Below are 45,345 nucleotides of genomic sequence, written 5' to 3'. Positions count from 1 at the left end.
GTCCAGACCCACACTGGTGGTTTTGATATCTGGATAACCCTGTTTCGTGGCCGAGTTGAAGCCGCTGCTGCGGTCACTGCCGGAGACGGATGCTCCGACGCTCGGGAGCAGCCAGGACTGGCTGACCGTTTCTCCGGCACGCGCGGCACGCAAGCGCTCGGCGGCAATCTTGACGTCGCGGTTCTCACGCGCGGCTCGGTGCACCAGATCCGTCAGCAACGGGTCGTGGTAAACCTCCCACCATGCCGCCTCGGGTTCCATCTCGGAGGCCGTACTCGCGGCGAAGTGGCTCGGTACGTCGACCGATGGCTTGACGACCGGCGTGGAGCAACCGGAGAGGGCGAGGGAGATCGAAGTGGCAAGGGCTGCCGCAATAACGAAGCCAGTCGTGCGCTCGAAGCGCTGCAAGGTTGTCCGACCGGTGTGATGGGACAGCGGATGGGAAGTGAAAAATCGCGACATCAGAGTGAGCTCGTGTAAATTCGAGGTTGCATCAGCGTAGGTTCGGGTGCGTGCGAAGTCGTCAGCGAACCGTCGCGGTTCGGTCGCCATGCGCTCATCTATGTTTATGTTGGAAGGCGTCACTCACGGTCAGTGTCTACAGCCTGCTCACTGACGGCCGACGCTAGATCCGAGTCAATCGACTCCAGCAACTCTTCGGCAGACGAGAACTCGCGTTGACGACCGGTGACCAGGTTTTCGAGGCGGCCCACCAGGGCCCCCGGCGCGGCATCACTGCGCAACTTGACTACGTATGCGCGGCGGCTCGGGTACTTCGATTCAGGGTTCAGGCTCATCACGGACCAAGGGGCAAAAAAGTTCGACGACAGCGTAGGCTGCCCCTTGAGTCGAGTCGTAAGCGAAAGGTCAGGGTTTGGTCGGGACAACGCTCGCAAAACAGAGACGGTGATCACCGGAACGCTTGCGGCCAAGCGGTTTTAGCTCACGCTGAGTGGGAGCGATATCAGTTCACCAGGCAATGGAGGGTACGCCGTCGCTTCAAGTCGACTTGGCAGACTGAAGCAGTGAATGCGCATGTTTCGCCAGTTCGGTTCCGTCAATTTCGGGCAATTGGTCAATCAGAGTCGACAATGCCTGATAATCCTCGGCCGTAGCCTCGTAGTGCTCACACAACTCCACCCGCGCTAGCAGCTCCAGCCACGGTGCTTCCTGGACGCGAGCCTCTTCAACTGCGCGGCGCACCGCAACGCTGCCAGCGTCGGGCCGACCCTGAGTTCGCGCGATCGCGGCCTCCAGCAGCAACAGCTGCGGCAGGTATACGCGCTCTCCCAGTTCCTCTCCCACCCGGAGTGCTTCCTGCAATTGGATGTGCGCTGCGTCATAATCACCTGCCAGTAGCAGCGCCTCGGCGGCGTAGCCGAGTACCTCGCTGGCACCGGAGCGCATGCCGAGTCCGGTGTGTTCCTCGTAGGCCTCGCGGATGTGCCGGTAGCCGTCGTGGGGGGCACCGTTGCGCGCGTCGGCCCAGCCGCGCCACCAGCGGCAAGCCGTGCGCCCAAGCGCGAGCGAATATTCATCGACGAGGTTCTGCATGTCGTCAGCCAGCGCTGCCACCCGCACAGGGTTCCCCAGTCGTACCTCGATCAACACCTCCTGCCAGGTAGCGACCAGCCATGTCATAGGTTGTCGAAGCGCCTGTGCGCGGGTTCGTGCCCGCTGCATATGGGTCCGCCCTTGCTCAACCAGGCCAGACCGCACCAGCTCGATGGCCAGCATACCGTGCAGCATGACCTGGGGATCAGCCGCAAAGATCTCGTTTGTCCCGATGCCCAGCGGCTCGGCAATCGCGAGGGCTCGTTCCAGCCAGCGGCGGGTCGTTTTCGTGCGCCCCTGGAGGTGATGCACCTCGGCTTGAACGATGCACGCCGCCAGCATGAGCTCTGCATCGTTTGCGTTGAGGGAGAGCGCTTCAGCACGCTCCGCCACTTCCAAAGCCTGCGAATAGTCGCCGCGTAGACCGAGCAGATAGCCGAATCCATGCAGCAGGCGACCGCGCATGGGGTGCTCGGGTACATCCGCGAGCAGCGTGTACACCCGTTCGAAAGCGCCCTTGGCTTCGCTGCCGACACCGAACATGTGGAAAGCTGAAACCCCCTGCAACGTGGCCAAGGTAATTTCGAGCGTATCGCGCTCCGTCCCTTCGGGTGCCTGCATAAGCAGGAGGAGGGCGCGCTCAGTGAGGCTGATGCACAAGTCCGGGCTGAAGTGCAGCAGCGCGGCTTCTGCGGCCTCGGCGTAGTAGCGCAGCGCGATCATCGGTAGCCGGGCACGGTCGAAGTGCATTGCCAGTTCCGAGGCAGCAACCGGCACACCGGCCGAGCGCTCGCGTTCGAGGGCAGTGCCAACCCGGCCATGGAGATCGATGCGCAACGAACGCGGCGTGCGGTCATACAGCACCTGGCGAAAAAGGGCGTGTCGGAACGAATAGGGAGGTTCTACCGCCTCGTCAACATCGAGAGCCCGCGATTGTGTGAGCCATACCTGCTCACGCATCAGCTCCTCACAGGCGCCGATCACCGAAGAGAAATTGCGCTCAAGGGCCAGCGAAACCGTCTCAACCCGGAAGTCGGCCCCGCACACCGCAGCCGCGCAGAGGAGTGTACGTTGCTCCGGACCAAGCTTGGCGATGTAGTGATCAATGATGGCGGCCAGGTTGTCGGGAACCGCCAGATCCGCCAGTCGAGCTTCGATGGTGGTTTCGTCTTCTTTTGCATCCATCACTTCACTGATGATTGAGGAAACGAACAATGGCACACCGTCGGTCCGTTCGTGCAGGGCGCGCACGAAGGCTTCATCAAGTGCCAGTGAGGCTGAACGCAGCGCCACATAGTCGGCGACTTCAGTTTCCGAAAACGGGTCGAGCACCACTTCCTCGCACAAACGTTGCAGACGCAGTTCGTGGCGCAATGAGCTGAGCGGATGGTCAAGCGCCACCACTTCGGCAAGGCGAAAGCTGGACAGCCACATCAGGCGCGCTCGGCCACGTCGTCTCGCGATGTAGTCGATTAGCTGGACCGTCGCCCGATCACTCCAGTGCAAGTCTTCGGTCACCAGCAACAGCGGGCGCTGTACTGTGTAACGGTCCAGCAATTCACCCATTTCCCGCAGCATGCGGTCCGGACCGACGCCCGCCAACTCGCGGCGCAACGCTTCTCGCTCTTGTGCGGTACTCAGCCACGGCAGTTGCAGCAGCCAGGTCGGCGCCACGTCACGCAACAATGCCGGCAGGCTCGGGTCGCTGCGGCACAAATCGGCCAACGCCTCCAACACCGGCAGGTACGGTTCGCCGGTGCCGTAGTGCTCCACGCAATGGCCGCGTGCGCAAGCAATGCCGCCAAGGCTGGCGAGGAAATGTTCGATCAACATGGTCTTGCCGATCCCCGGTTCTCCAGCAAGCCAAACCACGGCACGCTGACCGCCACTGGCCCGCTCCCATGCCCGTTGCAGCCTGGTGACCTCGTCGATGCGACCGATGAATGAAGGCGACGGACGTGTATCGGTCGCCTTAACCGCCGGGGATGTAGGTGGTATCGAAGAAGCAGAGGAGGACACGGCGATGAAGCGATAGCCGCGCCGCGACACCGTCTCGATAAAGCGAGGGTGCCTGGGGTCATCGCCCAACACCTTGCGCAGATCGCTGATGGCCGTCTTGAGAACCGAATCGCTGACAAACCGATGCCCCCACACGGCGTCCAGCAAGGCGTCTTTGGATACCAACGACCCCGGCTGGCGTGCGAGCACGCATAACAACAGAAAAGGGGTCGGCGCCAACGCCACCGCTTCCCGATTACGCAACAAACAAGCGTTGGCCTCGTCGAGTTCGAACTCGCCAAAGTCAAGAAGTACGGGGGTCGGATGGGGCTGCGGACGCGCCACGGTTGATTCCTGAAGACTAAAAACATGGTGGTGCGCTGAAGATTCGCACGGGATTCGGTCGTCTTCGACCTGGGCTCGGACCCCTCGCAGTTACGCACTTCAGTCCTGGGCCATTGCTCCCATGACAACGCTGATCAACTCTGAAGCCAAGCGTCGTCGGTCGGAAACTGGCACACGCACAACTTCACGCCATGAGCCTTCTTCGCCTTAATGCGGCCAGTTACGCCTGTATCTCTGCTCGTCCGTTCGGTCACATCACGGCTTTTCAATGATCTCAAAAATTTAATGACAAAAACATCAATATTGAGCTTTATCTCAATATTATACGCCTTGATTCTGCCTAACGATGAGACCTGCGCGCCTCGCGCCTTCAATCACAACAAGGGCTCGAAATGAACAACACTTTAAGGCTCACTATGACCGCGTTTGGCCATTTTCTGCCTGTCACGAATGGTCGTTACCGACCCAAAGGAGTCATCTGAATTGCATTGATCGACAGAAATGTCTACCGCCAATCCTAAGATCGTGATGGTGGCTCTTTGCCGGTCTTGATGTGCGAAAAGACCTGATCTGGATCTGCCTGGCACCAATAGCTATGGAGCAAAAAGCGGCATAAACACCGTAATCGGTGTCTGGGATTACTTGACCAGTTCAGCCACGCTCCTACAGGTTTTGGGTTTGGCCGCAGGTATTCGGTGTCGGTCCAGTGCCCCCGCTGTCCACGTCCAGCGCCAGGGGCTAAACTCCCGTGATAAAACCAAAATAACGACGTGACCTGCCTTGTATGAAAATCCACCCATTACCGCCACTCAATAGTCTGGTCGCGTTTGAAGCGGCGGCACGTCATTTGAGTTTCACGTTGGCTGCGCATGAGTTGAACGTGACGCAAGGTGCAATCAGTCGACAGGTTCGTCTGCTGGAAGACTATCTGGGCAAGGTTCTGTTCGAGCGTACCACCCGCACCATTCAACTGAGCCCGGCAGCCAGCCAGTATTATGAAACGGTGCGAGCGGCGTTGATGCAGGTGGCACAAGCCACCGGTGAGATTCGCCATTGGCAGGGCGCTGAACAGGTGACGGTTGCCACCAGTACCGCGATGGCCTCGCTTTGGCTCTTGCCTAAAGTGAACGAGTTTCAACGGGAAAACGAAGAGATCGATCTGCGGATCATCGCCCATGACCAGGTCAAGGAGTTCTCCCGGCTCGATTGCGACCTGGCGCTCTATTACTGCAAGACACCGCCTAGGGACATGCAGGTCACGCCGTTGTTTTCCGAAGAGGTTTACCCGGTTTGCAGCCCCGCTTACCTTGCCAAGTATCCCGCCTTGAACAAACCCGAGGACCTGGCAGTCTGCACCTGGCTTTTTCTCGACGACCCGCAACGCGACTGGATCGGCTGGCCGGAATGGTTCCAGAGCCAGGGCCTGAACAACGTCGAGCCGAAACGCCGGATCAATATCAATAGTTACTCAATGCTGATCCAGTCGGCGATCAACGGACAGGGCATTGCGCTGGCCTGGTCCAACCTTATCGATGATCACCTGCAGAGCGGCGCACTTATCCGTCCGCTCGATACCGTGCTGAAAACCGATGCCCAATTTTGTCTGCTGGAACCCTTGTCCCGTGGGGGGATGCGCCAAAGCGTAAAACGCTTCCGGAGTTGGTTGATGAACCAGCTTCCGCCAGCAGAGGACACCCTGTAACGGCGTAACCACAGCTAGTCTTTCAACCCGAATCGCTCGGCATTTCGATGCCGGGCGATTTTTTTCGCTTCGATCAAATGCTCACGACCAACAGGCGCGTACACAAATATTTATGACAATAAGTCATGAATCGCGCCGGAAATATCGTTTGTCGAGACCCACCCTGTTTTCCCAAACTTGCTGCCAGCGGACCCTGGCCAACGAGCCTGCCGATAATTCAATACCGTGCCCAGCAGGGGAGAACAATAATGAGCAGCATCCAACAAATTCCTGTGCATCACCTGGAAACCGTCCTCAATTCGATCCACGAAGCGACCGGCCTTAGCAACGAGTTCTATACCGAGCAACGTTACTTCGAACTCGAGCGCGATCAAGTCCTGGGTAAAACCTGGGCCTGTGTCGGTTTCGCCAGCGACCTGAGCAAGGCCGGTTCGGTCAAGCCAATCGATTTTATGGGCCTGCCGTTGCTGTTGATGYGCAACCGCGAAGGCCTGGTGCAAGTGTTCCACAACGTGTGCAGTCACCGCGGCATGAAGCTGGTGCAAGAGGCCGGTGAAGTGCAGGGCGTGATTCGCTGCCCTTACCACTCCTGGACTTACGATCTCAACGGCGGGCTGCGCGGAACACCTCACGTCGGCGGCATCGACCAGCACAAAGACGAACGCTTCGCCTGTGAAAAACATGGCTTGAAAGCCATCCGCAGCGCGATCTGGATGGACATGGTGTTCATCAACCTGTCCGGTGATGCGCAGTCGCTCGAAGACATGCTGGCGCCGTTGACCCAACGCTGGACCCAGTTTCTCGGTGAAGACGGCATGAGCCTGATGCGCCGCCGCCCGGGCCACGACGCCACCACCCTGGACATCAATTGCAACTGGAAACTGGCGGTCGAGAACTACTGCGAGGCTTATCACTTGCCATGGGTGCACCCGAGCCTGAACTCCTACTCGCGCCTGGAAGACCACTACAACATCATTTTTGACCAGCACTTCGCCGGCCAGGGCAGCTACGCCTACAACCTCTCGGACGTTGCCGGTACGCACCTTCCGACATTCCCGGGCTGGCCGCTGGACCGTCTGAAAAATGCCGAGTACGTCGCGTTCTTCCCTAACGTGTTGCTCGGCATCCAGGCTGACCACGCCTTCGCCATGCAGCTGGAGCCGGTTGCGCCGGGACGTACCATTGAGCACTTGCGCCTGTTCTATGTCGGCGACGAAGCCGCCAGCAGCGATGAGTTCAGCGCCTGCCGCGATGCGATTCTGGAATCCTGGAAAGTGGTATTCGCCGAAGACATCAGCTCGGTCGAAGGCATGCAGAAAGGCCGGCATTCCCCTGGATACAAGGGCGGCGCGTTCTCTCCGGAAATGGACATCCCGACGCACTTCTTCCACCAGTGGGCCGCACGTCAGTTGCTCGCCACCACGCCGTCCGCCTGAGGAGAGGTCTATGTATCCGATCGCCTCTCACTGGCTCAACTACATCGACGGGCAATGGAGCGACAGCGTCCAGCGTCTGACAGTCAACAACCCCGGCACCGCTGAACCGGTCGCGACCATCGCTCAGGCCACTGTGGCCGATGCCGAGCGTGCGTTGCTGGCGGCTCGTCGCTGCGCCGACAGCGGCGAGCTGACTCGCGTTCGTCCGGCGCAGCGCGTTAGCTGGTTGCTGCGCATTGCCGAGGAAATTCGCGCCGTGGCGGATGAGGGCGCCTGGGTGCTGTGCCAGGAAAACGGCAAGCGCCTGAGCGACGCCAAAGACGAGTTCATCGAAGCCGCGCGCTACTTCGAGTATTACGCCGGCATGGCGGACAAGATCGAGGGCACCTCAATCCCGTTGGGTAACGGCTATATGGACTTCACCCTGTACGATCCGATGGGCGTTTCGGCGCAGATCGTACCGTGGAATTTCCCGGTATCGATCTGCGCTCGCTCGCTGGCGCCGGCGCTGGCGGCGGGCAACGCGGTAGTCCTCAAGTCCCCCGAGCTTTCGCCACTGGGCATGTGCGTGCTGATCCGCGCCATTGCCAAGGCCGGTTTGCCCGATGGGGCGGTCAACCTGATTTGTGGGCGTGGTCGCGAGGTCGGTTCGTATCTGGTCAGCCATTCTGGCGTCGACCAGATCGTGTTCACCGGTTCCGTGCCAACTGGCCAGTCGATTTTGCGCGATGCTGCGCAGCATGCAGTTCCGAGCGTCATGGAACTGGGTGGCAAGTCGGCCGCCATTGCCTTCGCTGATGCCGATCGCGAGCAACTGCTGGCGAGCGTTCAGTCGGGGATTTTCTTTAATGCCGGTCAGGTTTGTTCGGCGATGTCGCGGTTGCTGGTGCAGCGCGAGATTTATGAAGAGGTGATCGAGGCGGTCGTTGCCATGGCCGAAGGCCTCAGCGTTGGCGTAGGTCAGGACAATGCCGACCTCACGCCGGTCGTCAGCGCCGGGCAACTGGCGGGCATCGAGGCTTTGTGTCGGCGAGCCATAGAAGACGGCGCCGTGGCGGTTACCGGCGGCGAAGCGTTTGCCGACCGAGCCGGGCACTTCATGCGCCCGACGGTGTTCCGCGACGTTACCGCCGACATGTGCATCGCTCAGGAGGAGGTGTTCGGGCCAGTGCTGGCGATCATGCCATTCGACACCGAAGAAGAGGCCATCGCGATTGCCAACGGCACTGAGTTCGGCCTGGTGGCCGGGGTGTTCACACAGGACATCAGCCGCGCCATGCGCTGCACGCGTCGATTGAAATCCGGCCAGGTGTTCGTCAACGAATGGTATGCCGGCGGTATCGAAACGCCGTTTGGCGGCGTCGGCTTGTCAGGCTTCGGTCGCGAGAAAGGCCAGGAAGCCTTGTACAGCTACGTACGCACCAAGAACGTAGCGATCCGGATTGCTGGGGAGTGAACAGCATGTTCAAGACTTGGCTTTGCATCGTTTGCGGACTGATCTACGACGAGGCGCTGGGCTGGCCGGAGGATGGCATCCTCGCCGGCACCCGCTGGGAGGATGTTCCCGAGGATTGGGTCTGCCCCGAATGCCACGTCGGCAAGGCAGACTTCGAAATGCTCGATATCAGTGAATACACCCAGGCGGTTACGGCTGTCGGCGTGCCGGTCAGTGCTCCGACGGTAGCGGTGGCGGCGCCTGTGAATGCTACGGCACCAAGCCAGCCGATCGTCATCATCGGCAGCGGCTATGCCGGTTATGGCCTGGTCCAGGCGTTGCGCAAGGCCGACCCCAAGGTCGAGATTCGCGTGCTGACGCAAGAGTCCGGGCATCTGTATTCGAAACCTGCGCTGTCGATCGGGCTGTCCCAGGGCAAGAGCGCCGAGGCGTTGTCCGGCGAGTCGCCGCTGGCGATCGAGCAGCGTCTGAATATCCGTGTGTATCCGCACTGCAAAGTGCTTGGCATCGACAGTTCAGCTCGGCGCTTGCGCACCAGTTTCGGTGAAATGGAATATGGCCAGTTGGTGCTTGCCAGCGGTGCACAGCCGATTCGCTTGCCGATTCAGGGCAATACCTCTGCGCTGGTCAGCGTCAATAATTTGCAGGATTACCACGGCTTTCGTGAGCGCCTGACCGGTGTGCGGCGTGTCGCGATCCTGGGGGACGGGTTGATCGGCTGCGAGTTTGCCAATGACCTGGCTCACAACGGTTTCAGCGTTGATGTCATCGGTCTGGGGCGCTGGCCGATGGAGCGTCTGTTGCCGGCCGAGGCCGGGCAGGTGCTGCAAAACGCTTTGACTGAATTGGGTGTGACGTGGCATCTGCAAAACACCTTGGAAGCCATTGAATCCACTTCTCAAGGCTATCGCCTGAAACTTGCCAATGGTCAAACTATCGAGGCGGATCTGGTGTTGTCGGCTGTCGGTCTGCGTCCCGATCTGAGTCTGGCAGAGAGTGCCGGTCTGGCGGTTGGAAGAGGCATTCAGGTGAATGCTCAGTTGCAAACATCTGCACCGGGCATCTTCGCCTTGGGTGACTGCATCGAGATCGATGGACAACTGCTGCCGTACCTGGCGCCGATCAATCAGGGCATTCAGGCGTTGAGCAAAACATTGCTCGGCCAATCCACCGCTGTCGACTACCCGTTGATGCCGGTGACGGTGAAAACGCCGGCCGTTCCGCTGTGTCTGTTGGCGCCTGCCATCGCCAGCGAAGGTGAGTGGCGCTGCACGCCGACCGAAGACGGCTTGAGTGCCGGATTCTACGACGCGGCGGGCAAGCTCAATGGGTTTGTCCTGCTCGGTCGCCAAGCGCAAACGCAACGCAGCGCATTGCTGCAGTCCTGTCAGCTCACTCAACAGGCTGTAGCCTGAGGCCCGAATCATGAAAAACACGATAAACCTGCCATTCGATGACACGAGCTGCGGCTGGTACGCAGCGCTGCCCGAGCAACCGCCTTGCAAGCGCCTGACGGGCGAACAGCGTGCGGATTACGCGGTGATTGGCGCGGGTTTCGCCGGCCTCGCCGCTGCCCGTCGTTTGGCCGAGCATCATCCCCAGGCCCGTATTCTGCTGGTGGATGCGCAACGGGTCGCCCATGGTGCCTCGGGGCGCAACTCCGGTTTCGTGATCGACCTGCCGCACAAGTTTGCGCTGGAGCATCCGGACCCTGCGCACAAACAGCGTTTGCTGTCGCTCAACCGCGCCGCGATTTCACAACTACAAGGTTTGGTTCACAACCATGGCATCGATTGCCAATGGTCCCACGCCGGCAAGTATCAAGGCGCCGTGGGCGCACGTGGCCTGGCTTATCTCGATCATTTCGAGCGGCTGATGAGTGACCTCGGCGAGCCGTTCCGCAGGGCCGATTCCGCCGAGCTGGCCAAGGTCTTGGGCACTGAGCATTACAGTGGCGCCATCTACACGCCCGGCTGCTACCTGATGCAACCGGCGGCGCTGGTGACGGGTCTGGCCCGCACGTTGCCGGGCAACGTCGAGTTGCTCGAAGAATCACCCATCCAGCGTCTGGAACGTGACGGACGTGGCGGTTGGATTCTGCACGGCACGGCGGGGCTGATCCGCACGCCGCAATTGCTCTTGGGCACCAGCATCTTCACCCAGGAGTTCGGTTATCTGCGCAATCGTCTGTTACCCGTAATGACCTTCGCCAGTTGGACTCGACCGTTGACCGACGCGGAGCTGGCCACTTATGGCGGACAACTGGATTGGGGGCTGACCCCGGCCGATCACGCCGGCACGACTGTGCGCATGACCCAGGATCGTCGGTTGATCATCCGCAACACCTACAAGCACGTGCCCAAGTACGGTCGCAGCACCAGCGATGGCATGCGTTCGAAAGTGCGTGATTCGCACCGCAAGGCTTTCCTGGCGCGCTTTCCGCAACTGGCCGACGTGCCGTTCAGCCATACGTGGGGCGGCGTCTATGCGATATCGCGCAACTTCACCAATTTCTTCGGCGAGCTGGAGCCGGGCGTTCATGCGTCAGCGTGCGACAACGGTGTCGGTGCCGCGTGGGGCACCATTTCTGGAACGATGCTCGCTGATCTTGCTGTTGGTGCCGACTCGGCGCAGCTGAACGATATTCGTGCGGTGACCGGCATGCCGTCGCTCAACCCGCCGGAACCGTTCCTCGGCCTGGGCGTTCGCTCGCGTATTCATCTGGCGGCCTGGAACAGCCGGAGTGAGCTATGAGCCATCCGGCCAAAGGAAAAAGTCCGGTGCTGCGCATCGATCATCACGATTTGGACTTCACCTTCCGTGGTGGTCCGCCCGGCGCCGCTTATGTAGCACGAGCCATCAGCAACGAGGTCTCGCCGAACATCGGCGTGGGCTTCGCCCGCTGGGAAGGCGCGCAAGTCGCCTGGACGGTGCTCTATGACGAGGTGATTTTCGTGATCGAAGGTTGCTTCGAATTGCGCGTCGGCGACGAGCTTTTTCAAGTGATGCCCGGGCAATTGTTGTGGATTCCCGAAGGCACCGAGCTGGTTTACGGCGGGCATGCGTTGTTCGGGTATGTGGTGCATCCCGGCAACTGGAAGCAGCTTCACGGCTTGGCTTGAGCCGTCATTAACCGGGGATCGGCACGGTGATAAAACTGACAAAAACCTTCGGTGCGCTCTATCTGGCCAGCTTGTTGATGCAGTTGGGATCGACCTTGCTGATGACCTATCTGGCACTGCGCCTCAATGCTTTGGGTGCGAGCGAAACGGCAGGTGGTGCGTTGATGGCCGCCAATGCTTTGGGAATGGTGTTGGGCGGCTGGGTCGGGCGCAGCCTGATCGCACAGGTCGGGCATATTCGAACCTATGCGGCGTGCGCCGGGCTGATTGCGGCGGCGGTATTGGCCCATGAGTTCAGCACGTCCCTGGCGTTTTGGCTGGTGCTGCGCGGGCTGGTCGGATTGGCGATGATGTGCCAGTTGATGGTGCTGGAAAGCTGGCTCAACGATCAGGCCCGGACCGAGCAACGCGGCAGCGTCCTGGCGCTGTACATGGTCGCCAGCTATGTCGGGATGATGCTCGGCCAACTGGCCTTGAGTCTCGATGAAGGACTGGGCATCCGTGCTCTGCTGGGTGTGGCGATGGTGTTTGCGCTGTGCTCGGTGCCGGTGGCACTCACTCGCAGCGCACATCCGACGGCGGTGCCCACCGCCTCGATCGACCTGCGGGTGTTCGTGCGGCGCATTCCGCAGTCTCTGATGACGATTCTGGTATCCGGCATGATCAACGGCAGCTTCTACGGGCTGGCCGCGATCTATGCGAGCAAACAGGGACTGGAAACGGCGCAGGTCGGCCAGTTCATGGCGTTGACCATCGGTGCAGGCCTGTTGGCACAGTTGCCGTTGGGCTGGCTCTCGGATCGATTGCCTCGTGCGAATCTGATCCGCGCGGTGGCGATTTTGTTGGTGCTCGTCTGCCTGCCGCTGGGCTTCAATCAAGCGCCTTCGTTCGCCACTCTGCTGTGGTTCGGCTCGGCGATCGGCTTTTTGCAGTTCTGCCTGTACCCGTTGGGCGTCGCATTGGCCAACGACAACATGGAACCGCAGTTGCGCGTTTCGCTGTCGGGCATGCTGTTGATCACCTTCGGTGTCGGTGCCTGTTTCGGACCGCTGATCGCAGGTGTGTTGATGGAGTGCTTCGGCACTTCGAGTTTTTATTTTTTCTATGCGGGCAGTGCCGTGTTGCTCGCGCTGTGCGTGGGCCAGGCGAAAGTCACGGGCAAGCACCTGCAACAGGATGCGCCGCTTCAACACCCATCGACACCCAACGGGATTGCCAGCTCTAACCTGGTGTCTTTGGCTGACCCCGTAAGCGAGTGCATGGACCGGCGCTGAGTGGAGGAGGGAGGAGCGGTTTTATTGATGCGTTTTTCTCATGAGACGGTGACTAAAAATGGTTTGAACGATGGTCAGGTTTCAATCATCTTGGCGATGCTGCCATAACCGAGTTAGACCGGAATCAATCTGCAGATAAACAGTGTCCTGACGTCAGATATCAGGCGATCGCTATCTTGCGGAATACTCTCTAAAACCCTTAAACAAAAACAAAAGGGGAAAACAATGCGTGCGCAATCAGGCATGTTAAAAGGCTTGAACCCGAATGTGACAGTCGCTTCGATATTGGCGGTGATCTCGTTTGTTCTATTTTGTGCATTCAAGGATGAGCAGGCGGCCAAGGCCTTCGAAATGGCTTCGATATTTATCCTGCATAACTTCAAGTGGTATTATCTCGCCCTGATCAGTGGCGTACTGGGTTTGCTGCTGTACATCTCCGTCAGCCGTTTCGGCAATCTCAAACTGGGCACCGAACACGACCGGCCCGAGTTCAGTTTCGCTTCATGGATCGCCATGCTGTTCAGTGCGGGAATGGGCATCGGTTTGATCTTCTGGTCCGTCGCCGAACCCATGCTGCATTACGCCGACAACCCGTTTTCCAAGGGCTTGACGGACGAATCGGCCAGCCTGGCAATGCGCATCACGCTGTTCCACTGGGGCCTGCACCCGTGGGCGATCTTCTCCATGATCGGCTTGAGCCTGGCGTATTTTGCCTACCGTAAAGGTTTGCCGCTGGCTCTTCGTTCGCTGCTGTATCCGCTGATTGGCGACCGCATCTACGGTTGGATCGGCCATGTGGTCGATATCATGGGTGTGGTCATTACCGCTTTTGGTGTTTCGCAATCACTCGGCCTAGGTGTAGTACAGATCAATACCGGTTTACATCAAGTATTCGGTATTCCGGTGAGTGTTGGATTGCAGTTATCCATTATCCTGTTTGTCAGTATCGTTGCGTGCATTTCGCTACTTGCCGGACTGTCCAAAGGCATGAAGCGCATCTCTACACTTAATATGTACCTGTCATTCATTTTGATGCTGGCGGTACTTGCTATTGGTCCGACCCGTTACATTCTAAACTTGATGTTTGAATCCACCGGCGACTATGTACAAAACATTGTTGGCCTGAGTTTCTGGATGGACACGCAGAAAGACAGCGAATGGCAAAACTGGTGGACGGCATTCTACTGGCCGTGGTGGATGACCTGGGGCCCGTTTGTCGGTCTGTTCATTGCGCGGATTTCCAAAGGCCGGACCATTCGTGAACTGGTGATCGGCGCACTGGTGGTGCCGACCATGGTGACTATTTTGTGGATGTCGGTGTTCGGTGGCGCCGCGCTGAAAAACGAACAGCAGGATCGCCAAGCTTATCAGGTATCCGTCGCCAGCCAGGTGGTAACTCAGGACCAGCCGAAGTTCGAAGGTGGCACGGTGTTGCTCGCCACCAAAAAGGAAACCACAGCGGCGATGTTCACGCTGCTGCAGTCGCTCGATGGCGCGGCTGTTGGTGCCGCGCTATCGATACTGGTGTGCGTGTTATTGGGTGTGCACTTCGTCACTACGGCCGATGCCGGAACCCAGGTGTTGTGCACCTTGTGTGCCCTGGGCAGCACCAACCCGCCGAACTGGATCAGGTTGCTCTGGTGCATTTTGGAAGGAGCAATCGCTGCGGGCCTGCTGCTGGCGGGTGGGCTGAAAGCGATTCAGATGGCGAGTATTGCCGCCGGTTTGCCGATTGCGATGTTGCTGCTGGTGATGTCGTACACGCTGATTCACAGCTTGCGCAAGGAGATGCCGAGCGTGCCGGCGTGGACGCCAGCGGCGGATCGCGTTCCAGGACAGGCGCTTGATCAGACCGAGCGCCGCGAAACGCCGTCAAGTGCGCCGTTGACTGCCGCATAAAAACAGCGATCCATGCTCATTTCGTTCACAGTGTTTGTCCCGCGATGCGCTGTTTTGCACCGGGGCAAACCCCTGGCATCGTCTCTACGGAGTGAACCCGGGTCCTGGGCTCACGACGTACAAACCAACCAACCAACCAACCAACTTGAACGAGACGGTGAACGCTATGAACATCTCAAAAAACGCGATTTTCCTGGCACTCGGTTGTATCGGCGTCCAGGCCTTTGCCGAAGGAAGTCACGCCAAAGTGGCGAGAGACCAGCCCCCGGTTGAATCCACAGCTGATTGCTGCCTGTCACGACTGAACGAAATCGACTCATTTCCGCTGGTGGCACGTTGAAGGGCGCGCCTGGAAAAGTACAGCTTCGAACTCAAGCTGTTGATCGCGAGAAGTGGGCTTGCGAGAAAGACAAGTGATCTTATGTCTGGAAGAATCGGTCGGGACGACACGAGTCAAGGGCAGGGGATGCCTTGTTGTCGACTATTTCCTCGCTGGCAAGACGGCCCACAATCGCCGCCAGAGTGACGCCAGGATGCATTGCGCAAACGTACACTGCGCCGATGTCGGGTTGATAGCCGATGATGGGGATGCCATCGACAGGAATTGGCCTGAGTCCGACACAAGCCAATTGCGGATCAATGGAAGTAATCCCATAGAGTTCGTTCTGGATGGCCCGGGCAGTTCGTAGCGCTATTTCTACTGGCTGGTTTTCCAGGGAGTCTCCCAAATAATCTTCCGCCGCCAGCAACGTACCATCGGTGCTTTGCCTTACTTCCATTTGAGGGCTGGAGATGATGGTGTTCACGAGATTGGGTTGTGTCTTGTAGCGGATGAGTATTGCCGCAGAGGCCTCTATTGGCAGGGACATCTTTAACATCTCAGTCAGCTTCGTGATGCCTGTCCCCGCTGCCAGTACGACAATGTCGGCATCGATGATGCCCGTTACGGTTTCGACTCCCGTCACCTTTGCGTTCTGAGTTGTAAAGCCAAGCACCCGAGTATGCGTAAGAACTTTCGCGCCATGATTCCGGGCTCCTGCGATCAAAGCGTGAGTTGCTTGCACTGCGTCCAGCGCGCCTTCTTCGGCTTCATACAAGGCATGCTGAGGGGGATTCTTGAGGTTCGGCTCAAGACCGAGTATCTGGGGGCGAGATACCAGGGTTGCCGAAGACTGGTTGCCTGAGGCTTGCAGCACTCTATCCAGGCTCGCGCTGTAAGACAGGGAGCCTGTCCATCGTGCTTTCAGACCCGGCAGCTCGGTTTGGAGGCGGCGGTACTCCTGGGTGGCGGCGCTACGCAATTGCGCGATTGGATCGGGCCCGCTATGTGAGGTGTTGATCCATGCGAATGAGCTTCCGGTCACGCCGGACGCTATACCTTCAGCCTCGACCAAGATGACATTCGCGCCTTTGCCAGCCAGGTGATACGCCAAGGACGCGCCCACAATGCCTGCGCCAATGACAACAACTCGTTTGCCTGCGTTACCTTCCATAACAGCTTCCGTTCTGTTGACCTGATGAAAGTACTACATCCAGATGATCTCAGGGTTTGCGAACCTGGTCATCCATGGCTCCTGAGTGCCTCCTCTTCTGGCAGATTGCTGTCTATCGCGAAGGGCTGAAGTCGGCCAAAAGCAGGCCCCCAAAGCATCTATCAAACCGGGGTCAATTCACTGTATCGTCGAATGGCGGTAGGCGAAGCGTCGACGACGTATCTCGCTTCGCCTATTCGAGAGATCTTTGACCAAACATGCGCGAGCTTTTAACAACTGGTCGGCTGTTGACCGTACAGTACAGCCCCCCGGCCAACACCAACCCCATCGCCCAACTAATGTCGGCGCCTAGCCAGTTTGCTACAAAGCCTGTGTAGAACGAGAGTTTCATGAAGGGAATCGTGCCGATTATCGAAACGGCATAGACCATAAGGGTTCGCCCGTTGAAGCGGGCGTAGCGGCCTTTAGGGTCGTACAGGTCACCTACTTCATAGTGGCCGCGACACACCCAATAATAATCAACCAGGTTGATCGCACTCCAGGGAATCAGCAAATACAACTGACCGATCAGAATGTCCGCAAAAAACGTGTCAAAACGGTACTGGGTGGCTATGGCGATCAGGGTCGCAGCAACGGTCAACATGGCCATCACCAACGCTTTTGCTGGAGCCGTGACGTATTTGAGCCCTCCAAAGGCTCCGAATATCGTGACCGAAGACATATAGGCGCTGTACAAGCAGAGTACGTTGTACTGGATGACGCCAAGCGCGATCACGCCCAGTACCAAAGGTGCCCACGGGCCAAACAACGTGGCAATGGCGGTTGCAGGGTCGCGCTCAAGCGCTGCAGGTATCGCTACTGCCAGTAAAGCGCCTAATGCCATCATGGCAAAAGAGCCCAGTGCACAACCACAATAGGTTGTCCAGAACGTGGCACGGGTGCTCACGTTCGCGGGGAGGTAACGCGAGTAGTCTGCCACGTAGGGGCCGTAACCTAAAGTCCAGGAGGCAGCCTGCGCTATGACCAGGTTAAAGGCCGCCAACGTAAAGCCCGTACCTGAGACGGTTGTTGATGCCGCGTCGCTGGGGTGCAGCAGGATTAAGGCCAAGGCGCTTGCAAACACCAAGGTAGATAACAGGCTCATCCACGCCCCCATACGGTGGATCAGCTCGTAGCCTATAAAACCAATGATGAAAGTCAGAATGCCGACCACCACAATGGCCTGGTCGTCGCTCATTGGCACCAGCGCCTTTAAGGCATCGCGCATCAAGACGCCGCTGGCGGCAAGAAATAGCACCGCCGCCGTGACCATTACCAGCAGGGGGATCGCAGCTCCGTAAACACCGAACTGTGCCCGGCTCTGGATCATTTGTGGAATCCCCAAGTGAGGGCCTTGGGCGGAGTGCGCGGCCATGAACACGGTGCCGACCAGATTGCCAATCAGCAGGCCCAGCAATGTCCAGCCGAAGCTCAACCCCGAGGCGATACCCAGCGTACCGACCATCAAAGCGGTCACTTGGAAATTGGAACTGAACCAGATGGTGAACAACCGCCGTGGCGTTCCGTAACGTTCACTGTGAGGGACAAACTCGATACTACGCTTTTCCAGCTTCACGACCGCCTCCTGATTTATTTTCGTGATTATCAGATAGGCATCGATAGCTTTTCGGCCCAGCTGCGAACGCCTCATAGCTAGTAGCGCCATACCCTCGCGTAAATTGCAGGTGTTTTCACACAGCCTGGGTCGCTCTCTGCCGGTCATGGTTACGAAATGTGCTGGTCAAGTCCGATGCACATGGCTGGTCAGGTCGAATGCAAATGGGTGTCAAGTCAGTGCAATTAACCAGCTAACCTCCGCAGATTGCGAGAGAATCCCCCCTGGTTTCGTAGACAGATGGAATGACCACTTTTAGCCGTTAAAGTACTGACTCATGGAGCTTAGAGACGAGCAATGAAACTGAACCACAGGCCAGTGAAGGCTAGCGACGTAAAAATGATCTGCGGCTTTCCTCAGAACGCTCAAGAGTTGTTTTTCATGTTTCCGAAGGCGCACTTCCCGCTAACGGAAACGCAGTTGATGACCGCGATCGCCCAACGCTCCGACTCTACCGTCGTGGAGATCAATGGGGCTGTCGTTGGGTTTGCCAATTTCTATCAAGCTGAACGCAATGGCGTTTGCTGTATCGGCAATGTCATCGTCTCGCCGAGCGCTCGGGGTGAAGGAGTGGCCACGTTTATCGTGGAGACGATGACCGGCTTGGCATTCGAGCGTTACGGAGCCAACGAGGTGCAGATTTCCTGTTTCAACGAAAACACGGCAGGGCTGCTGCTTTACCCCAAACTTGGGTTTGTGCCCTATGCCATTGAGGAACGACCTTCTTTGGGGAACGGCCGTTCGGCCCTCATACACATGACGCGCAGCAGAAGCTCGACCGGTTGAATACACCGTCGATTGCTACTTTGGATGACAGGCAGAAATCGGCTAGCTCAGGGTGATGGAAAGCAATGACATGTCCGCAAATGGCTGATGGCTGCCCTTGGTGAGAGGCAGCTTTTGGCCGGTTACTGCCTGTCACCACCGTCAGCTATGGGATGAAAACCACCTCTGACGACTCGACTGCGTCGGCCAAAACCAATTGCTTGCGGCACGGAACCTCTCATCTTTGGCATGACGCACACGTCCACATTTTCAAATGTTTAGCTTCGAAGCAGGAAAGGCGTCACCCTCGCGTCTCGACACGGCGAGACGTGTGAACTGCGGCAAGCGGCGTTCCAACAGGCCATTCGTCTCACCTGGGTCTGTTGACGTTTCGCTCCGAACCGCCGCGATCAGGGAAATGCGACCGCCGCCGCGAGATACAGCAGCAACGCCAGCAGCAACACCACGGTGAAGCCCAGGTGGATCGCCAGCAGGGTCGCCAGCACGGCCGCTACCACCGATACGCTGGCGTTGATGCCCCAGGCGATCGGCACCAGTGCTTCGGCGCGCGCGGAGACGCGCCCGAGTCCGAGTGGAAACGGCATGCCCATGGCGAACGCCAGCGGCGCTACCAGCGCGGCGCAGATGCCGAATCTGGCGAGGGTCCGCACCGGCGCCAGCAGCTGGAACAACGGGGGCAGGGCGATCAGGTAGAGCAGGGCGATCGCGCAGATCGCCAGGACTGGCCGCGCGAGCGGATGACGGGGCCCCACACCCGTTCCAATGTCCCCCCGCCGCCGGCCGGAGTAACGGCTGCCGAGGCCAGCGAAGATCAGGAACGCGCTGAGCGTTACCGCCACCGAATACAACGGGTGGCTGAGGAAAAGGGTGAACTTCTGGATGAAGGCGATTTCCACGAACATGAAGGCGAAGCCGATGGCGGCGAAGTAGGACACGACCCGAAGTTCGAACCTGACCAAAGCCGCACTCCGAGAGCGCCGCTGGCGCCGCCGCGCCACCCATAGCGGTGCCATGATCAGCAGCGCGGCGGCCACGCTGGACTGCAGCAGTGTGGCGATCAGCACCGGATAGCCCCACTCCAGCATTGACAGGCCGCCCTGCTCCTTCAGCGCCAGCAGTTCCGGCAGCGAGCTCCATTTGAAGAAGTGGAAGAAATACGGCCGGTCATCCGTGGTCGGACGCACGTCGAACTTGTAGCGTGCCAGGAACTCCGCGCGCTCGCCGGACAGCAGGGCCTGCGCCGCTTCGAAGAACCAGGGTCGGTCGAGCAGGTTGTAGCGGTTCGCCTCGGCCACGGTCATCCCGGGGTAGTAGGCCAGGTCGAAGGAGCGCGCCCGGCAGAACTCCCGCAACGCGGCAATGCCGGCGTCGTCGAAATCCCTGTTGCTGACCAGCAGCGTCACGGTCTTCCAGCCGCGGATCATGACGATGCGGCGCGCCGCGCTGGCCTGTCCGTCGCGCTCGATGGCCGCGGCCGCGGTGGCCAGTAGCCTGGGAACATCGCGGGGCGGCAGGGTGACCCAGCGGGTGATGGCCAACAGGCCGCCGGGCGCGAGATGGTGCAGGTATTCGGCGAAGGCATCCACCGTATACAGGTAGTTCTCGGACAGCGCATGCAGGCCGCCCGAGGCGGTGCCGAAGGAGTCTAGCAGGGCGATCTGGATCAGGTCGTAAGGCTCGCCGCGCGAAGCCACCAGGCCGCGCGCCTCGCCGACCAGCACACGGACGTTGGGCGCGCTGTACGGCTTGCCGGAGAAGTCGGCGAAGCGGCGCTGGACCAGATCGATCACCTGCGGGTTCAGTTCGATGGCATCCACCGCGCTGGCGCCGTGGTAGATCGCCTGCAGCACATCGGCGCCGGCGCCGCTGCCCAGCACCAGCACGCGGGGTTGCCGCAGCAGGTGATAGGGCAGAGCCGAAGTCAGGTAGTCCAGGTAGGCGAGCGGCTCGCGGCGCCCGTCATAGCGGTTCAGCACGGAAAGGCCGTCGCCGTCGGTGAAGATGGCCAGTTGTGCGGGCGGTTCCTGCGTCGCGTTGAGGCTCAGGCCCGGTGCGTGGCGCAGGGGAATGGTCGGGCTGTCGACGACCGTGAGCAGGCCCAGCGGACTCCAGGTCTGGGCGATTGCGCGCGCATCCTTTATACGCAGCGTCTGGCTCAGCTCCTTGTACTCGGAGGGCGACAGGGCGATCCAACGCTCGGGCACGCCGGCCGGGACCGCGATTGCCGCTGCCAGCAGCAACGGCGCGAGCCAGTGCCTATGCCCCGTGCAAGCCATGCCGGCCAGCGCCCCGGCGGCGATGCCGGTGCCGCCCAGCAGCCGCAGCGCATCGACGGGCGTCAGGGCGAACAGCGCGGCGACGATCGCCAGGCTGCCCACGCCAGCGCCGAGAATGTCGAAGGCGTAGATCCGATGAATCTGTTCCTGAAAGCAGGTGAAGGTCAGGCAGATGCACACCGCCGCGCAGAAGAACGGCACGAACAGCAGCAGGTAGATCATCAGCAGGCGCGCCGACTGCCGTGCGTCCCAGAGGATCTCGAGGGGATTGAACGGAACCTGCTGGGCCAGGCTGAAGCAGGCGATGGCGCTCAGTCCGAACAGCACCGCGCCGCCGATGAACACGCCGTGGAAGCGCGGCGCCAGCACAGGCCGCGCCAGCGCCACGGCGGTGCCGGCAGCGCCGTAGCCGAGCAGCGCGACGCTGATCATCATGTAGGCGAAATGGTGCCACTGGATGATCGAAAGCAGTCGCAGCAGCAGCACCTCATAGCYGAGCGCGGAGGCAGACAGCAGCGCCAGGGCGAGCAATGGCGGCGAATGCATACTCAACCGCCTCCGACCAGCGGCACGAAGCGCACAGGCAGCACCTGCCGGGTGGACACACTGCCATCGCCGGCCTTCTCGATCAGCAGCAGGTACTGGATCATGAACGGCGCGCCGACCGGGATTACCATCCGTCCGCCGGCCTTGAGCTGGGCGATCAGTGGCGGCGGCACATGGCTGGCGGCGGCGGTGACGAGGATGGCGTCGTAAGGCCCGTGCTCGGGCCAGCCGTGGTAGCCATCGCCCAGCCGGGCCTGCACCTTCGCATATCCCAGCTGGCCCAGGCGCTCCCCGGCCTGCACCGCCAGCGGCTCGATGATCTCCATCGTGTAGACCGCCTGCGCCAGCTCGGCGAGGATCGCCGCCTGGTAGCCCGAGCCAGTGCCGATCTCGAGTACCACGTCGCCGGGCCCGACCTGTGTCAAGTCGGTCATCAGGGCGACGATGTAGGGCTGGGAGATGGTCTGGCCGTAGCCGATCGGCAGCGGGCGATTCTCGTAGGCGTAGGGCACCTCGTCGGGCGGGACGAACTTATGGCGTGGCACCTTGGCCATCGCGGCCATCACCGGCGCGGCAAACGCGACCCTGCCGGTTTCGTCGCGGGTGTCGGACGACATGTTGGCGATCTCCCGCACCATGGCGTCGCGCAACGGCGCGAACGGGTCGTCGGCATGCAGGCCGGCGGATGCCAGCGCCAGAGCGATGGCAGGCGCCAGGATGCGCGTCAGGAGCATCACCGGCTTCACAATGACTCATCCGCCTGAGGAATAGTCGAATCGTATGGCCGGCGGGCTGGCTCGGCAAGCCCGGGGGGGCCGGCGACCAAACCAGGCTGCGGCGACTGCCTGAGAAAATATCGCAACCCGTAACTGCACTGATAGCACCCAGCCAGTTCATGCGGTGATACAAAAGTGAATGCGATTGTCAGCTAGTGGCCGATTTCTGCCTCTGACGTGGGGCCGCGTGCGACCCAATACGGTCGTTTCGTTGCTTGCTAAGTCATGTCATAGCTCAACGAGCTGCAAACATCCCTGTTGACAGGCTGTGAGAATCTCTTGCGCCAACTGGTCATCGGCCACAGCTCGAGCTAGTGCCAAGCCACCAATCATCCCTACGGCAATTTGCACAGCATGCTGGCGTGTATCCGTCTCTGTCGTCGACTTCAGTCCGGATTCCAGGCGTGTAATGAAAGCTGCGAGCACTTGGGTGTAGCTCTCCTGGATGGCTCCGTCCTGCTGAGCAGCATCATTGACCATGAAAGCTAACGGACAGTGCATACGGCTTGCATCCCGATGGTCCATGCGCAGATAGTCTTTCACTACCTGTTGTAAACCGTCTTTACCAGCCTCTTCCAGTATCGCGCCCCCCGCGTTCGCGGCATTTCTAATAGCTTCGGTGTAAAGCTCCGTTTTGGATGCGAAGTGACTATAGAAGGCCCCCCGGGTCAATCCGGCACTCTCCATAATTGAGTCGATACTGACTTTTTCGAAACCTTCCAGTGCGAAGAGTCGCGCTGCGCTATCCAGAATCATCTGTCGAGTGGTTGCGCGCTGTGTAGCAGGCCAGGGCATACATCTTCTCCTCAGTAAAACGTGAGATGGAGTATGACAAAACGGKACTTTATGTTCTTGAACATAAAGTCATACCGACCAGAATTGCCGACTCTTCCCTCAAGGAGCTACTCATGAGATTGCACATACTGGGACCTGGATTTAGCACCTTCGTACGTAGTGTCAGACTTTACTGCGAAGAGAAAGCTCTGGATTACAYACACGGGATGCACGTGGATGGTAAAACGATCACGCTCCACAGCCCTGAACACAAAGCACTGCATCCTTTTGGCAAGGTCCCGGTATTGCTGCATGGTGAGCGGAACGTAATCGAAACAACCACCATTTGCCGCTACCTGGATGAAGCCTTTGCGCATACTTCTCTAAGACCCGCAGACTTGGCCCAGAAGGTAAAGGTCGATCAGTGGTCCGCTGCCCTGGCGATGTATGCCGATGATCGACTGATACGTCGTTATCTTTTATTGCTGGTTTCACCTGCGCAGCCGTCACGCCCTATCGATAGAGAAGCTGTGGCTACCGCCGAGCCAATGGCGATCCAGACACTTGGGCTGCTGGCGAAGCATTTGGACGGGCAGCCATTTTTCTGCGGGGCGGACTACAGCATGGCGGACGCCATCCTGACGCCTATGCTCGATTATTTGGAACGCGTGCCCGAAAGTGCGCAGTGGCTGAAAAAAACATCAAATCTTCGTGATTATCTTTTTCGCATGCGATTGCGCCAGTCAGGGCGCAATGTGTTGACCGAACCGAACTTTAGTTAATGCAGAAAATGATGGACTTATCGTTCGCCCAAGGGCTGCTTCTGGCCGATTGTTGCCTGTCGCGACGGGCTGCAATCGACCCTAGCTGTGTGAAATCGTTTTAGAGCAAGTTTGACAGTCAGAGTCGGAGCAAGAATCGCGCCCCTATGTAAATTTCGGACTGCTGACCAACCAACAATCGGCAGATTTTACGTAGCAACGCAGACTTCAAAACAGTGAATGCGTTTTCACACAGCCTGGACCCGAAGCGGTCATTGGCACAGGTACATCGGCTGGGCCATTGGCTCTGAGTCTGATCGCGATCTATATCGATTTTGATACTTAGTGAGAGGTTTTCAATTCCCTAGGATGGCGATCACTTCATCTTCGAGGAAATAACAATGCTGCCAACTACTCATCAACTGCCGACTTTCGGCTACCTGCACAAGGTCGTGTGCGATTGCCTTGGGCTTTGGAACAGCGAGAGTCAGGACGTCACCTTCCACGTATCCGCCACGGAGAAAGATCGGCGCATCGCACTTCGGCAGGCTTTCGAGGCAATCAAAAAAGACGACGGCGCTTATGGCTCGCTCAACGACCTGGTCGCAGCGACTGCCCAGTTCGCCCCGAAGGACGCACAGAAAGTAAAAAAAAGCAGAACAATCCACGCCTATGTCAATCATCTATCCAAAAACGACTTTGAATCCTTCGATGAGTACCTGGAGCTGAGCCAATACATCAAGACGTTGATCAGTGAGCGTTACGTCCAATGGGGCGTGTCCGAACTGGCTGTAGGTTTTTACGGATCGGCACTTGCGCACTACAGGGAGTTTGTAAGAGAGCATGCCTGCAGCGCGCAGAGTCAGGTGTATAGCTTTCAGTTCTTTCTCAGCCAAAACCTTCGCGTACTGGCGGCGGCGCTGGCCGACGCGCTGTCACCAGGCAATGCATGGCCAGATACCGAGCGGAATGAGCAGTGGCCTTTGAGAGGGTTCGCTGACGACGCTTGTCGGATCACCGGCATTTCGTTGCACAAACTTCACCAGTACCACGCGTTTCAACAAGAAAAACCGCTTGAAGAGCAGGCATGGAACCGAGACTTCACCTCCCAGCTGGTTAATACCCAGTCCAAACAGGTGATCGACCGACTGCGCAAGCACAGCCGGATGAAGTGGGAAACCTTTTATCCTACCCTCCAGCCACTGACCTACCACCTCCCGGAGGCCATCGGTGAAAAGGCATTCGCGATCAATGCATTTGCGGCCCTGATCGCTCACAACCTCAATGTTCATGTGGCTGACTGCGGGCCGTTCGCGCCTCCGGCGAAGGGCGGCCTACCGCCCGGCCCGGGTGAGCACAGCCATTCAATACCTAGCAGCGACCTGCTTGATCTGTTATTCAACGACTACCCCATCGGCCATGAAGCCTTTGCGCAACAGGCGCCCAGCCGCTTTCAAACCCTACTCGACCAAATTCGCGCCTTACCCGGCTCACTCAACGGCGTTTCCGACATTCCGGACAGCCTAGAACTAGCTTATAAAGGTGAACACAGGCGGTTCATCGAAGGGAACTGGCACGCAGCACTGATACACGGCCCCAACTGGCTGAATGAATGGGGACAGGCCCGGGAGGCCATGTTTGCCGGTGACGGCCTGCTAGCGCTCACGCACTTCAAAACGGCACTCGAACAGTCAAAATACGTGGCGGGGTCGTTATTCATCCCGTTTTATATCCAGGCGTGCGCGTTCTGCAAATCGCAGTATCGTCGGCTGTCAGAAAGAAACGAGGAGGAACTGTTCGAGCGGTTCTACGAACAGTTGGGCAGCGATGCCGCCCAATATGCCGGGCTGATGGGCTACACCCCACATTTCGTGCGAGACCCAGGCACTCTGATACCCAGCACCGTGCTACCTCTAAGGTTCAAGCTGATGATGAGTGAAATCGACGCGCTGGCAAGAACACTGGCGTAGCTCCTAGCCGGGGGTGGCGAACCCTTTTAGCCCGGTGGCGCCACCATGCAGCATCGCTGGGCTGAGCGGGATCACCGCACACGCTACAGAGCAAAAGCAGCCGAAGCGACCGGGCGCTTGGTCGACTGTCGTCGCTCACCATGGACGCTAGTCGACCCAAAGCGGACAGTCGCGACTGGCGGCTCTTAGCTGCGAGGCTGCCGTCCTTGCGTTCACGCTCATGACCCCGAGGCTGAGCTGGTTAGTCATCGTTATGGGCTAAAGGCGAACGACCTCTCTGCCTGAATTGTGATGCACCGTCGCGGGTCAGTTGAAGGGCCAGATAGGACTATCCCACTGCCTACTTCTGCGAGCCCGCTACGCCAAAATGACCCAAGAGCTAAGCTCTTAGGATGGCAAGACAGGTCTCGGGACAGTCAGCCATGTGCTTGGCCAGACAGTGGGATGCATGCTGCCCCAAGAGCGCGTCCTAGCCGAAAAAGCAGAAGCAAGGCAATCAAAAGTCTAGTCTATCCACCATCGCGGATTGTCGGTAGGAAGGTAGATACACCGATCCATAGAACTCAAAATGCTCAATGCCAAACGGAAGTAACTCATTTACAAAATGGTCTTTGATCCCCTTAATGCTCTCAATCCAATCCTCGACCTGTTGGTCCGTGTAGAGACTTTCCACGTCGACAGTCCTAGCCTTCAAAACGGCCTCCCTCAAAGCCCAAAGCCTCTCTATAGGGTCAGGATGCGTTCTAGAGGCGTTAAATGGCGGGTTGATATAATTTGAAATTGCATAAAATATATCAATGTACAGAAAGAAAAGCACCGCACCATTCAGTACGTCAGCACACTCTTCGTCATCATAATCCGCATGCAGAATTGAACCTGCGTCGGCTTCAAATTCCTGATGCTGTCTTGGTGTAAAATATTTTTCTGCACGACCAAGGCCATCACTAATCATCAGCAACTCGGAATGTGAGGTAAGGTTTGCGTCCTTACCAAAGTGACCAAGTAATGCGTGCGCATACTCATGGCCGATAACAAAATCTAGCTGGTCGCTCACAATTTTGGTGCAGTACCGCTTTACGCTATCTGGCAGATCCCCCCTGGGGTCGAGGTCAAAATCTTGGGTTTCGGTGAGCAGCATTGTTCGACAAGCGATAAAGAGACACGCGCTTGTATCCTCGGGAGCCAGGTGTTCCATTACACCCTTGAAATAAGCATTCATGTAAAACAGAAAATGCTTTAGCGCCTCAGAAACAACAACGATCTTGCCATGCTCGTTACTAATGCATACACCATGAGGCTCTCTGGACAAAGCGTACCCAGCCGCTATGCCTTGACAGATCTCCGCCATATCATCAGGTAGTCTGCTGATATAATGATCAAAGTCGTATGATTCGTAATACGAAGAGAGCGACCAATTCTGAACATTTTCCTCTCTCCTGCGCAAAAATACTCTGGTGAGCCTGGGGCAATCGGCGACGCTTTTGGCTCGCAAGGCCAGAAGATAATCCTCAGCGTTCGCGACGCATTCTATTCTCTGTATCTCTTCACGCGTACAAATAGGATAGTAAAATAAACTACTTCTCTCTAATCCCTCAATTTCTGATACTGGAAAGACTGCTGTTGTGTGTAGAATAAAATCTTCCCCAATATAAAGCTGCTTTGCTAGTCGTTCTCGCTCATCATGATTGTGAAGGCGGGCTTCATAGCCGTCTTTTATTGAGGAATATTTTTCCGAATCATCATCTTTGTATATTACTTCGAAGTGAATAAAATCTACGCTCTGATCGATCCCAAACACATCTTTTATGACGGCATCGATTTCATTTCCGAATTTCAATTTGTAAGCGCTCCTCTGCTTGCTTGGCGTATATTCCCTTGCCCTAGACTCGCTGATCAAAATCAGGCTGCCGCCCTATAAGATGCCAGAATACGCGCTGATAAAGTTGGGTGCCATATAAAAGTACAATGGCATTACCGCCAATGCCGCTGGGTATACCTCGGCCCTCTCCGAGCAGTTCCGTTTTCGCTGGATGAGGTCGTTGAAGTCCTCGTATTCGCGGCGGGCAGGACCGCTGAAACTACCTGTTTCGGGGGGGGGCAGTGGCTACTGCCAAGCACCCAAACTATTCTTTGGGATCGATTAGGAAGCTTGGACGGGAAGGAAATTGATCACTACATCCGAGATATCGGCCTCTGAGGATCTGCTGAACCCCTGCCTGCGTGAGCGTTTTGATCAGGGAAGGAACCCTAGGACGCAGACCTTCGTGGTTCTGCGAGACTGTGTGGAGATAGGGTTGCTCATCTATGAAAATTGGGGACCGCCAGCGGGCTTCATTTACGAGATTTTCGTGCTTAGCGAAGACAGGAGAGGCGGGGTCGGAGCTTGGGTGCTTGGGGAGGCTGAGCGTCTTGCAATTGACCTTGGCTGCACAAGCATCAAACTGACGGCCAGGTCCTTGGATCGAGACCAGTATACCGACGAAACCCTGATTAGCTGGTATGAGCGAAAAGGGTATGTTCGGTGCGATCCAGGAGGTTCAGATTTACGGAAGAGCCTTTGTACCCCTTTTTGATGTTGGTGCCGAAGGTTAGGCAATTCAGCGTTCAGACAATGCTATGGATCCTTTGCTGCTCTTCGTCGAGGGCAGCAACTATCCCTGTTCAAGGTGTCGCCCCTGCGATGTGCAATGGGTATCAAAGGACCGTACGAGCGTCAGGGACGATTTTGAAGGATTGGAATGCCAGTCTGGACTTAAAAACAGTGGCGTTGGGGAAGTGCTGTTTTACTCTTTGTCTCATCGGCCCCAGAGGCAGTTCGCATAGTGACCCGAGTATCACCTCCACCAGTTGGATGTCACCTTTGATCGGCCAGAAGTGAAGCGAACCTTCTGCGTAGGCGTCATTCAGGCACACGAAGCGGCGGTATTCCTCCTCATATCTCCATCCTTTGGATTTGGTGCACAGTAACCGTTGTTGCAGTTCCTCATTTAGGTTATCAAGCTTTCGCGTTGGGTTAAGCGCGGGGAGGATCCGATCATCTTGATAGCTGACCTGCTGAACCGTACTACGGTTAACGTCATAACCCAAACAGATCCCTGTGTGCTTTTGAGCGTAGTGACTCCACATCACCGGCTCTGACCAGTCTCCGGCGAAGCACAGCAAACCCGTCAGGGAGTGTGTTTTATCCTTCCAGCTCCTAACAACTTGGCGCGTTTTGTGTTCTTTGAAATTAGCGGCGAGCAGCTCGAAGGGATCGTTCAAGTCAGCAAAGCGAGATACCTTGATGCGCCCATTCTCTATGTTGCTGAGAGCGTGCTGGGCGCAGGTGAGGTTATACAGGCGAATCGCCGAAGGATGAGCTGGCGGAGAGCAGGCTATCGCGCTGCCCATATCTGATTTGTAGCCTGCTGCGATCCATTCGTTCCTCAGCGCTGGATTGATGGGCATGTTTCCTTTTCCTTCGCTATAACTGGCCTAGATACCTTAGTCCTAATTGAGGGGCTGCTTCTGGCCGTTTTCTGCCTGTTGGGAAGGGCAGAAGTCGACCCAATATAGATAGTCCGTTCCGTCTCCATTCCTGCTCAGCGCCTGCGGATGAGCGACATGTGCTGTCGCCCCCGCAAAGCAATCTTGCAACACAGAAGATTGCAGAAGGTCGCCATGCTCATGTCACTCCCTCTCACCCTTGTCTGTTCCGAATGCTCCTGGAAAACGACCGTCTTGCCTTGTTGTGATTCACGACCGACCGTTTTGCCGCCTCCCACGTGCTGCCCGGCTTGCCACGACCTGTCGCTCGGATACCGGGAGGCGACAAACAAAGAGGTGCTCAAGGCGCGTCTGGAAGAATTTCTGGCTCTGAACAGCGAGATAGGGCGCGACACACCTTGTCGCCCCACTGAAGACAATGACTGCAAATCAAGGAGCCTATTATGAAAAACCTGCTTGCAGTGATCGGATTATTTGTCGTTCTGCAGAAAGGCTATGCGTTCTATCGCGAATACAGCGATCTCAAACGCGATGCCCAGAGCCGCCGTGCCCCCGGTTGAAAGGCGCAGACAATTGCGTCCTTTTGAAAATCCACGCCCCACATGTTGAGACTTTAGTTTTATGGCACACACGGAAGATGGCACTGAGCCATCAAAACCCGTAGCATCGATGCTAAGTTGGCACCAGAATGGTGACCATCCGTTGAATAGGCTTTTAAGGTAGTTGCCATGTCTGAAGCGAAGGATACGCTGCTGCGGCTGTTCGCGTTGCTGCGCCTGATGCCCACCCAACCGCAGCGCATTGCTACATCGACGTTGCTGGAGAAGCTCCGGGACAAGGGTTTTTCCGTGACGCTGCGCTCCGTTCAGCGCGATCTGAACCGGTTGTCCATTCCCTTCTCGCTGCAGTGCGACGACAGTGAAATTCCCTTTCGCTGGAGTTTCACCCGCGACGCGCCGCTGAAGCTGGAAGACATGGACACCCCTACAGCGCTAGCGCTCTACCTCTCCGAACGACATCTGACCACACTGCTCCCGCAAGCTGTGCTGGACCAACTCGGCCCCCAATTCAGGCGCGCTCGAAACTTTCTGGGCGATCTGGGTAACAACGGCCTGGCGGATTGGGCAAAGCGGGTCCGAACGGTTCCCAATGGCAAAACCTTGATACCTGCCAGCATTGCACCGCAGGTCTGGAGTAAGGTTTCAACCGGCTTGCTGGAACGCCGAAAACTGGAAGTGGCGTACCAGAGCCGCAGCAAAAGCGAACTCAAGCAGTTCCGTCTACACCCCGCCGGGCTGGTGTCGCGACACGCCATCAGCTACCTCGTGGCGTCGGTGGACGGCTATGACGATCTTCGCCAGTTCGCCCTGCATCGCATTCGCGAGGTCAGGGTGCTGGATGAAGTGGCGGAGCTGCACGCCACGTTCGACGTCGACGACTACATCGACACAGGGATTTTCAACCATCGACAAGCCGATGCGCAGGTCGAACTGGTCGCCGACGTTCACCCGCAGATCGCCGCCCTGCTCAGTGAGACACCGCTGAGCAGCGTGCAGAGCCTCAGCGACCTCCCTGACCACAGCTGGAAACGCTTGCACGCTCAAGTGTCGCTAGACCGGGACACGCTTTGGTGGATTTTTGGGCTCAACGACAACATTCGGGTCCATGCGCCACAGGTCTGGGTCGATGAGATCAGCCAGAAGCTGAACAACTTGCGAACCCTCTATTGCGACGCCGTCTCAACAAGCACCTGATGCCCGACAGCGCGCCGATCAACCCTCTGTATCTAGATGATGCCAAGGAAGCTCCATGGACAACCAACGTAAAAAGGCATTGAACAGCTCAGTCAGCCTCTGCCCGATCTGGCCCACCCAGGCGTCGGAAAAGATTGGCCACATGCTGGGCGAAATCAATCACGCGAACGCCATCATCGACAAGATTGCCGGAACCGCGCAAAACAGCGCGATCAAAGGTGGGTTCGCCGCAGAGACATGGCACGCCGAATCATTCAACCTGGACGCGATCCTCAAGGACAAGGAAGTCCGCGCCTTCACTGACAACTTCACCAACACCCCGTTGGCGAAGAATCACACCACCCACGATATCGTGGTCATGAAGGGCGACGAGCAACTGCTCGGAGCGCAATTGAAATATTTCAAGAATGGCGATGCCACGCAGAAGGCATTCAGATCCACGAAAGACGGCATTCATCAGTATCAGGACAGTGATGCATTCATCGGGCCTGCAGATCAGATCGAACAGATCAAGGAAGCGGCCAAACGAGACATGCAGAGAAACCAGCAAACGCGGCCGGAAGTGGCCAATGCCGCCGAAAAGGTTCGCGAGAAGACGACGGGCAACCTCGATGTCGAGGGCGTTCAGTCAACGCCTCTGGGCAAACGGGACGCCGAGCATCTGGGCAGCGGCACCGAGGCAGGCAAGCAATTGCATGAAAAGATGCAGAACGGTTACCTGAACAAGGCCACCGTTCAACAAAGCCTTCACGCGGCAGGTTCGGCAGCTGTCATCACTACGGTGATCGCGGGCAGTATCAATACTTTCCAGTCGATCAAACAAGTCCGCGACGGCGAAATCACGGTGGAGCAAGCGACTTTCCAGATTCTCCAAAACACCGCAATCGCCGCCGGTGACAGCGCGCTGAAGGCAGGCATCGCGACTGCGACGGTCAGCATCACAGCACGCAACTTGCCTGCCCTGTTCGCGGGCTCGGCGTTCAAGTGCACCTTCGCCAACAATGGTGTGGCTGCTGCTGCGGTATGTGCCGTGGACGTGGTGCAGAACGTGGTGCTGTTTGCCGCGGGCAAGATCACAAGCGAAGAGCTGGAAACCCGAACGGGCCACAATTTACTGCAGACTGGTGCAGCTGTCGTCGGCAGCTCGGTGGGCGCTGCAGTGGGCGCTCTCGGTGGACCGATCGGTGCGCTGGTGGGCGGCATTATCGGCGGCCTGATCACCACGATGGCCATGAGCATCGCTATCGACAACCACATCGAGAAAAGTTTCCGGTTGACGCTGACCGCCACCGAACACGTGGTGGGTAACGCAATGATCATGCATGACTCGCTGGAATACCTGCAGATGTCGCAGTCGTTCTATGCCGAATTTCACAAGGGCCTGTACTTGTCCGAGCGCCACTTTGCTGGCCAGGTCAAGACCATGGCAGCCCAAAGCACACAGTTGAAGAACCTGATCGATAATCTTTAAGGCATATTTTCAATGAGCGAAACGGTCGAAGCAGCACCCCAGGAAATCTTCAATCAACCGCTGAACGCCTCGGAGCAGGAAGCGGTTGAGGCACTCGTTGCCCAGCACCAGAACAACGCAGCGCTGACCCAGCAACTGGCAGTGGATGCTTCACGGCTGGTCACGTGCAGCGAGGAACGCCTGAAACAACAAGCCGAGAGCGGATTCTTCAAGCGGTTTGCCGGTGCATTCAGCGGCAAGAATCGCCAGAACCAGTTGCAGAACCAGGTTGACGCGCTGCACATGCAGAAATTCGCATGGCACTACCTCAAGCAACTGCAGCAGCAGAACCTGATCAACGCCCAGAGTATTGCGGTGATACGCAACAACCTGGGCACGATGAACGAATACATCATCGAAACCCGTAATTTCGTCTTGGTGGCGGTCGACAAGATCAATCGCCGCCTGATCCGGGTTGAGAACAACACCAATTTTCACCAATGGTCGCTGAACATCGAAGCGAACAAACGTCGCTACAAATCGATGCCCAAGGGGCTGCTGGTGCTCAACCTGGCGTATGACTTCATGCGCAGCCACCCCGGCGTCATGCTGACCACGCAAGACATCAACCACCTGATCGTCACGCTGGAAAAGCTGGACGTGGACTGTGACGAAGAAGTCCAGCTGTTGAGTTTCATCATCGACCTGATCGATCAGATCGAAACCACCAGCATCGAACGCTACCGCTCGGTCATCGAGCTATCGTTCGAAGAGCACGTCGCCGATTCGTACTTCGTCCAGAAAAACATCTCGGGTTTGGCGTTCAACTCGCTGTATTACCTCTCCGACGAGTACGACCGCATCATCGACATGATCTCGGACGGCGAGGTCTGTGACAGCGACGAGAAGCGCGAGCGAATCATTTCCAGATTCTTTGGCAAGGCGTTTTCCGGCCTTTATACCCAGTACCGGATGCGCGACCTGATAGAGGAAATCATCGGCGGCAGCCTGCTGACTCTGGAGATTTACAAGGATCAGCACGGTCTTAACGCCTTGCCCGACGAACCCGCCGAAGATGCCCAAGCCGAGCCGGTTGCACTGGTGTCGTCGTTGCCGGACATCCACTCCCACACCTTCTTCGACACCACTGACGATCTTGACGCCCGACACAACTACCTGTTGCTGTTCGCTCTGTGCATCGAGAACTCGGCGTCATTGAACAGACAGGGCCGGGAGTTTCTCGAGTTGCTGGCGCACAAGGCCGGGTGCCCGCAGGCGCCAATTGAAATCGCAGTACTGGCGGACAACCCCCGCAAGGTTCAGGACTACTTGCCGATCCTGCAGGATCTGCTCAAAGGCGACGACAAGACCTACACCTGGCTGCTCGATGCGTTCTACCTGCTGACGCTGTGCCAGAAACAGATCGAAGGTCCTCATGTGCTGCGTATCCTGAACGCGCTCAAGCCCGCACAGTTCAAAGAAAACTTCGCCCGTGGGCTGGTGATCAGTACCGAACAGGATGAAGAGCACGTGCTTGCGGCTGCCGAGAAGTTGCAGCAGCAGACCAACGGCTGGAAAAACATCGTTCGCTACCGCGAGCTGCGTTTTGAGCAGACCTTCACCGAGGCTCGCGCCAGACTGCGCACGGTCGGTCATGAGGCCAGCAGTCTTTCGTTCGATCTGACGAAAGCGACCCTGAAAGCCTCTGATTATTCGTTCTTCATGGAAGCATGGGACGACTCGTTCCTGAGCAAAGTCAGCAGCAAAGTGGAGGGAACGGCTTACACTCTTGGCCGTGGTTCCTGCCTGTCCTCGCTGAACGAGATGCGCAAGAAAATCAGCGAGTTCATCTCCGGACATTCCAGCACGCTGAACCAGGGTAATCGCATGCTGGCGCGCTGGGGCCTGCCCACGATCTCCTTCAAGGACGAATCCGGCTATGCCGATTTCGAGCTGGACAACTCCGCAGCTAACGGAGACTGGTACGACCAGTTCAATCACTTCGAACGCCAGCTCGACGACACACTCAGTGCCTTTTCAAATGCCTGTGCGGACGTGGCCGAACAGCTCGCGCAATTCATGGAAGGTCGATTCGACGAGTCCGTGGTTGAGCGCAAAGCAAAGCAGCGTGCCGAGCGACTTCATCAGGAACAGCAGGAAAAGCTGGCCAAACAGTCGGTCGTCATCGAAAAAGATGACCGGGATCATTTGTTCAGCATCGAGTGGGGTCAGGTACAGCACCCTCCCTGCGACCCCGAGAAAATCCAGGACATCAAGACCGATGGCACCACGTGGTTGATCGTCGACCACGACAACCGGGTGTATCGCAGTCTGGATCGAGAGCACTGGCACAACGTGCGTCTCAGTGCCACCGATGACAGGCCCAGCATCTCCCGGTTGTATTTCGTGGGTGGACTGTGGATTGCCATAGTGGGCTACAACGAAGGGTTCTATTACTCGCGCGATGCGCAGAACTGGAAACAGACCCGCTTCCCGGATGCACAGGGCTGGGAGTTCACACGAACTGAAGAGGTCATCCGTTTCAACGGCTTGTGGTTATGGCGATTCAAGGAGCGCCAGGAGTACTCCTACGTCGAAAAAGGGCTGATTTTCGACTCGACGAAGACTGCCAGCTACGACAAGCTCGCCATCTTCTGCACCGCCGACCTCGACGGCCCATGGCAGCGCTGGGAAGAAAAACACAACTTCTCGGAGGGAATCGAAGTTGAAAGCATTCAGCCGCTGCCCGATGGAAGCAGCTTACTTGCATTCTGTAAGTACAACTGGGTATTCAAGTCACTGAAGAAAAAGAATAACGCGGCCTCGTTCGTCAGCTATTACATTGCCGGAAAAGGCTGGCGACCCTGCACCTGGGCGAGCGAAGACGACAGCTACGATGTACCGCTCATCACGCGTATGGGACAGACTGTGATGTGTTTTTACTCGGATCGTGTCATGACGTCCGACAAAGGGTATGAGTGGAAGCTTCAATCCAAAGACATCCGCATCAATGCCAGTGCCCATCTGCGAGATGTCAGCCTGTTTACGACACGCTGGGGGCGAGAGGCGCTCTACGTGAGCCAGACAGGAGAAACGTTTGCGGAACTGGTACTCGAAGAAGGCGATTGGAAGCACTTAGCGGCCAACGAGCAGGGCACGTTGAGTGTCTACTCGCCGAACAAGCATGAAACCTTCCTGCGAAGCGGCAACTACATCTGCCAGCCGAAAGCGTAGCGCGGATCGGGGGGCATCGCCGATGCCCTCTCTGCCATCAACTAGACGATCCAGTCGATGAACACCCGTATCTTGAAAGAGATGTGACGAGTGGGCGCGTAGGCCACGAACATCGACATCACCTCCAGTTGCGAGTCGTTGAAAAGCCTTGCCGGGCCGTCGCACAAACGATGGGCGGGCTTCTAAGGGACACCGCGAGTGATTATTCGCTTCTGGTCGAGCATTTTCGGATCTCAAGCGTCCGTATATGGACTCCTCCTCGTTGCAAGCTTCCTTCGCTTTGGCGCCCGTGCCGACTGCGCACGTATATTCGGCCTCTGACTTCGGCATCGACTCGATGCAGGGCCATGATGGGCTATTCGCGCGTCGACTCCCAATCGCTTCTACGTGCTTTACGCACCTAGACACTTGAGGGTTTTGCCAACGCCGGTTCGACCGGTTTGCCATCGTTCGGGTTGCTTCGCAATGTGGGTAGACGGTTTGTTTACTCGTGGGACTTGTCGGTTTGGTAGATCAGGCCGCAGCCCGATCCGGTTGGTAATCAGTGTCGTTGCGCAACATCGCCCAAGCCATGCGTGCGGTTTTGTTGGCCAGTGCGATAGCGGCCACATTGGGATGTGAGCGCTCGGCTAAGCGGACGACCCACTGGCTAAGTCGATCGTCTTTGGACTTGGCTGTGCGTAGTGCCGACCGCGCACCGTGGACCATCAACGTTCGCAGATAAGCATCCCCACGTTTGCTGATGCCAAGCAGTCGATCCTTGCCGCCAGAACTGTGTTGCTTTGGCGTCAGTCCTAGCGAGGCGGCCAACTGTCGGCCATTGGCAAACTGTCGGGCATCACCGATGGCAGCAATGAGTGCGGTGGCTATCATCGGGCCGACGCCGCGCAGTTGCTGTAAACGGATGGCAGTCGGCTCGCTTGCCGCGATAGCAGATATTTCGCTGTCGAGTTGGCCAACACGTTCATCCAATGCGCGAAGGTCGCCCCACAGGCCATCCAGTAAACGACGCAAGCGTACTGTCAAACCGTTATCCGCATCTTCTAGCCAGCAAGGTATTGCGCGACGCAGCATCAGTAATTCCTTCGGTGCAACGAGGCCGTACTCGGCGATCAGCCCACGAATCTGATTGGCTTTGGCCGTCCGCTGTTCGATTAGGCCGGCCCGGATGCGATGCGTCGCCTGGATATCCTGTTGCTCGATGGTCTTGATGGCGACGAAGCGCATGCTGGGGCGGCTCATCGCTTCACAGATTGCTTCGGCATCGTTGGCGTCGTTCTTGTTGCTCTTGACGTAAGGTTTGACGAACTGCGGCGCGATCAGCTTCACCCGAAATCCGCGTGCTTGTAGTTGCCGCGCCCAATGGTGTGCACCGCCACAACTTTCCATGCCGATCTCACAGCCGGGTTCGATCTTTTCCAGCACCGTTTGCAGCCAGCGATCGCGCGATAACCGCTGCCGCCAGACGGGTAGCTCATGACAATCCACGCCGTGGATCTGAAACACGTTCTTGGCCAGGTCGACCCCAATGCGCATAAGCTTCATGTGTGGACTCCTTCTCACCGTTGACTGTGGTTCGCACTTTCAGTCTGGCACTCAAGATGCCGAAGTGAGGAGGAGTCCATCCCATTGCTTTGGGTTTCTGCCTCTCACCACGGGCAGAAAACGGCCACGATCAGTCGCTCCATGCCAGCACGGGCAGGCGAGCCAGTGCCATGACTGGCTCTTTGATTCGACCCTGGTTCCCCAGGTCAATCCGAATGCCAGACTCCTGGTCTATCCCATTGAAAAAACTCATCTCGTTAAACCAGCCGATCGGCTGAGGGGCGATGCTCCAATGGGTCAGGTTGAAGTGTCTGCTCAACGCATGCCTTGGTCCTGATATTGATTTGTTGAACTCGTGCTGAAAGCACTCCTCTAACATAAACGTGGGAATATTTCCCGCGCATCGATACTGACTGGCTTTGAAGGATCGTGCGGAACCCGCAGTTGCTCGTTAAAGCTGCAGATTGATGACCGTGCCGGTTGGCTGGCCGCTCCAATGGGCGGCCGGGAACTCACTGGACATTGCGTTCGATACGGAGATGACGACGCAACTCCAATCGGAGGTTGGAACATGCAGCTCAAAAAATGTTTATTGGCTCTGGCAATTGGCGGGGTCCTGTCGGCATCGACTGTCCTGGTGCCCGATTACATCGGTGGTTTCTCCAGCGTGTATGCCAAAGATGGCGGCAGCGGCGGTGGTCATGGTGGCAGCGGCCATGGAGAGGGTGGCGATCATGGTGGCAGCGGCCATGGAGAGGGTGGCGATCATGGTGGCAGCGGCCATGGAGAGGGTGGCGATCATGGTGGCGGCGGCCATGGAGAGGGTGGCGATCATGGTGACGGCGGCCATGGAGAGGGTGGCGATCATGATGGCGGCGGCCATGGAGAGGGTGGCGATCATGGTGGCGGCGGCCATGGAGAGGGTGGCGATCATGGTGTAGCGGGCGATCATGATGCAGCGGGCGATCATGGTGCAGCAGGCGATCATGGTGCGGCAGGCGATCATGGTGCAGCAGGCGATCATGGTGCAGCGGGCGATCATGGTGCAGCAGGCCATGGCAATGCGCATGACAACGACGCAGACAACAATGGCGCAGATGCGGCCATGAACGACGCAGATGCAGCCCGGGACGCTGCCAAAGCTGATGCGGATGCAGTCCGGGATGCGGCAATAGCTACTGCAAATGCAACCAGGGAGGCCGCCAGAGCTCAGGCGGATACAGCCCGGGACGCTGCAAAAGCTGCTGGCGTAGCGGGCGCGGATGCAACCAGAGATGCTGCCAGGGCCGCTGCGGATGCAGCCAGGGACGCCGGCAAGGCAGACGCAGATGCAGCCAGAGTTGCTGCCAAAGCTGCTGCAGATGCAGCCCGGGACGCCAAAGTTTACGAAATATGCCAGAGAGTCTGGCAAAGTCCAGGCGAAAGATGCCAGAGAGGCTGGCAAAGTTGAGGCGAAAGATGCCCGAGAGGATGTGGCAGACGCCCGAGACGCCCCGGATATCGACGCGCCTGAGGTACACAAATAGGCTTGCACGTTCCGTAATGAACACTGCAGGCCTACCGGTAAAAAACGTCTCGCAAGCTTGAGGGGCGTATCACCAATGAGTCGCAAGCCCTTAAGCGTCGCGGGGTTTGCAACTTTCTTTCGAAATCTGTCGCACAGTCAGAAACACTGACGAGAATGGTGGCAGTGGGGGCGGAGCTGGGCGGGTAAGCAATTAATCCCAGTCGTTCACAATACCCGGAGCCCTCCCGTTTTTGTGGCGCAGGGTCGGGAAGCTGGACTCATCTGTCCACCGACCGCTTTTGGCCGATTCTGTTGAAAAAGTCGCCCATGGTTTGCGCAGCAGAAAAGTATGCTTCCGAGATTGAAATCTTTACTTTCGGCAGAGGTTTCCGGACTCAGATTTCACGTAGCAGTGTCCAAAAAAGGCCTTTTAACCAGTCAATGACCAGGCCGTTTGGGCGAACCGACTTTTTCAACAGAATTGGCCGATTACTGCCTGTCGCGAAGGGCTTCAACCGACCCTGGCAGCCCGTCAGTAGTCTTGGAGGTTCTTTCCTTTGACCTGTTCATCTGCCCAACCCGGCTGCCGCTCGAACTCCTCGAACAGCTCGAAAATGGTCGACTTGACCTTCTGCACGGCATTGCTCTCTACAACCGTGTCATGCCAGCACAGCGAAAGATCCCGCTTGAACAGTCGATGATCGATCCTGGCCAGCTTGAGCCTGTGTTGCACAAGCTCAACATGGGCCGCGGCCCACGGCAGGATCGTGACACCGAGCTGCGCCTTGACGGCTGAGAACAACAGGTCGGTGGAATTGGCTTCGAATTCAACCTCGCATTTCAGGCCGGCCTCCTGCAGTGCAAATTCGACCCGACTGCGAATGGTGTTCGGAGCACAGGGCAGTACCAGCGGCATCTTCGCCAATGCCTCAATCGACACCGGTTCATCCGATAAAGAAAATTCCGGCCACGCCACCAGGTACAGCGTTTCGGTTAACAGCCGCCGGAAAGCCATGCCCCGGGTTTCGACCACATCGACATTCACGGCCAGTGCCACTCGCCCTACCGTGATCATGCGTCCGAGTTCGGCGCTCGGAGAATCGATCAATTCCAACTTGATGCCCGGATAACGGCTGCGAATCGTGCGCGCGAGCGGAATTGCCAGCATACGCGCCGTACTCGACGGCATGCCGACCGAGACTTTGCCTTGCGGGAATTCGGCGTCCTGGCGCAGCAGTTCGTGGGTGCCGTCGGCCTGGCGCAGCAGTTCGATGGCATGCCGATAAAGCGTTTGCCCGGCCGCCGTGGGAACAACGCCATGCACGCTGCGCTCGAGCAGTTGCATGCCCATGTCCTGTTCCAGGTTGCGCATCTGCTGGCTGATGGCTGGCTGCGCGATATGCAGCGTTTCACTGGCGCGGGTGATGTTCCCGCACTCGACCACCTTGATGAAATACCGCAACTGGCGCAGGTCCATGCGTATCTCCTAATCCATAGGATTTTCCGATGAGTGTAGAGGAATATCATATTTGAAGGGTATGAGATACGGCGCCTAGACTCGTCTCACAACACGAAGCGCTAACGGTCGTCAAAGGCGAGTAGCGCTTCAAAGGCCTTGGCGCAATGGCCCGTATTCAACCCTTCAATGGAGAATCCCATGCAAGCTTTGCAAGGCGTGAAAATCGTCGACCTGAGTCGCGCACTGTCGGGGCCGTTCTGCACCATGGTGCTGGCAGACCTCGGTGCCGATGTGATCAAGATCGAGCCCGGCCCGACTGGCGATATGAGCCGCACCTGGGGCCCCTTCGACCGGGGCGTGAGCACCTACTATTTATCGTGTAACCGCAACAAGCGCGGCATGTGCATTGACTTGCGCAATCCCGAAGGGTTGACCACCATCCAGCAGCTGATCGATGACGCCGACGTCGTCATCGAGAACTTCAAGCCTGGCACGCTGGAAAGCATGGGCCTCGGTTATGAGGTGCTCAGCGCCCGCAATCCGCGACTGGTAATGGGCAGCATTAACGCCTTTGGCGCCGACGGGCCGATGAGCAGTTGGCCGGGCTTTGACCAGATCGCCCAAGGCTACTCGGGGCTGATGAGCCTGACCGGTTTCGTCGATGGCGACCCGACACGCACCGGCACCGCCATCGGCGATTTGACTTCGGGCATGTGGTTGGTGACAGCGGTGCTGGCCGCGCTGCTCGAGCGCGAGCGCACCGGGCGGGGCCAACATGTCAGCACGTCGCTGCTGGCCAGTCTGGTCGGGTTGCTGAGTGTGCACGGCCAACGCTACCTCAGCCTGGGGGATGTGCCGCGCCGCACCGGTAACGCCCATTCGGTGATTGCACCTTACGGCGTGTTCCAGACAAAGGATGGCCCGCTCAATCTGGCGCCGATCACCTCGCCCATGTGGGGGCGTTTGTGCGCACTGCTCGATTTGCCCGAGCTGCCGGACGATCCGCGCTTCGCCACCAATGAAGCGAGGGTCGAACGTCGTGATGAATTGAGAGAGATTCTGGAAAGTCGTTTGAAAACCCGCAGCAAACGCGAGTGGACCTCGCTGTTCGTCGACGCAGGATTACCCGCCGGCCCGATCAACACACTCGATGAGGTCTTCGACGACCCGCAGGTGCTRCACAGCCAACTGACCGAGACACTCACGCATCCGACACTTGGTGCACTGCGTCAGGTAGTGACCCCGGTGTTCTGCGACACTGACAGCGTTGTCAGCCGCCCACCGCCACTGCTTGGCGAACACACCGTCGAAGTATTGCGCGAAGCCGGTTTCGACACTGCATCAATCAATGCATTGCTCGCCGCGAAAATAGTGTTCCAGAACTCCGATGACATGACCGGCGCGCAATCGACAGGAGCCACACAATGAATCCAGCCTCTTCCACAACCGTGACCGTCAACCGGGTCGATGAACGCATCGCGCGGCTGGTCTTCAGCAACCCCACACAGCGCAATGCACTCAGCGCGCAGCTGCTGACGGCGCTCGACGAAAGTCTCGTCGCCCTGGCGTCACAACGCATCCCGGTGGTGATCCTCGGCAGCGAAGTCGGCCAATCCGTGTGGAGTGCCGGCCACGATATCCGCGAACTGCAACACGACCGCGACCCGATTGCCTATGGCAAACCGCTCGAACAGGTATTGCGCCGCATCCGCGCCTATCCCGGCGTGGTGATTGCCCTGGTGTCCGGCTCGGTGTGGGGCGGTGCGGTGGATCTGGTAATGAGCTGCGACATGGTCGTCGCGGACCGCAGCGCAAGCTTTGCCATGACTCCAGTGAACATTGGATTGCCGTACACCACCAGTGGATTGCTGCGCTTCTTCAACAACTTGCCGATTCATGTGTTGAAGGAGATGTTTTTCACTGCACAGAAGCTCGATGCGCAGCGGGCGGAACGGTTTGGTCTGGTCAATCGACTGGTCGACACTGATGTGCTGGAAGCGACCGCGCTGGAACTGGCACACGGCATCGCCAGCAAAGCACCGCTTGCCGTTGCGGCGGTCAAGGAACAGCTGCGTATCCTCGAAGACCTGCAACCGATTCCGGTGCAGGCGATGGAGCAGATTGCCGAACTGCGTCGACAAGCCTGCGAAAGTGCTGACTTTGGCGAAGGACTGGCAGCCTTTGCCGAGCGCCGGCCAGCAGCATTCAATGGCAATTAGTACGACAGAATTGAAAGCTTCTGTGTTTGTACGACCGGCTACGCAGGCAAGGCACGCATCCTCGTTTCGGCGCACGCCCGGCCCGACGTGAGTCGGTTGCTAAACATCCCGAAAAAATAACAACAAGGACGGTACCTGCGGGACCGTCCGAATGCGGGGAGTCAGATTGAAATGAATAATGAAATTCTGTCAATTTTAGTGCTGGTGGTCATTTTCGGCATCGCTAGCGTGTTGCCCATCAACATGGGCGCGCTGGCGTTCGCAGCGGCCTTTATCGTCGGTTCGGTGATAATGGACATGACATCGGCGACCATCTTCGCCGGCTTTCCCAGTGACCTGTTCCTGACTTTGGTCGGTGTCACGTATTTGTTCGGCATCGCCCAGAACAACGGCACCATCGACTGGCTGATCGAACGGGCAGTGTTGATGGTGCGTGGCCATGTCGCCTGGATACCCTGGGTGATGTTCGTGGTGGCGGCGCTGCTCACCGGTTTCGGTGCGCTGAGCCCTGCGGTGGCAGCGATCCTCGCGCCTATTGCTCTCAACTTCGCCGTGCAGTACCGCATCAACCCGGTGCTCATGGGACTGATGGTGATTCACGGCGCTCAAGGCGGCAGTTTCTCCCCTGTGAGTATTTTCGGTGGCATAACCAATCAGATCGTTGCGTCTTCCGGGCTGCCTTATGCACCGTTCACTCTGTTCATCGCCAGCCTGTTGTTCAACCTGGGGATTGCCATGGTGGTATTCGTAGTCTTCGGTGGTTTACGTAGCGCTCGTCTGTCATTGGCGGCGGTCCTGCCCGGTCCCGGGTTGCATGCTGCTGGTGCATCGCTGGCCATTCTTGGCCACGGCGGTACGCCGGCGTCCCCTGCTTATCATCGTACTGACCTGACGAGTGCCGGTGCGCCGCTACAGGCCCTCAGCGGCCTGGACGTGGCCAAGCTGTCGACGCTGGTCGGGCTGTTGGCCCTGGCGATCTCGGCATTAGTGTTCAAGTTCAATATCGGGTTGGTGGCCATGACGGTCGCGGTGGTCCTGGCCATGTTCGCGCCCAAGGCGCAGAAGGCAGCCATTGACAAGGTCAGCTGGTCGACTGTTCTGCTGATCACCGGGATCATCACTTACATCGGAGTGATGCAGACCATCGGTACCATCGACTATGTCGCCCATGGCATCTCCGGCTTGGGTGAACCGCTGCTGGTCGCTTTGCTGCTGTGCTTCACTGCCGCAATTATCTCGTCCTTCGCTTCGTCCACGGCATTGCTAGGGGTGATCATTCCCCTGGCCGTGCCATTCTTGAGCCAGGGCCACATCAGTGCGGTTGGCGTGGTCGCGGCTATCGCCATTTCCACCACTATCGTCGACACCAGCCCGTTCTCCACCAATGGTGCGCTGGTGGTTGCCAATACCCCCCCGCAGGAGCGAGATAAAGTGTTGCGCAGCCTGCTGATCTACAGCGCGGTGGTTGCCCTGGTGGGACCCTGTGTTGCCTGGTTGACCCTGGTGGTGCCCGGGGTGCTCTGAGCTATCGGGTCAGGCCCTGGTCAGCCTGACGGACTCAATTTTTCCGCCCCGCCCTGGATAATTCAGCACAAACCGGACATGCGCCTTCAACCCTGTAGCCAGGGGCGCATCGTCCGAGGTGAAGTAGGGGGCTGTGATTGTTCGGGACCTTCTGCATGTTCTGGTCTGCAGGCGTTGCCCCAACATACAAGGACCCAGCTTGCTGGAGATGCTCGTTAACGATGACGCGGGTGAACTGGATAAACACGGCGCACTTGAGTTCATCGCCAGCAGGCTGGCTCCTACAGTTTCCCGGGATTGCGTGAAGAACCAAAAATAAGGACATTCGCTCTGTAACACAATGAATATCAAGGTGGTTTTTAGGTTATTACTTTCTGCTCAGCCGCCGTTTGGCTAGATGTCTACTTCAGCGCCAAGGCCAGGCCGGGGTCCATGGCCGACTATAATTCAGTGTGGGGGGGACCGTCGGAGGTGGCGCTATGCGTATCTTCAAGCAACTCCTGCTCTTGGTCGCGGGGCTTCTGGCAAGCAACCTCTCGCTGGAGGCAATCAGCAGTGGCGGCCTCGGTCTAAATCCTCATCCGGCCGTTCTGGTCAGTGGGCAGCCACAGCAATGCGGGCAATTCCACAACTTCCACAGGGGCTCGTTTCATACGGGAAACCGGCATTTCGTGCCAATGCACAACCAGCACTTTGTGCCAATGCGCAACCGGCATTTCGTGCTAGTACACAACCAGCACTTCGTGCCATTGCAAACCCGGCATTTCGTGCCAATACACAACCAGCATTTCGTGCCAATGGACAACCGGCATTTCGTGCCAGTACTCAACCAGCACTTTGTGCCAATGGACAACCGGAATTTCGTGCCAGTACTCAACCAGCACTTTGTGCCAATGGACAACCGGCACTTCATACCGATCCACCGGGTGAACAGCATCGAGGTGATAAGAGGRCCCGGGTTCAGCGATCAGCCCATCGGTTCCAGGCACGTTCACTTTGTGCGTCAGTTCGATCCGCGGACGGGGCAGTTACTGATTCGGGAATTTGACCGGTGAAGCATGCCGCTCCAGAAAACTGAGCAGCAACAACTCACACCATCCGTTCCTGGCGCAATACCTCACCCATGGTCACTTCCTGAATACCTTGGCGCATGACCCGACCTCTTGCTGCAGGAAAAAAAGAGGCCGATCGGCCGAATGCCGATCAGTTAAGCGCTAATGCGATCTGTAGCAGCTGCCGAGCCCGCGAGGCTGCGTTCGGCTGCGAAGCAGTCGTAAAATCAGTCATTGCGGTACGTCAGGCAGGCCGCGTCAGCTGGACTCACGACTGCTATGCAGCCGAACGC

The 45,345-nt window shown here is 57.9% G+C and carries 32 protein-coding genes and 4 pseudogenes; 21 read left to right on the top strand and 15 right to left on the bottom strand.

What is annotated here, in order from left to right; translation table 11 throughout:
* From AB4Z35_RS22750 to AB4Z35_RS22740, 3 genes are all read right to left on the bottom strand, one after another.
* Nucleotides 1-462 (bottom strand): TolC family protein (locus AB4Z35_RS22750; protein ID WP_442099550.1); only part of this gene is annotated, 462 nt, incomplete at its 3' end.
* A 119-nt stretch (nucleotides 463-581) separates the two neighbouring features.
* Complete coding sequence (locus tag AB4Z35_RS22745; RefSeq protein ID WP_442099548.1) at nucleotides 582-797, bottom strand: hypothetical protein; 216 nt, start codon at nucleotides 795-797, stop codon at nucleotides 582-584.
* Between the two features lie 202 nt (nucleotides 798-999).
* Nucleotides 1,000-3,897, bottom strand: coding sequence for an AAA family ATPase (locus AB4Z35_RS22740; protein ID WP_442099547.1), 2,898 nt, complete (start codon nucleotides 3,895-3,897; stop codon nucleotides 1,000-1,002).
* Between the two features lie 784 nt (nucleotides 3,898-4,681).
* Between AB4Z35_RS22740 and AB4Z35_RS22735 the strand changes: the two genes are divergently transcribed.
* The 9 genes and pseudogenes from AB4Z35_RS22735 (at nucleotide 4,682) to AB4Z35_RS22695 (ending at nucleotide 14,786) form a co-directional block, all read left to right on the top strand.
* Nucleotides 4,682-5,599, top strand: coding sequence for a LysR substrate-binding domain-containing protein (locus AB4Z35_RS22735; protein WP_442099546.1), 918 nt, complete (start codon nucleotides 4,682-4,684; stop codon nucleotides 5,597-5,599).
* Nucleotides 5,600-5,847: 248 nt separating this feature from the next.
* Nucleotides 5,848-7,035 carry an aromatic ring-hydroxylating oxygenase subunit alpha gene (locus AB4Z35_RS22730; protein WP_442099545.1) on the top strand — a complete coding sequence of 396 codons (1,188 nt, stop codon included), beginning with the start codon at nucleotides 5,848-5,850 and terminating at the stop codon, nucleotides 7,033-7,035.
* Between the two features lie 10 nt (nucleotides 7,036-7,045).
* Nucleotides 7,046-8,491 (top strand): aldehyde dehydrogenase family protein, encoded by a 1,446-nt coding sequence (locus AB4Z35_RS22725; RefSeq protein WP_442099544.1) that lies wholly within the window; start codon nucleotides 7,046-7,048, stop codon nucleotides 8,489-8,491.
* Between the two features lie 5 nt (nucleotides 8,492-8,496).
* Nucleotides 8,497-8,661, top strand: a pseudogene (locus tag AB4Z35_RS22720) (rubredoxin); the annotation flags it as partial.
* Complete coding sequence (locus AB4Z35_RS22715; protein WP_442099551.1) at nucleotides 8,650-9,906, top strand: FAD-dependent oxidoreductase; 1,257 nt, start codon at nucleotides 8,650-8,652, stop codon at nucleotides 9,904-9,906. The pseudogene AB4Z35_RS22720 and the gene AB4Z35_RS22715, both read left to right, overlap by 12 nt.
* Before the next feature lie 10 nt (nucleotides 9,907-9,916).
* Complete coding sequence (locus AB4Z35_RS22710; RefSeq protein ID WP_442099543.1) at nucleotides 9,917-11,245, top strand: NAD(P)/FAD-dependent oxidoreductase; 1,329 nt, start codon at nucleotides 9,917-9,919, stop codon at nucleotides 11,243-11,245.
* Entirely contained in the window at nucleotides 11,242-11,613 is a 372-nt protein-coding gene (locus AB4Z35_RS22705) for an ethanolamine utilization protein EutQ (protein WP_442099542.1), read from the top strand. Before AB4Z35_RS22710 ends, AB4Z35_RS22705 begins: the two co-directional genes overlap by 4 nt.
* A gap of 26 nt (nucleotides 11,614-11,639) precedes the next feature.
* The gene (locus tag AB4Z35_RS22700; RefSeq protein ID WP_442099541.1) at nucleotides 11,640-12,887 is read left to right on the top strand and encodes an MFS transporter; all 1,248 of its coding nucleotides are present in this window, start codon (nucleotides 11,640-11,642) and stop codon (nucleotides 12,885-12,887) included.
* A 225-nt stretch (nucleotides 12,888-13,112) separates the two neighbouring features.
* On the top strand, nucleotides 13,113-14,786 hold the full coding sequence (locus tag AB4Z35_RS22695; RefSeq protein ID WP_442099540.1) for a BCCT family transporter: 1,674 nt from the start codon (nucleotides 13,113-13,115) through the stop codon (nucleotides 14,784-14,786).
* Nucleotides 14,787-15,205: 419 nt separating this feature from the next.
* On the opposite strand, the gene AB4Z35_RS22690 is transcribed toward AB4Z35_RS22695, so the two are convergent.
* Both AB4Z35_RS22690 and AB4Z35_RS22685 read right to left on the bottom strand, forming a co-directional pair.
* The gene (locus tag AB4Z35_RS22690) at nucleotides 15,206-16,279 is read right to left on the bottom strand and encodes an NAD(P)/FAD-dependent oxidoreductase (RefSeq protein WP_442099539.1); all 1,074 of its coding nucleotides are present in this window, start codon (nucleotides 16,277-16,279) and stop codon (nucleotides 15,206-15,208) included.
* 232 nt (nucleotides 16,280-16,511) lie between these two features.
* The gene (locus AB4Z35_RS22685) at nucleotides 16,512-17,894 is read right to left on the bottom strand and encodes a purine-cytosine permease family protein (protein WP_277537777.1); all 1,383 of its coding nucleotides are present in this window, start codon (nucleotides 17,892-17,894) and stop codon (nucleotides 16,512-16,514) included.
* 336 nt (nucleotides 17,895-18,230) lie between these two features.
* On the opposite strand from AB4Z35_RS22685, the gene AB4Z35_RS22680 reads away from it, so the two are divergent.
* Nucleotides 18,231-18,719, top strand: a complete 489-nt coding sequence (locus AB4Z35_RS22680) for a GNAT family N-acetyltransferase (RefSeq protein ID WP_442099537.1) — start codon at nucleotides 18,231-18,233, stop codon at nucleotides 18,717-18,719.
* A 389-nt stretch (nucleotides 18,720-19,108) separates the two neighbouring features.
* On the opposite strand, the gene AB4Z35_RS22675 is transcribed toward AB4Z35_RS22680, so the two are convergent.
* The 3 genes from AB4Z35_RS22675 to AB4Z35_RS22665 form a co-directional block, all read right to left on the bottom strand.
* Nucleotides 19,109-21,541 carry a spermidine synthase gene (locus AB4Z35_RS22675; protein ID WP_442099536.1) on the bottom strand — a complete coding sequence of 811 codons (2,433 nt, stop codon included), beginning with the start codon at nucleotides 21,539-21,541 and terminating at the stop codon, nucleotides 19,109-19,111.
* 2 nt (nucleotides 21,542-21,543) lie between these two features.
* A complete protein-coding gene (locus AB4Z35_RS22670) occupies nucleotides 21,544-22,275 on the bottom strand; it encodes a protein-L-isoaspartate(D-aspartate) O-methyltransferase (protein WP_442099534.1) in 732 nt (243 codons plus the stop codon).
* 270 nt (nucleotides 22,276-22,545) lie between these two features.
* Nucleotides 22,546-23,112, bottom strand: coding sequence for a TetR/AcrR family transcriptional regulator (locus AB4Z35_RS22665; protein ID WP_007995252.1), 567 nt, complete (start codon nucleotides 23,110-23,112; stop codon nucleotides 22,546-22,548).
* Between the two features lie 113 nt (nucleotides 23,113-23,225).
* On the opposite strand from AB4Z35_RS22665, the gene AB4Z35_RS22660 reads away from it, so the two are divergent.
* Both AB4Z35_RS22660 and AB4Z35_RS22655 read left to right on the top strand, forming a co-directional pair.
* Nucleotides 23,226-23,873, top strand: coding sequence for a glutathione S-transferase family protein (locus tag AB4Z35_RS22660; RefSeq protein ID WP_442099533.1), 648 nt, complete (start codon nucleotides 23,226-23,228; stop codon nucleotides 23,871-23,873).
* Between the two features lie 380 nt (nucleotides 23,874-24,253).
* Entirely contained in the window at nucleotides 24,254-25,822 is a 1,569-nt protein-coding gene (locus tag AB4Z35_RS22655) for a hypothetical protein (RefSeq protein ID WP_442099531.1), read from the top strand.
* A gap of 496 nt (nucleotides 25,823-26,318) precedes the next feature.
* Here AB4Z35_RS22655 and AB4Z35_RS22650 read toward each other — a convergent pair whose 3' ends face one another.
* Entirely contained in the window at nucleotides 26,319-27,659 is a 1,341-nt protein-coding gene (locus AB4Z35_RS22650; RefSeq protein ID WP_442099530.1) for a hypothetical protein, read from the bottom strand.
* A gap of 328 nt (nucleotides 27,660-27,987) precedes the next feature.
* On the opposite strand from AB4Z35_RS22650, the gene AB4Z35_RS22645 reads away from it, so the two are divergent.
* A complete protein-coding gene (locus tag AB4Z35_RS22645; RefSeq protein ID WP_442099529.1) occupies nucleotides 27,988-28,395 on the top strand; it encodes a GNAT family N-acetyltransferase in 408 nt (135 codons plus the stop codon).
* A 121-nt stretch (nucleotides 28,396-28,516) separates the two neighbouring features.
* Here the strand turns inward: AB4Z35_RS22645 and AB4Z35_RS22640 are convergent, their stop codons facing one another.
* Complete coding sequence (locus tag AB4Z35_RS22640; RefSeq protein WP_442099528.1) at nucleotides 28,517-29,269, bottom strand: DUF2971 domain-containing protein; 753 nt, start codon at nucleotides 29,267-29,269, stop codon at nucleotides 28,517-28,519.
* A gap of 767 nt (nucleotides 29,270-30,036) precedes the next feature.
* Between AB4Z35_RS22640 and AB4Z35_RS22635 the strand changes: the two genes are divergently transcribed.
* The 3 genes from AB4Z35_RS22635 (at nucleotide 30,037) to AB4Z35_RS22625 (ending at nucleotide 35,746) form a co-directional block, all read left to right on the top strand.
* On the top strand, nucleotides 30,037-31,062 hold the full coding sequence (locus AB4Z35_RS22635) for a helix-turn-helix transcriptional regulator (protein ID WP_442099526.1): 1,026 nt from the start codon (nucleotides 30,037-30,039) through the stop codon (nucleotides 31,060-31,062).
* A 142-nt stretch (nucleotides 31,063-31,204) separates the two neighbouring features.
* Nucleotides 31,205-32,533: a hypothetical protein gene (locus AB4Z35_RS22630; protein WP_442099524.1), complete on the top strand. Its 1,329-nt coding sequence runs from the start codon at nucleotides 31,205-31,207 to the stop codon at nucleotides 32,531-32,533.
* Nucleotides 32,534-32,545: 12 nt separating this feature from the next.
* Nucleotides 32,546-35,746, top strand: coding sequence for a hypothetical protein (locus tag AB4Z35_RS22625; protein ID WP_442099523.1), 3,201 nt, complete (start codon nucleotides 32,546-32,548; stop codon nucleotides 35,744-35,746).
* A 41-nt stretch (nucleotides 35,747-35,787) separates the two neighbouring features.
* On the opposite strand, the pseudogene AB4Z35_RS22620 reads toward AB4Z35_RS22625, so the two are convergent.
* The 4 genes and pseudogenes from AB4Z35_RS22620 to AB4Z35_RS22605 all read right to left on the bottom strand — a co-directional run.
* Nucleotides 35,788-35,892 (bottom strand): annotated as a pseudogene (locus AB4Z35_RS22620) (LysR family transcriptional regulator); the annotation flags it as partial.
* 367 nt (nucleotides 35,893-36,259) lie between these two features.
* A complete protein-coding gene (locus tag AB4Z35_RS22615) occupies nucleotides 36,260-37,291 on the bottom strand; it encodes an IS110 family transposase (RefSeq protein ID WP_442099522.1) in 1,032 nt (343 codons plus the stop codon).
* A gap of 589 nt (nucleotides 37,292-37,880) precedes the next feature.
* On the bottom strand, nucleotides 37,881-38,360 hold the full coding sequence (locus AB4Z35_RS22610; protein WP_442099521.1) for a hypothetical protein: 480 nt from the start codon (nucleotides 38,358-38,360) through the stop codon (nucleotides 37,881-37,883).
* 970 nt (nucleotides 38,361-39,330) lie between these two features.
* On the bottom strand, nucleotides 39,331-40,275 hold the full coding sequence (locus tag AB4Z35_RS22605; RefSeq protein ID WP_442099519.1) for a LysR substrate-binding domain-containing protein: 945 nt from the start codon (nucleotides 40,273-40,275) through the stop codon (nucleotides 39,331-39,333).
* A 180-nt stretch (nucleotides 40,276-40,455) separates the two neighbouring features.
* Here AB4Z35_RS22605 and AB4Z35_RS22600 point away from each other — a divergent pair, with 180 nt between their 5' ends.
* The 3 genes from AB4Z35_RS22600 (at nucleotide 40,456) to AB4Z35_RS22590 (ending at nucleotide 44,000) form a co-directional block, all read left to right on the top strand.
* Nucleotides 40,456-41,685: a CaiB/BaiF CoA transferase family protein gene (locus tag AB4Z35_RS22600; protein WP_007993330.1), complete on the top strand. Its 1,230-nt coding sequence runs from the start codon at nucleotides 40,456-40,458 to the stop codon at nucleotides 41,683-41,685.
* Nucleotides 41,682-42,476, top strand: coding sequence for a methylmalonyl-CoA decarboxylase (scpB, locus tag AB4Z35_RS22595; protein WP_007993331.1), 795 nt, complete (start codon nucleotides 41,682-41,684; stop codon nucleotides 42,474-42,476). Before AB4Z35_RS22600 ends, scpB begins: the two co-directional genes overlap by 4 nt.
* Before the next feature lie 171 nt (nucleotides 42,477-42,647).
* Entirely contained in the window at nucleotides 42,648-44,000 is a 1,353-nt protein-coding gene (locus AB4Z35_RS22590) for an SLC13 family permease (RefSeq protein ID WP_442099517.1), read from the top strand.
* 9 nt (nucleotides 44,001-44,009) lie between these two features.
* Here the strand turns inward: AB4Z35_RS22590 and AB4Z35_RS22585 are convergent.
* Nucleotides 44,010-44,190, bottom strand: a pseudogene (locus tag AB4Z35_RS22585) (hypothetical protein); the annotation flags it as partial.
* Nucleotides 44,191-44,479: 289 nt separating this feature from the next.
* On the opposite strand from AB4Z35_RS22585, the gene AB4Z35_RS22580 reads away from it, so the two are divergent.
* Nucleotides 44,480-45,055, top strand: coding sequence for a hypothetical protein (locus AB4Z35_RS22580; RefSeq protein ID WP_442099515.1), 576 nt, complete (start codon nucleotides 44,480-44,482; stop codon nucleotides 45,053-45,055).
* A gap of 95 nt (nucleotides 45,056-45,150) precedes the next feature.
* Nucleotides 45,151-45,345 (top strand): annotated as a pseudogene (locus AB4Z35_RS22575) (hypothetical protein); the annotation flags it as partial.

It is taken from the genome of Pseudomonas sp. KB_15, assembly GCF_052114525.1.
GTDB lineage: Bacteria > Pseudomonadota > Gammaproteobacteria > Pseudomonadales > Pseudomonadaceae > Aquipseudomonas.
This window is presented reverse-complemented; position numbering and strand designations above follow the sequence as displayed.

Excerpts from the sequence above, each read along its gene's own strand:
- AB4Z35_RS22745 (WP_442099548.1), bottom strand. The coding sequence starts at position 797 with ATGAGCCTGAACCCTGAATCGAAGTACCCGAGCCGCCGCGCATACGTA.
- AB4Z35_RS22735 (WP_442099546.1), top strand. The coding sequence starts at position 4,682 with ATGAAAATCCACCCATTACCGCCACTCAATAGTCTGGTCGCGTTTGAA.
- AB4Z35_RS22725 (WP_442099544.1), top strand. The coding sequence starts at position 7,046 with ATGTATCCGATCGCCTCTCACTGGCTCAACTACATCGACGGGCAATGG.
- AB4Z35_RS22715 (WP_442099551.1), top strand. The coding sequence starts at position 8,650 with ATGCTCGATATCAGTGAATACACCCAGGCGGTTACGGCTGTCGGCGTG.
- AB4Z35_RS22710 (WP_442099543.1), top strand. The coding sequence starts at position 9,917 with ATGAAAAACACGATAAACCTGCCATTCGATGACACGAGCTGCGGCTGG.
- AB4Z35_RS22705 (WP_442099542.1), top strand. The coding sequence starts at position 11,242 with ATGAGCCATCCGGCCAAAGGAAAAAGTCCGGTGCTGCGCATCGATCAT.
- AB4Z35_RS22695 (WP_442099540.1), top strand. The coding sequence starts at position 13,113 with ATGCGTGCGCAATCAGGCATGTTAAAAGGCTTGAACCCGAATGTGACA.
- AB4Z35_RS22690 (WP_442099539.1), bottom strand. The coding sequence starts at position 16,279 with ATGGAAGGTAACGCAGGCAAACGAGTTGTTGTCATTGGCGCAGGCATT.
- AB4Z35_RS22680 (WP_442099537.1), top strand. The coding sequence starts at position 18,231 with ATGAAACTGAACCACAGGCCAGTGAAGGCTAGCGACGTAAAAATGATC.
- AB4Z35_RS22670 (WP_442099534.1), bottom strand. The coding sequence starts at position 22,275 with ATGCTCCTGACGCGCATCCTGGCGCCTGCCATCGCTCTGGCGCTGGCA.
- AB4Z35_RS22665 (WP_007995252.1), bottom strand. The coding sequence starts at position 23,112 with ATGCCCTGGCCTGCTACACAGCGCGCAACCACTCGACAGATGATTCTG.
- AB4Z35_RS22655 (WP_442099531.1), top strand. The coding sequence starts at position 24,254 with ATGCTGCCAACTACTCATCAACTGCCGACTTTCGGCTACCTGCACAAG.
- AB4Z35_RS22640 (WP_442099528.1), bottom strand. The coding sequence starts at position 29,269 with ATGCCCATCAATCCAGCGCTGAGGAACGAATGGATCGCAGCAGGCTAC.
- AB4Z35_RS22635 (WP_442099526.1), top strand. The coding sequence starts at position 30,037 with ATGTCTGAAGCGAAGGATACGCTGCTGCGGCTGTTCGCGTTGCTGCGC.
- AB4Z35_RS22630 (WP_442099524.1), top strand. The coding sequence starts at position 31,205 with ATGCTGGGCGAAATCAATCACGCGAACGCCATCATCGACAAGATTGCC.
- AB4Z35_RS22625 (WP_442099523.1), top strand. The coding sequence starts at position 32,546 with ATGAGCGAAACGGTCGAAGCAGCACCCCAGGAAATCTTCAATCAACCG.
- AB4Z35_RS22615 (WP_442099522.1), bottom strand. The coding sequence starts at position 37,291 with ATGAAGCTTATGCGCATTGGGGTCGACCTGGCCAAGAACGTGTTTCAG.
- AB4Z35_RS22610 (WP_442099521.1), bottom strand. The coding sequence starts at position 38,360 with ATGCGCATTGCCATGGCCTGCTGCACCATGATCGCCCGCTGCACCATG.
- AB4Z35_RS22605 (WP_442099519.1), bottom strand. The coding sequence starts at position 40,275 with ATGGACCTGCGCCAGTTGCGGTATTTCATCAAGGTGGTCGAGTGCGGG.
- scpB (WP_007993331.1), top strand. The coding sequence starts at position 41,682 with ATGAATCCAGCCTCTTCCACAACCGTGACCGTCAACCGGGTCGATGAA.
- AB4Z35_RS22590 (WP_442099517.1), top strand. The coding sequence starts at position 42,648 with ATGAATAATGAAATTCTGTCAATTTTAGTGCTGGTGGTCATTTTCGGC.